Source organism: Achromobacter veterisilvae (genome assembly GCF_900496975.1).
Taxonomy (GTDB): Bacteria; Pseudomonadota; Gammaproteobacteria; order Burkholderiales; family Burkholderiaceae_B; genus Achromobacter; species Achromobacter veterisilvae.
Genome location: NZ_UFQC01000012.1, coordinates 57,672 through 115,342, shown reverse-complemented (window position 1 = coordinate 115,342; position 57,671 = coordinate 57,672). Strand labels below are relative to the sequence as shown.

General features: G+C 65.7%; 48 protein-coding genes (2 of these 48 cut by a window edge). 27 read left to right on the top strand and 21 right to left on the bottom strand.

Translation table 11 applies throughout. The annotated features are described in order from the left end of the window. Window positions 1-187, bottom strand: partial view of a hypothetical protein gene (locus AVE30378_RS13420; protein WP_129241368.1) — the 5' portion only. The gene continues 818 nt to the left of window position 1, outside the view; only the first 187 of its 1,005 coding nucleotides appear in the window; its start codon is at window positions 185-187; the stop codon falls past the left edge of the window. A 463-nt stretch (window positions 188-650) separates the two neighbouring features. Here AVE30378_RS13420 and panB point away from each other — a divergent pair, with 463 nt between their 5' ends. The 3 genes from panB (at window position 651) to AVE30378_RS13405 (ending at window position 3,031) form a co-directional block, all read left to right on the top strand. Then, on the top strand, window positions 651-1,502 hold the full coding sequence (gene panB / locus AVE30378_RS13415; protein WP_129241367.1) for a 3-methyl-2-oxobutanoate hydroxymethyltransferase: 852 nt from the start codon (window positions 651-653) through the stop codon (window positions 1,500-1,502). Window positions 1,503-1,577: 75 nt separating this feature from the next. Beyond that, window positions 1,578-2,687, top strand: a complete 1,110-nt coding sequence (locus AVE30378_RS13410; protein WP_129241366.1) for a YcjF family protein — start codon at window positions 1,578-1,580, stop codon at window positions 2,685-2,687. A 131-nt stretch (window positions 2,688-2,818) separates the two neighbouring features. Continuing rightward, window positions 2,819-3,031, top strand: a complete 213-nt coding sequence (locus AVE30378_RS13405) for a DUF1059 domain-containing protein (protein WP_129241365.1) — start codon at window positions 2,819-2,821, stop codon at window positions 3,029-3,031. An 81-nt stretch (window positions 3,032-3,112) separates the two neighbouring features. On the opposite strand, the gene AVE30378_RS13400 is transcribed toward AVE30378_RS13405, so the two are convergent. Further along, window positions 3,113-4,162, bottom strand: a complete 1,050-nt coding sequence (locus AVE30378_RS13400) for an ornithine cyclodeaminase (protein ID WP_129241364.1) — start codon at window positions 4,160-4,162, stop codon at window positions 3,113-3,115. Window positions 4,163-4,286: 124 nt separating this feature from the next. Here AVE30378_RS13400 and AVE30378_RS13395 point away from each other — a divergent pair, with 124 nt between their 5' ends. Beyond that, window positions 4,287-4,712 carry an Lrp/AsnC family transcriptional regulator gene (locus tag AVE30378_RS13395; RefSeq protein WP_129241363.1) on the top strand — a complete coding sequence of 142 codons (426 nt, stop codon included), beginning with the start codon at window positions 4,287-4,289 and terminating at the stop codon, window positions 4,710-4,712. A 144-nt stretch (window positions 4,713-4,856) separates the two neighbouring features. Here the strand turns inward: AVE30378_RS13395 and AVE30378_RS13390 are convergent, their stop codons facing one another. From AVE30378_RS13390 to AVE30378_RS13380, 3 genes are all read right to left on the bottom strand, one after another. Beyond that, window positions 4,857-5,111: a hypothetical protein gene (locus AVE30378_RS13390; RefSeq protein WP_129241362.1), complete on the bottom strand. Its 255-nt coding sequence runs from the start codon at window positions 5,109-5,111 to the stop codon at window positions 4,857-4,859. Between the two features lie 311 nt (window positions 5,112-5,422). Next, complete coding sequence (locus AVE30378_RS13385; protein WP_129241361.1) at window positions 5,423-6,775, bottom strand: hypothetical protein; 1,353 nt, start codon at window positions 6,773-6,775, stop codon at window positions 5,423-5,425. A gap of 125 nt (window positions 6,776-6,900) precedes the next feature. After that, window positions 6,901-8,529, bottom strand: a complete 1,629-nt coding sequence (locus tag AVE30378_RS13380; protein ID WP_129241360.1) for a hypothetical protein — start codon at window positions 8,527-8,529, stop codon at window positions 6,901-6,903. A gap of 408 nt (window positions 8,530-8,937) precedes the next feature. On the opposite strand from AVE30378_RS13380, the gene AVE30378_RS13375 reads away from it, so the two are divergent. From AVE30378_RS13375 to lhpI, 7 genes are all read left to right on the top strand, one after another. Further along, window positions 8,938-9,444 carry a sigma-70 family RNA polymerase sigma factor gene (locus AVE30378_RS13375; RefSeq protein ID WP_129241359.1) on the top strand — a complete coding sequence of 169 codons (507 nt, stop codon included), beginning with the start codon at window positions 8,938-8,940 and terminating at the stop codon, window positions 9,442-9,444. Window positions 9,445-9,471: 27 nt separating this feature from the next. After that, window positions 9,472-10,473, top strand: coding sequence for a FecR family protein (locus tag AVE30378_RS13370; RefSeq protein WP_129241358.1), 1,002 nt, complete (start codon window positions 9,472-9,474; stop codon window positions 10,471-10,473). Between the two features lie 208 nt (window positions 10,474-10,681). Beyond that, a complete protein-coding gene (locus tag AVE30378_RS13365) occupies window positions 10,682-13,093 on the top strand; it encodes a TonB-dependent siderophore receptor (protein ID WP_129241357.1) in 2,412 nt (803 codons plus the stop codon). A gap of 56 nt (window positions 13,094-13,149) precedes the next feature. Continuing rightward, on the top strand, window positions 13,150-14,778 hold the full coding sequence (locus AVE30378_RS13360; protein WP_129241356.1) for a PepSY-associated TM helix domain-containing protein: 1,629 nt from the start codon (window positions 13,150-13,152) through the stop codon (window positions 14,776-14,778). Further along, window positions 14,775-15,080, top strand: a complete 306-nt coding sequence (locus AVE30378_RS13355) for an iron transporter (RefSeq protein ID WP_129241355.1) — start codon at window positions 14,775-14,777, stop codon at window positions 15,078-15,080. The genes AVE30378_RS13360 and AVE30378_RS13355 overlap by 4 nt, the downstream gene beginning before the upstream one ends. Window positions 15,081-15,389: 309 nt before the next feature. Continuing rightward, window positions 15,390-16,322 (top strand): N-carbamoyl-D-amino-acid hydrolase, encoded by a 933-nt coding sequence (locus tag AVE30378_RS13350; RefSeq protein ID WP_129241456.1) that lies wholly within the window; start codon window positions 15,390-15,392, stop codon window positions 16,320-16,322. Window positions 16,323-16,447: 125 nt separating this feature from the next. Continuing rightward, window positions 16,448-17,395, top strand: coding sequence for a bifunctional Delta(1)-pyrroline-2-carboxylate/Delta(1)-piperideine-2-carboxylate reductase (lhpI, locus tag AVE30378_RS13345; RefSeq protein WP_129241354.1), 948 nt, complete (start codon window positions 16,448-16,450; stop codon window positions 17,393-17,395). Window positions 17,396-17,571: 176 nt separating this feature from the next. On the opposite strand, the gene AVE30378_RS13340 is transcribed toward lhpI, so the two are convergent. Next, window positions 17,572-18,231: a hypothetical protein gene (locus AVE30378_RS13340; RefSeq protein ID WP_129241353.1), complete on the bottom strand. Its 660-nt coding sequence runs from the start codon at window positions 18,229-18,231 to the stop codon at window positions 17,572-17,574. Between the two features lie 15 nt (window positions 18,232-18,246). Next, a complete protein-coding gene (locus AVE30378_RS13335; protein ID WP_129241352.1) occupies window positions 18,247-19,146 on the bottom strand; it encodes a LysR family transcriptional regulator in 900 nt (299 codons plus the stop codon). 121 nt (window positions 19,147-19,267) lie between these two features. Between AVE30378_RS13335 and dkgB the strand changes: the two genes are divergently transcribed. Continuing rightward, entirely contained in the window at window positions 19,268-20,071 is an 804-nt protein-coding gene (gene dkgB / locus AVE30378_RS13330) for a 2,5-didehydrogluconate reductase DkgB (RefSeq protein WP_129241351.1), read from the top strand. On the opposite strand, the gene AVE30378_RS13325 is transcribed toward dkgB, so the two are convergent. The 7 genes from AVE30378_RS13325 to AVE30378_RS13295 are packed head-to-tail and all read right to left on the bottom strand — an operon-like array spanning window position 20,037 to window position 28,520. Continuing rightward, window positions 20,037-21,479 carry an amidase gene (locus AVE30378_RS13325; protein WP_129241350.1) on the bottom strand — a complete coding sequence of 481 codons (1,443 nt, stop codon included), beginning with the start codon at window positions 21,477-21,479 and terminating at the stop codon, window positions 20,037-20,039. The genes dkgB and AVE30378_RS13325 overlap by 35 nt on opposite strands. Further along, window positions 21,476-22,489, bottom strand: a complete 1,014-nt coding sequence (locus AVE30378_RS13320) for an ABC transporter ATP-binding protein (protein WP_129241349.1) — start codon at window positions 22,487-22,489, stop codon at window positions 21,476-21,478. The genes AVE30378_RS13325 and AVE30378_RS13320 overlap by 4 nt, the downstream gene beginning before the upstream one ends. Beyond that, window positions 22,486-23,541, bottom strand: a complete 1,056-nt coding sequence (locus AVE30378_RS13315; protein WP_129241348.1) for an ABC transporter ATP-binding protein — start codon at window positions 23,539-23,541, stop codon at window positions 22,486-22,488. The genes AVE30378_RS13320 and AVE30378_RS13315 overlap by 4 nt, the downstream gene beginning before the upstream one ends. A 9-nt stretch (window positions 23,542-23,550) precedes the next feature. Next, window positions 23,551-24,453: an ABC transporter permease gene (locus AVE30378_RS13310; RefSeq protein ID WP_208742388.1), complete on the bottom strand. Its 903-nt coding sequence runs from the start codon at window positions 24,451-24,453 to the stop codon at window positions 23,551-23,553. Between the two features lie 19 nt (window positions 24,454-24,472). Next, entirely contained in the window at window positions 24,473-25,408 is a 936-nt protein-coding gene (locus tag AVE30378_RS13305; protein WP_129241347.1) for an ABC transporter permease, read from the bottom strand. A gap of 34 nt (window positions 25,409-25,442) precedes the next feature. Then, entirely contained in the window at window positions 25,443-27,023 is a 1,581-nt protein-coding gene (locus tag AVE30378_RS13300; protein ID WP_129241346.1) for an ABC transporter substrate-binding protein, read from the bottom strand. 57 nt (window positions 27,024-27,080) lie between these two features. Next, entirely contained in the window at window positions 27,081-28,520 is a 1,440-nt protein-coding gene (locus AVE30378_RS13295; RefSeq protein ID WP_129241345.1) for a M81 family metallopeptidase, read from the bottom strand. 501 nt (window positions 28,521-29,021) lie between these two features. Here AVE30378_RS13295 and AVE30378_RS13290 point away from each other — a divergent pair. After that, entirely contained in the window at window positions 29,022-31,007 is a 1,986-nt protein-coding gene (locus AVE30378_RS13290; RefSeq protein ID WP_129241344.1) for a C1 family peptidase, read from the top strand. A gap of 10 nt (window positions 31,008-31,017) precedes the next feature. On the opposite strand, the gene AVE30378_RS13285 is transcribed toward AVE30378_RS13290, so the two are convergent. Beyond that, on the bottom strand, window positions 31,018-31,794 hold the full coding sequence (locus AVE30378_RS13285; RefSeq protein WP_129241343.1) for a fused MFS/spermidine synthase: 777 nt from the start codon (window positions 31,792-31,794) through the stop codon (window positions 31,018-31,020). 173 nt (window positions 31,795-31,967) lie between these two features. On the opposite strand from AVE30378_RS13285, the gene AVE30378_RS32750 reads away from it, so the two are divergent. Further along, window positions 31,968-33,014 (top strand): DnaJ domain-containing protein, encoded by a 1,047-nt coding sequence (locus tag AVE30378_RS32750; RefSeq protein WP_129241342.1) that lies wholly within the window; start codon window positions 31,968-31,970, stop codon window positions 33,012-33,014. A 10-nt stretch (window positions 33,015-33,024) separates the two neighbouring features. On the opposite strand, the gene AVE30378_RS13275 is transcribed toward AVE30378_RS32750, so the two are convergent. After that, window positions 33,025-33,444, bottom strand: a complete 420-nt coding sequence (locus AVE30378_RS13275) for a universal stress protein (protein ID WP_129241341.1) — start codon at window positions 33,442-33,444, stop codon at window positions 33,025-33,027. Then, window positions 33,441-34,451, bottom strand: a complete 1,011-nt coding sequence (locus AVE30378_RS13270; protein WP_129241340.1) for a TerC family protein — start codon at window positions 34,449-34,451, stop codon at window positions 33,441-33,443. Before AVE30378_RS13270 ends, AVE30378_RS13275 begins: the two co-directional genes overlap by 4 nt. 264 nt (window positions 34,452-34,715) lie before the next feature. On the opposite strand from AVE30378_RS13270, the gene proP reads away from it, so the two are divergent. From proP to AVE30378_RS13230, 8 genes are all read left to right on the top strand, one after another. Further along, a complete protein-coding gene (proP, locus tag AVE30378_RS13265) occupies window positions 34,716-36,248 on the top strand; it encodes a glycine betaine/L-proline transporter ProP (protein ID WP_129241339.1) in 1,533 nt (510 codons plus the stop codon). Window positions 36,249-36,492: 244 nt separating this feature from the next. Then, complete coding sequence (locus tag AVE30378_RS13260; protein WP_129241338.1) at window positions 36,493-37,773, top strand: MFS transporter; 1,281 nt, start codon at window positions 36,493-36,495, stop codon at window positions 37,771-37,773. Between the two features lie 2 nt (window positions 37,774-37,775). Continuing rightward, on the top strand, window positions 37,776-39,215 hold the full coding sequence (locus tag AVE30378_RS13255) for an MFS transporter (protein ID WP_129241337.1): 1,440 nt from the start codon (window positions 37,776-37,778) through the stop codon (window positions 39,213-39,215). A gap of 12 nt (window positions 39,216-39,227) precedes the next feature. After that, window positions 39,228-43,034, top strand: coding sequence for a nitrate reductase subunit alpha (locus tag AVE30378_RS13250; RefSeq protein ID WP_129241336.1), 3,807 nt, complete (start codon window positions 39,228-39,230; stop codon window positions 43,032-43,034). Between the two features lie 127 nt (window positions 43,035-43,161). Further along, entirely contained in the window at window positions 43,162-44,688 is a 1,527-nt protein-coding gene (gene narH, locus AVE30378_RS13245) for a nitrate reductase subunit beta (protein ID WP_129241335.1), read from the top strand. Window positions 44,689-44,698: 10 nt separating this feature from the next. Continuing rightward, entirely contained in the window at window positions 44,699-45,382 is a 684-nt protein-coding gene (gene narJ / locus AVE30378_RS13240) for a nitrate reductase molybdenum cofactor assembly chaperone (protein ID WP_208742387.1), read from the top strand. A gap of 15 nt (window positions 45,383-45,397) precedes the next feature. Continuing rightward, on the top strand, window positions 45,398-46,132 hold the full coding sequence (narI, locus tag AVE30378_RS13235) for a respiratory nitrate reductase subunit gamma (protein ID WP_129241334.1): 735 nt from the start codon (window positions 45,398-45,400) through the stop codon (window positions 46,130-46,132). Next, a complete protein-coding gene (locus AVE30378_RS13230) occupies window positions 46,129-47,025 on the top strand; it encodes a peptidylprolyl isomerase (RefSeq protein ID WP_129241333.1) in 897 nt (298 codons plus the stop codon). The genes narI and AVE30378_RS13230 overlap by 4 nt, the downstream gene beginning before the upstream one ends. A 36-nt stretch (window positions 47,026-47,061) precedes the next feature. On the opposite strand, the gene AVE30378_RS13225 is transcribed toward AVE30378_RS13230, so the two are convergent. The 4 genes from AVE30378_RS13225 to AVE30378_RS13210 form a co-directional block, all read right to left on the bottom strand. Next, entirely contained in the window at window positions 47,062-49,476 is a 2,415-nt protein-coding gene (locus AVE30378_RS13225) for a TonB-dependent siderophore receptor (protein WP_129241332.1), read from the bottom strand. Window positions 49,477-49,589: 113 nt separating this feature from the next. Beyond that, window positions 49,590-50,582: a FecR domain-containing protein gene (locus AVE30378_RS13220; protein ID WP_129241331.1), complete on the bottom strand. Its 993-nt coding sequence runs from the start codon at window positions 50,580-50,582 to the stop codon at window positions 49,590-49,592. Then, window positions 50,579-51,106 (bottom strand): sigma-70 family RNA polymerase sigma factor, encoded by a 528-nt coding sequence (locus AVE30378_RS13215; protein ID WP_129241330.1) that lies wholly within the window; start codon window positions 51,104-51,106, stop codon window positions 50,579-50,581. Before AVE30378_RS13215 ends, AVE30378_RS13220 begins: the two co-directional genes overlap by 4 nt. A 110-nt stretch (window positions 51,107-51,216) precedes the next feature. Next, on the bottom strand, window positions 51,217-52,044 hold the full coding sequence (locus AVE30378_RS13210; RefSeq protein WP_244235034.1) for an IclR family transcriptional regulator: 828 nt from the start codon (window positions 52,042-52,044) through the stop codon (window positions 51,217-51,219). Between the two features lie 268 nt (window positions 52,045-52,312). On the opposite strand from AVE30378_RS13210, the gene AVE30378_RS13205 reads away from it, so the two are divergent. The 5 genes from AVE30378_RS13205 to AVE30378_RS13185 all read left to right on the top strand — a co-directional run. Further along, window positions 52,313-53,623, top strand: coding sequence for an acyl-CoA dehydrogenase family protein (locus tag AVE30378_RS13205; RefSeq protein ID WP_129241329.1), 1,311 nt, complete (start codon window positions 52,313-52,315; stop codon window positions 53,621-53,623). Between the two features lie 137 nt (window positions 53,624-53,760). Continuing rightward, the gene (locus AVE30378_RS13200) at window positions 53,761-55,368 is read left to right on the top strand and encodes an ABC transporter substrate-binding protein (RefSeq protein WP_165360180.1); all 1,608 of its coding nucleotides are present in this window, start codon (window positions 53,761-53,763) and stop codon (window positions 55,366-55,368) included. A gap of 21 nt (window positions 55,369-55,389) precedes the next feature. After that, window positions 55,390-56,364, top strand: a complete 975-nt coding sequence (locus AVE30378_RS13195; RefSeq protein WP_129241327.1) for an ABC transporter permease — start codon at window positions 55,390-55,392, stop codon at window positions 56,362-56,364. Beyond that, the gene (locus tag AVE30378_RS13190; protein ID WP_129241326.1) at window positions 56,361-57,203 is read left to right on the top strand and encodes an ABC transporter permease; all 843 of its coding nucleotides are present in this window, start codon (window positions 56,361-56,363) and stop codon (window positions 57,201-57,203) included. Before AVE30378_RS13195 ends, AVE30378_RS13190 begins: the two co-directional genes overlap by 4 nt. Beyond that, a protein-coding gene (locus AVE30378_RS13185) for a dipeptide ABC transporter ATP-binding protein (protein ID WP_129241325.1) crosses the window boundary here: on the top strand, window positions 57,200-57,671 show its 5' portion. The gene runs 1,229 nt beyond the window's last position; only the first 472 of its 1,701 coding nucleotides appear in the window; its start codon is at window positions 57,200-57,202; the stop codon falls past the right edge of the window. Before AVE30378_RS13190 ends, AVE30378_RS13185 begins: the two co-directional genes overlap by 4 nt.

The window sequence follows — 57,671 nt, the reverse complement described above, 5'->3', positions numbered from 1 at the left end:
GGCCGCGCACGCCGCGCAGTTCGCAGCCGGCCAGCCGTCCGGCCGCATCGCGCCGCGGCTTCACGAAAGGCCACAGCGTTTCATTGTGCCGATACGCCCGAGGCCGCGTGTAGCGATAGAAATAGCGCAGGCCCTTGGTCAACGGGCGCGAACGCAGCAGGCGGGGAATGAGCCCGAAACTAGGCATGGACAATGTTGCGCGTATGCCGCAAAAAACTTGACGAGCGGCGAATTCTACGCAGGCGCCCCAGCGCAAAACGCGAGCGAAACCATTGAGATGTAACGCTTTGGCGGCCGCGCAGGACACGTCCCCGAATTGCGCCGAAAATCGCGCGCCGCGCTGCGGCGCACCGCGAGGAGGACGCCACCCATAGTGCGCGGCATGTCCCGGCCGGATGCAGCCGCACCGGGCCATGCGCACCGGTTGGCGACGGCGCGAGCGCGGCACCTGCAACACGTTCGATTACCTTTTGCCGCAAAGATTAGCCTGCGGCGTTTCGGCACGCGATACCGCCTCGCGCGTTGGGGGCCTCCGCATTCCGCTACGATGCGGGGTACCGGCATGGCGGCCCCGACGGCCGCGCGCCGGATGAGGCATGGGCCCCGGCCCCGGCGCAAGCACTGGAACCCCCTGGATAGAAAGGAATTCGATGTCTACGACCGCCACCCTGGCCGCCGCCGCGGCAGCCGCCAGCACGCCCCGGATCAGCGTCCCCGCGTTCCGGGCCCGCAAGCGCCAGGAGCCGCTGGTGATGCTGACCGCCTACACGGCGCGCATGGCCGAACTGCTGGACCCGCACTGCGACGCCTTGCTCGTGGGCGACAGCCTGGCGCAGACCATCTACGGCCTGCCGTCCACGGTGCCCGTCACGCTGGACATGATGATCGCGCACGGCGCCGCCGTGGTGCGCGGCTCGCGGCGCGCGCTGATCGTCGTGGACATGCCCTTCGGCAGCTACGAGGAAAGCCCCGAACAAGCCTTCCGCTCGGCCGCGCGCGTCATGAAGGAAACCGGCGCGGGCGCGGTCAAGCTGGAAGGCGGGCAAAGCATGGCGCCGACCGTCGCCTATCTCTCGGCCCGCGGCATCCCGGTCATGGGCCACGTGGGGCTGACCCCGCAGGCCGTGAACATCCTGGGCGGATACGGCGCGCGCGGCAAGGGCGAGGCGGAATACGCCCGCATCGCCGCCGACGCGGCCGCCGTGGCCGATGCCGGCGCGTTCTCGCTGGTGATCGAGGGCGTCGTCGAACCGCTGGCCGCGTCGATCACCGAGGCCGTCGCCTGCCCCACCATCGGCATCGGCGCGTCGGCCAAGTGCGACGGCCAAGTGCTGGTGGTGGACGACATGCTGGGCATGTTCGACCGCACCGCGCGCTTCGTGAAACGCTACGATGGCCTGGCCGACCGCATCCAGCAGGCGGCGCAGGGCTATGCCGCCGAGGTCAAGGCCCGGACGTTTCCCGGTGCCGCCCATCTCTATGGCGCGCCCGGCGCGGCGTAGACCGCGCGGGGACGGGTCTTTGCGGCGCGCTTTTCTGGCTAGAATCGTCTCCATGCCTTCCTACGCACACACCTCATGAGCCCACCCCGCAACGACCCGCCCCAATTGCAGGACGCGATCGCGGACGCCATCGGCACCGCGACGCGCGGCGCGGGGCGCGTGAACATCCTGGTCGCGGGCAAGACCGGCGTGGGCAAGAGCACGCTGATCAACGCCGTGTTCCGCGGCGACCTGGCCAAGACCGGCGCGGGCAAGCCCGTCACCCAGTCCACCCAGGAATTCACCCGGCCCGGCCATCCGCTCACCATCATCGACACCCGCGGCCTCGAAGTCGGCGACTACGAGCGCTCGCGCCAGCAGTTGGCGGACCTGATCCAGGAACGCTCCGCGTCGGACGACCAGGACAGGCACCTGCACGTGGCCTGGCTCTGCATCCAGGACAGCAGCCATCGCGTGGAAGACGCGGAGATCGAGCTGTGCGGCATGCTGGCCGATGCCGGCATACCGGTAGTGGCGGTGCTGACCAAGGCGCGCAAGAACAGCGCCTTCGCCGACGAGGCCCGCAAGCTGCTGCCGCGCGCCAAGCAGGTGGTGGCGGTGCGAGCCCTGCCGGAATGGATCGAGGAACTGGACGCCGAACTGCCGCCCATGGGCCTGGACAAGCTCATCGAGGTCACGGCGCTGCACATCCCGGAAGCGCAGCAGCGGGCGTACGCCAACGCCCTGTCCACGCGCAACAAGAAGGCGCTGGAAGTAAAAAAAAAGCGGGCTGAGATAGAGGTCAACGTGGCCGCGGGGCTGGCCGCGTCGGCCGCCGCCGCCCCCATCCCGTTCTCGGACGCCTTTGCGCTGGTGCCCATCCAGGTCGGCATGATCGCCAAGATCGGCATCACTTTCGGCATGGAACTCGACACCGCCGCCATCACCACCCTGGTGACCTCCACGCTGGGCGCGTCCGCCGCCACGCTGATCGGGCGTTCGGTCGTATCCGGCCTGCTGAAGTTCATCCCCGGCGCGGGCAGCGCGGTGGGAGGCACCATCGCCGCCACCACCGCCGGCACCATCACCAAGCTGCTGGGCAATGCCTACGTGGCGGTGCTGTACGACTTCTGCCTGAAACATCCCGGCAAGGACATCGACATCGCCATGATCGCGGCGGCCCTGAAGCAGCGCGTCAGCTTCTGAGCGCCCGCCGGATCTATACTTTTCCCATCGCCCTGGCCGGTGCGACGCGCCACCTGCCAGGGCGTCCCACGCCGCGCGTCGGATCCTCTATTGCACGGGCCCCCAACGGGCCCGCGCGCAAGGAGACGCACATGACACGCAAATACATCGATTGCCGCGAATACCCCAGCGAAATGAATTGCTCGGTGGCCCTGGCGGCGGATTCCGAAGGCGAACTACTGGAAGCGGCCGTGCAGCATGCGACCACGGTGCACAAGCACGCGGATACGCCGGAGCTGCGCACACAATTGAAATCGCTGTTCCATGACGGCACGCCGCCGGTTGAAACGCCGCCCCGCGCCTGATCGTCCCGGCGCAGGCGCGGCCTCCCGGCCGGCGCTTACGCCGCCTGCGCACTGCGCGTTCCGGCCCGCCGGCCCGGAACCTTATCCGCGGGCCAGGGCGGGCTGGACGGCCCGAGCCGTGGGCACGACGCCGAACAGGTTCTTCGGATCGGCCATCCGCGGCGCCACCTCGATGCGGGTGCCGATGCCGTGCCGCATGGCGGTGTCGCGCAGCCAGCGCAGCGCCGAGAAGTCCTCCAGCGCGAAGCCCACCGAATCGAAGATGGTCACGTCCCCGGCGCGCCGGCGGCCCTCGCTTTGCCCCGTCAGCACCCGCCACAGTTCCGTCACCGCGAAATCGGCCGGCATCTGCTGCAAATCGCCCTCGATGCGCGTCTGCGGTTCGTATTCCACGAACACCGATCCCGCGCGCAACACGTCCGCGTGCAATTCGGTCTTGCCCGGGCAGTCGCCGCCCACGGCATTGACGTGCATGCCGGGCTCGACCATGTCCGGGGTCAGGATGGTGGCGTAGGCCTTGTCGGCCGTCACCGTGGTGACGATGTCCGCGCCCTTGACGGCCTCCGCCGTGCTGCCGAAGCGCACCACGCGCAAGCCGGGCACCGAAGCCAGATTGCTTTCAAGCTTGCGTGTGGCGCCTGCGTCCACGTCATAGACGTGCAGCGTATCGATGCCCAGGATGTAGTGGAAGGCGAGCGCCTGGAATTCGCTCTGCGCGCCGTTGCCGATCAGCGCCATCGTGCGCGAATCCGGCCTGGCCAGCGCGCGCGCCGCCAGCGCCGACGTCACGGCCGTGCGCAGCGCGGTGGTGAGCGTCAGCTCGCTGATCAGCAGCGGCTCTCCCGTCGCGACCCGCGCCAGCGCGCCGAAAGCCATCACGGTGGACAGCCCGGCCTGCGGATTGCCGGGATGGCCGTTCACGTACTTGAAGCTGTAGAACTCGCTGTCGGCGGTGGGCATCAGTTCGATCACGCCAGTCCGGGAATGGCTGGCCACCCGCGCGCTCTTGTCGAATTCCTGCCATCGAAGAAAGTCCGACAGCACATAATCCAGCAAACTGGAAAAGACCTGTTCCGGGCCTTGCTGGGCCACGATCTTCGCGACATCGGAAGTGGAAAGCAGCGTCGTCATTTATTTCTCCCCGAGTTATGGAAAGGAAATTCTGGCGGACGGGCAAACCAATTCCTAGTGACAACAATCCACACAAAACGCTAAGATCCTGGCATTCTGACAGCAATAAATAGCACTTTTCACAATGGACACGCTAGATCGGAACCTGCTCGGCCTGTTGCGCGCCGACGCCCGCATGTCCGTCGCCACGCTGGCGAAGAAACTGGACGTCTCGCGCGGCACCATCGACAACCGCATCCAGAAACTGGAAGAGCGCGGCGTCATCCTCGGCTATACCGTGCGCCTGCGCCCGGAAGCCCAGACCGAGGACATCGTCGCCTGGATGAGCATCGCCGTGGAAGGCCATGAGACGCGCAAGATCGTGAACCTGCTGATGGGCGAGCCCAGCGTGGCGGGCCTGCACGACACCAATGGCCGCTGGGACCTGCTGGCCGAGCTGCGCGTCCCGACCATCGACCAGCTCTCCGAAGTGCTGGACCGCCTGCGCACGCTCAAGGGCATCGCCGCCACCGAGACCAGCATCCATCTGAAGACCTTCAAGGCGCTGTGAGGCCGGGGGAGGTTGGTTTGGGCTTGCTTATGGCCCGTTGTGGACAATCAGCAAAGGAATAAATTAAGTGGCTGCCGAAAGCACTCCACGGGTATGAAGGGCGAGATACGGCCCTCACCTACGGCACTACCGCCCCTTCGCCCACTACTCAGCTCCTTGCGGCAAGTCGTATCCATGGCCATCGAGCTCAGGAGACACATGGACAAAAATATTTTCGTCAAGGACGGGAAAGTCGATGTGGGAATCTACCATCCCTTCTAAATAGCCTCGCTTCCACTTGATGCGATCTGCGGCGTTTAAGGCACTCCACAAATCTTGCCCAATCTTGATACCTTTGGGGCGAAACTTATGTTCAGCGATAGCCTGATCGAGGACTGTGATCGAAGTTGAATCTGGCATGAGAACTTTCTTAAGAGTTTGAACGGAAGGCGCCGATTGACACCGTATCGGACAAGGCAAGCGGACCGCAGAATGCGGGTCCTTTTGAGCCTCGGGTGTAACCGGTTACTTGGAGAAGCGAAAATAGCCGCCACAGACCGTCGCACGACGGATTCTTGGCTGATCTTCAGCGAGGTACGCATTAAACAATCAGTATAAGCTTCCATCCTAGAAATTGGACCGATCAATATCAGCCTAGGTGTATGGAAAATCGCGACCTTCGGAACTTAGTTAAAGGCTCATTTCACTGCTGGGCACGGTATGACAGTCGTTTAACTCCGGGATGCGTATTGAAGCGCTTTCACGCCGGTTACATACCAACAGCCTTTTTCTTTGGTTGACGTTGCTAGAACACGCATCCACGGGCGGGACCTACACTCTTGAGGGAAGCGCTCCCAGAGTTCTACGCCGCAGCCTCCGGCGAAAGGGCACTTTGTTGAAGGAAGAGCTTCGGTCGCGTGAATAGCTCCATCGGCGCTGATGTGTAATTGACTAAAATGCAACGCTGATTGCAATGCACCCAGACGCTGTTTCTTTTTTTCGGTCCGCGCGACGACATTTGGGCCATGCCAGTACATATCGTGTGCGTTGTCGGGTTTGCCCTGAATAACAAGACAGTCGAGCATAGTGCCTACAGCCTTTTTGAAGCCGTCGACAGTCATGATCTCAGATAAAAATTCCAATTCGGGTGCCCAACGGTTTCGCCGCAGCCGCGCCCCGGCCTCGACGAGCGCCATGTACTCTCCCATGGCTGACCAAATCACATCGCCTGGGTCAAGGTCGATCTGTTGCTGACGCATTTGATCGAGTACATTGCTGCGGACTTTATCCCACTGTGATCGAGCGAGATCGAGGACTTCATCAACGGGTACCGTCGTTTCCTTCAGCCGTCGACAAATCTCCGCCAACCCATACCCCGCTGCATTGGAATGTAACGCAGAGATTCCAATGGCTATGTAGTCCCTGGCCGCCAGGTCTCGCTTTGACCAATTTCGGACTAGCAAGCGGTATGCGAGATAGGGAAATACTCTGGTTCCCTCATCCAATCGGTCCACCGATACACCGCCTAATCTGCGCATCTCGCGATCGATTTCATATGCGACACCCTCTGTTACGAAGCTGAGGCCAATTGCTATGCGTTCAAATTTCTTCGCGCCAGTCCCGTCGTCCGCAACGAAAGTCGAGTGAACACTGGTCCCCAGTTCTGTTGTTTCAATTTGCGCGGCGCTGCATTCCCACGCTTGAATGTCAGTATTGCTTCCCAGTTTCTTTGACGAGGTAGCGCCAAGCTGGCCGTGTATCACTCCTCCCACGAAATTCAGAAACGCGAGTTGATCGGGTTTCAGTGTGCCGGGTCCGAGAAAATGACCAAACTCGTTCGTTCCGGCGGCCAACGCTCTCAGTAAAATCAGATTCGACACTAAGTACGCATTACCAGCGGTCGTCGATGCATTGTGCAGGAAATGAACGTACTCATGGGCATGAAACGGAACGGCTGAAGGAAGTGGGTCGCCCTCGTCAGGATCAAGGTCAAACATACTATCCATTCGATAGTAGAAGGCATTCTGACGGTATACGCCTGCGGCTGCGCTACTCGCACTATCAAACTCCGAAGTATTTTCCATTGCGACTTTCTTTGCGTTCGAGACTTTGGTTTCTTACGTCATAGCCTCGGGTTAAATTTTGCTACGGAAAAAGGGCGTCAAAATTTTTTCCCCCGTGCTTCGCTACGGCGTAAACCGGAACCCATCTAGCCCTTTAGTTTCAGTATCAACGCCTTTTTGTTTTGATCAAAAGTATAGATGGCTGCCAAGGGAATAGCGGTGATCATCATTCCGGATAGAATGCCCGACACCTGAGGGTTGAACTTGTTGAGCAGAGGAACGCTTGCGATACCTTGGCTGATAACGCGCTGTACGTAAACACCGGCAATCGCCGATGCAGTGCCCAACAGGATGACCTGGAGCGATGCAAGCTTGTCGGGGTCATTGCTGAGCAAGACACGGACGCTACGCACAACGCTAAGGGTGCTCTCACGGATAATGGCATACACAAAAGCCGGCATCTTCAGGATCAGTGAGATCAATATCTGCGGGATCACGCTCAGCGCACCCGCAACACCGGCTTCAATGCCGAGCGCTTTGGCTCGCTCCCAAATCTGACGCTCTTCAAAGCGTTGACTCAAGGCCGCTGAAATCCGCTCTTTGCTCTCGGTGAACTCGTTGACAAGGCCGTTGCCGGAGACGAGCTTGACGCGCTTTAGTTCGTCCATGAATACGTCAATCGTCTCAACGACAATTAAACCTACGACTTGCTGGGCGGCCATGGTCGCACCGGTCAGCGCCACCGTGGTGGATATTTCCTTGATGGCTTGAATTTGGCCAGCACGGATGACTTCTTTGCTTTCCGCGTAGGCATCGTCAACCGCCTTTTTGTCGATGATGTGCTCCGTTTTGCTACCTTTTATGGTCACAATGAGCTTGCCTTCGTCCGTCGGATGCGGGCGGCTGTTCTGATCGAGCCACTCGTAGACATCCTGATCATTCTTTTGGCTATTGATGCTGCGGTGCATGTATTTCAAGTTGCCCGGATCATTCACGACGGCCCCGAACTGTTCATCGGTCAGGCCAATCTTGAGCAGCGTATCCGCAAAGATCTCTTTGCGGGATGTGACGTGATCAACAGTCACCGTATTGCCCCTATCGCGCTCATAGACCAACGGCTCATCAGGGTTGTAGCCATTGGCGAACACCGTGCCGTCTGGCGTATCCTTCGAAGGCTTCATGCCGCCATAATCACCCATATGCTCATAGCGGTCTTTACGGTAGAAATCGTAGCTGTCTGTGAGCTTGTCGTATTTGGCTTGGCTTTGTTGGTCCAGGATGTCGCCCAGCATAAACGCGGCGATCGCACGACGCGCGGCTTCGTTGCGACACTGATCGTAAATTTCGTCCATGGATTTCGCCGGCGTAGGCAGGCGGCCACGAATGTCTTGGACCATCTGGAAAGTAGATTTGTCTACTTCGAATGTGCCACGAAAATACTGTTGGAGCTTGCTGGCGGACTCCTTGGAAAAGTTGCGGGCAGAGTCTTTGGCGTCGTCAAAGTCAAACTCGCGAACAGTGTCCACAACCTTATCAGTCATGTCCCTCGCGCTGTTGGCCAATCCGATGGCAGTCGCTTTGGATTTACGCTGGGCTTCCTCGTAGTCGAATTCCCGCACGGCGCTAATTGCATTGGCGGATACGTCCATAGCCTTTTCACCCAGGGCACTTGCAGCATCCTTTAATGAACTGGCACCGGCTTCTAGCTTTTCTTTTGCTGAACCTACAGCGTCTTTCAAAGAGTTGACACTAAATTTCTTCCCGAACAGAGCCATGCCCAACCCCTGTGTAAATAAATGTCACAAGTTTACACATTGCTTCATGACTAGTCGAACTACAGCCTGCCGTAGCCGCTCTTGTGAAAATCACATTGGGTACGTTTAGGCGAAGATGTTCAGGGGATGGATGCAAAGAAAATGAATTTCGGGCGACAGCCATTCGGACGTTTGACCTGCTTGGTCCAAACACCAAGTACACCAGCCTGCGGTCTGCGTCATTTCACGGACGGTCCCCGCTTCGCCAGGTAAACCTCGAAGATAACGAGGTCGCCATCGCAGGCCCCGATTCGCACAAGTCGCACCACGCTCCAATACGAATCCACCGCGAAGTCCGAAATCTCCTCGCGAATGAGAATTATTGCTAACATACCGCCTTTGGTGCGCATGCCTGCCTGAAATTTCCCGATGTCCCGCTCCCCGGAGTCCAAGAAAAGCTGGCTCGCCCATTACGGCGAGCTGATCGGCGCATGGGCGCGGCGCACCGGCAATTACCACGACGCCGAGGATGCGACGCATGATGCTATCGTGCGGGTGCTCGAAACCGATACGGGCGCCCTGGTCAATCCGCGCGCCTACCTGCATCGCAGCGTGCATAATCGGCTGATCGACACGCATCGGCAGTCCAAGCTGCTCGAACTGGTGCCGCTGCACGAGCTGGACGAAGGCGAGCATCCACTGCTCACCGATCCCGATGCCGCGGCGCGCACCTCGCAGTTATTGGCTTCGCTGAAAGCAGGGCTGGCGGAGCTGCCGCTCAAGTGCCGGCAGGTTTTCCTGTGGCATCGGCTCGAAGGGTATACCCAGGAAGAAATCGCGCAAAAACTCGGCATCTCGGTGAATATGGTCGAAAAATATATGATCCGGGCCGTGCGGCATCTCCGGGACAGGTTGCAGAATCATGCGCCGCACTGAATCAGGGTTTCCGCTTTCCCGCTTGCCATGACCACAGCCCCCTCCCATTCCCCGGACGCCGCGCGCGATGCAGCCGCTTACTGGTTTGCCAGAGTGCATTCCGGCAAGTTCACGGCGGCCGAACGGGAACGCTTTGAGCAATGGCGCCGGGCCGATTCCGGCAACGAGCGCGAGTACCGCGCGATCGACGAGATCTGGCAGGCGACCCGTCTCTTGCCCGAAGACGACTTGCGCGAACTGCTGGAGGCGCCCGAACCGGCGTCGGCGCGCGGGCGCAATGCGCGCCGGCGGTGGCTGATCGGCGCCAGCGCGGTCTGTGGCATTGCCGTGGTGGGCGGCGCCCTCACACACGGGCGAATACTCGACATGCTCGAGACGCCCCTGCACGAGGCCCGCTATGTCACGGCGCGCGGCGAGCAGCGCAGCGAAAGGCAACCCGACGGTTCTGTCATCCAGATGAATGTTTCCACCGACCTCGTCGTGCGCTATTACGCCAAGCGCCGCAGCGTCGAACTGGCGAGCGGCGAGGCCACGTTCGAGGTGGCTGGAAATGCCGAGCGTCCATTCTTCGTGGAAGCGGGCAGCGTGTCCGTCAGAGTCACGGGCACGGTCTTCAACGTACGCCGTGACGAGGAGCGAGTGGCGGTGGCGGTGCAGTCCGGCAGCGTCGAGGTGTCGTCCGGACGCTGGTGGAACCGGGAGCGCGCCATGCTGACCGCCGGCATGATGGCGCGCTCGCAGGCCGACCGGACCTTGTCGGTCGAGACGGGCGACGTGTCGGCCGTCACCGCATGGCGGCAGGGCAAGGTGGTGTTCCAGGATCAGCCGCTCGAAGACATGGTGCGGGAGATGAACCGCTATCTGTCCCGGCCGATTCATCTGGCCGACAGCAAGCTCAAGCGCCTGCGCATGGCGGGCGTTTTCGGCATCGAAGACGGGGAGGCCTTTCTGCAGGCCCTCCAGAACAGCCTGCCGATTACCGTGCAACGCCGCCCCGACGGCGGCGCGGACCTTTCGTTGCAGCGCTGAGCGCCCCGCGGCCGTCTTCTTCGGCCGTTTCTGAAAACGAGAATCGCTCCCGTTACAAATTAATCCGGAAATCCGTTCAGGGTTTTCCGCCGGCCGTCCGTCGTACTGAATGTAGGGGCTGCTTCGGTCACCGCCGCGGCCCCGCCATGATCCTTTGGCCAAAGGGATGAGGCGTCGCGCGCGCTTGACATAGCAACCAGGAAAATTTGTGATCGACCGGACCCCTTTCTCGGCCCACCGATGGGATGACAAGCGCCATGCGTCCCATGCCGTTACCGCCACGCTCTCCACGCTGGCCGTCGCTCTTGCGCTGACGCTGACGGCGGCTCCCGCCGCCGTGCGCGCGCAGGAGACGGCCAAAGCGATCGATATTCAACAGCGTTCGCTTGGCGACGCCTTGCTGCAGCTCGGCCAGCAGACGTCGCTGCAATTCATCTACACCTCGGACCTGGTGCGCGGCATCCAGGCGCCGGCGATCAGCGGGACGATGGCGCCCGAGGAGGCGTTGCGCCGGCTCATCGAAGGCACGGGCATCGAATATTCCCGCAACGGAAACACCATCAATCTGCGGCGCGCGGGCGGAGCCACCACCCTTGCGCCAGTCGAGGTGACCGGCTCGTTCAACCCGGCCACCGAAGGCACGGGCGCCTACACGGCCGTGGGCCCCAGCCGCACGGCGACGGGCTTCGATCTTTCGTTGCGGGAGACGCCGCAGTCCGTCACGGTGATGACGCGCCAGCGCATGGACGACTTCAACCTCTACACGCTGTCCGACGTGCTGCAGCAGACGCCGGGCGTGGCGGTCGATCGCCAGGGCGATGCGTTCAACTTCACGGTGCGCGGCTCCGCGGTGAACATGCAGGTCGACGGCATGCGCCAGAAGGCGAACGGCTGGTTCGCGAATTCGCAGACGCAGTTTTCGCTGAACGACATGGTCGACATAGACCGCATCGAGGTGCTCAAGGGTTCGTCCGGCCTGATGTCCGGCGACGGATCGTATGGCGGCATCGTCAACATGATCCGCAAGCGGCCGACGGCCGAGTTCCAGGCCAGCGTCGGCGCGGCCGCGGCGAGCTGGGACAACTACCGGGCCGACGTCGACCTGGGCGGGCCGCTCAACGAGAGCGGATCGATACGCGGGCGCCTGGTCGCCGCGGCGACCGACGGCCGAAGCTTCATCGACGACGTGAAGACCAACAGCCAGACGCTGTTCGCCACCGTCGATATGGACATCACGGCGAACACGCTGTTCAACGTGGGCTTCACCCATCGCCGCCGCGAGTTCTGGGGCGCGGGCAGCACGTCCATGATCCAGGCGTATACCGCCTCGGGGGAATTCCTCGGCATGCAGCCCCGTTCGTTCAACGTGGGGGCCCCATGGTCCGGCTACGAACAGGAGTCGAACACGGTGTTCTCCAGCCTCCAGCACAAGTTCGCCAATGGCTGGGTCGCGACACTCAAGGGCAGTTACGACAGGACCGAGAACCCGCGCGGCGGGCTGGGCATATGGTTCACGGCGGTGCCGGAAGTGGTGGACTACTCGTGGAGCCGGGACTACGACAATCGCAACACCAGCGTGGCGCTTGAAGTGCAGGGGCCCTTCGAACTTTTTGGCCGCACCCATGAGTTGCGTTTTGGGGCGGACTCTTACCGCACCACCACCGACTCGTATAGCGGCAACGCTCGCCGCACCAACCTGGGACTGGACTACTCGGAAGGCGGCGGAGCCATTCCCAAGATCGATCTCGATGCCGTTCCGATGAACAACCACAGCTACTTCAGCTCCAAGCGCCGCTCCGTGTATGCCGCGGGCCTGTTCAGCCTGGCCGATCCGGTGAAGCTGATCGGCGGCGTGCGTATCACCGACTACGACCAGTTCGACTACACACCCTATGCGTACAGCAACAACGATCTGAGAGAGCGCGGCGTCATCACCCCCTATGGCGGTCTGGTGGTCGACGTGACCAAAAATTTGTCCGTCTACGGCAGCTATTCCTCCATCTTCAACGCGCAGAACGCGCGGGACGAGCAGGGCAACACGATCGATCCCGAAGAGGGCATCACGTATGAGGTGGGCGCCAAGGGCGAGTTCTTCGACAATCGCCTGAACGTCAGCATCGCGCGCTTCTGGATGAAGACGGACAATACCGCGGAGGAAACGGGCGAGGTCCGTCCGGACGGCGAGGCCATTTACCGGGCGGTATCGGGCGTCATGCGCCGTGGCTACGAACTGGAAATGTCCGGCGAGCTTGCCGCGGGCTGGCAGGTGCAGGGCAGCTACGTCATGAACAGCAGCAGCCTGAGCACCTCGGACACGGTTCCCAAGTATCAATTCAAGCTGGCGAGCAGCTACCGGATGCCGGGCGCGCTGCAGAACCTCACGGTCGGCGCCGCTGCGCGCTGGCAGAGCAAGGCCGTGGCGGGGCCGCTGGAACAGTCTTCGTTCTGGCTGGTGGATCTGATGGCGCGCTATCAGGTCAACAAGCAGTTGATGATCGGCGCCAACGTCAACAACCTGCTAGACAAGAAATACATGTCCGGCATGCGCGACTTCGGCCGGGTGCAATACACCTGGGGCGCGCCGCGCAACTTCAGCGTCAACATGCGTTATCAGTTCTGAACGGCATGCCGCGGCGGCCGGCCGCCGCGGCATGTCCCTTTGCGTGAGCGCGGGACATGAAAGAATCGTTTCGCCAGTGCATGGCCTGGTTGCACACGTGGACCGGGCTGACGACCGGATGGGTGCTGTTTTTCGTCTTCGTCACCGGAACCGCCGGTTACGTCGACGATGAAATCACGCGTTGGATGCGGCCCGAGCTGCCCTATGCCGCGGTCCAGCGCGAGCATGGCGACACGTCCACGATGATCGGGCTGGCGCTGGCGCGGCTTCAGGCCGTGGCGCCTCAAGCCCGATCCTGGACCGTGACCTTGCCGCATCGTTCGCGGGAGCCGCGCGGCGAGCAAGGGCTGGCGATCGCCTGGGAAACCTTGCCGGCACCCGGGCAGGACCGCGGCCGCCGTCTGCGAGAGGAGCTCGACCCGGGCAGCGGCGCGCCGCTGCCCGCGCTGCAAGCCCGCGCCACCGGCGGCGGCGCGGTGCTCTACCGCATGCACTATCTTCTGCACTACCTGTCCTACGAGACCGGCATCAAACTGGTCGGCATCTGTACGATGCTGATGCTGCTGGCGGTCGTGACAGGCGTCATCACGCACAAGCGGATCTTCACCGACTTCTTCACGTTCAGGCCCGGCAAAGGACAGCGCTCCTGGCTCGACGCCCATAACGTCGTCAGCGTCATGTCGCTGCCTTTTTTCCTGATGATCACCTATACGGGGCTGGTCTTTTTCGCCATCACCTATTTGCCGGCTGCGCGCGATGCGCTGTACGGCGATACGCCAGCCCAGCGCCAGGCGTACGTCCAGGAATTGCGCGGCCCCGCGCGCGACGACCTGCCGGTGTCGGCGCCCCGGGTGCCGTTGCCGGCGCTGGTCGCGCGGCTCGAGGCGGAGTGGGACGGCCGGGTAGCGTCCCTCCAGATGGTCCATCCCCGCAACGCCACCCCCTACGTCGACGTGCGCCGGGCGAACGCATCGGGCCTTCACGTCGAGCGGCCGGTGCTGCGGCTCAGTGCCCTCGACGGCACGCCCTTGGCGCGTCCGGCCGACGACACGACCACGCGGGTGCGCAGCACGCTCTTCGCGCTGCATGAAGGCCTGTTCGCCAATTGGTGGTTGCGCTGGCTGTATTTCATTTCCGGCCTGCTCGGCTGCGCCGTGATCGGCACGGGGCTGGTGCTCTGGACGGTGAAGCGCCGCCAGCAGCACCGGACTCGGTCGGCGGACGCCGGCTCTTTCACGGCGCGCGCCAACGCCCTCGGGCTGCGCCTGGTGGAGGGGCTCAACGCGGGCACCCTGGTCGGCCTGCCGCTGGGGCTGGCCGCCTACTTCTGGGCCAATCGCCTTTTGCCCCTCGCGCTACACGAACGCGCGGAATGGGAAGTGCACAGCCTGTTTCTGGTTTGGGGCTGGGCGTTGCTGTATGCCTGCGGGCGGCCGGTCAAACGGGCCTGGCTGGAACTGCTGTCGCTCGCCGCTGTGGCCTATGGCGCGATCCCGCTGCTCAATGCGCTGACCACCGACAAGCACTTGGCCAGGACGATGGCGCAAGGCGACTGGGCGCTGGCCGGGTTCGATCTGGCGATGTTCGGCCTGGCCGCCCTCTTCGCCGGCGTGGCGCTCAAGCTCAAGAACAAGTGGCGCGCGGCCGGCGTTCCCGCCGCCCCCCGTCCGGCGCCGCGCACATGAGCAAGCGCGCACTTTCCCTGACATACCGGCTGCAAGTGGCCTCCCGCGTGGTGGCGGCGGCGGTGGGCGGCTATGGGTTGACCAGCGCGACGATCGTTCTGGTGGCCTTGCTGCTGCCCCTGCCGCGCGCGCAGGCGGTGCTGGCGTCGAGCATGCTGGGGTTCGTCTGGTACACGCTGGCGGTGATCGCGGTCTTCAGCGTCAGGACGGCCGTTCGTGCCTGGCTGGCGATAGCGCCGCCAACGGCCGCCATTGCGCTGGCGTGTGCCTGGCTGCTGCCGGCGGCCGGGAGCGGGCCATAATGGCCGGCGCCACCTCCGCCGCCGCGGGAAAACCCGATATAAAACTTTGCGCAGCCCCCATGATCCCGCGTTATGCATGGCGCCTGGACGGCTTGCCCTGCCCGTCCAAATAGGTCCGTCGAATCAGGGCCTTAGCGCAGATTCCCGCGCGCGGTCCCGTGGGCTGCGCGAGGCCGAACCCCGGTTTCGCATTTGCGCGTCCCCATGCATGCTTGCGTCTTCCGCCGGGCGCCGCGCGCGGCGCTCGACCCACAGCGATAAGAAGACCTGGAGATTTACACCGTGAGCAATGCAACCCCCTCCCGCAAAATGGGCCTGGCGGTCGCCCAGATGGGCGCCGTGAACCTCGCCGACTCGCGCGCGGCGGTCGTCCGCCGCCTGGTCGAGATGATGCGCGAGGCCGCCGCCCGCAAGGCGGAGTTCGTGGTGTTCCCCGAGCTGGCGTTGACCACCTTCTTCCCGCGCTACTGGATGGAGGACGCCGAGGCGGTCGAGCGCTACTTCGAAAAAAGCATGCCCAACGCCGATGTGCAGCCGCTGTTCGACACGGCGCGCGAACTCGGTATCGGCTTCTACCTGGGCTATGCCGAACTGACGCCCGAGGGCCGGCAATTCAACACGGCGATCCTGGTGGACCGCAGCGCGAAGATCATCGGCAAGTACCGCAAGATCCACCTGCCCGGCCATTCGGACCACAAGGTCGGCGCGCCGTTCCAGCACCTGGAGAAGAAATTCTTCGAAGTCGGCGACCTGGGTTTCGGCGTCTGGGAAACCGACGACGTCAAGATCGGCATGTGCCTGTGCAACGACCGCCGCTGGCCCGAGACCTATCGCGTGATGTCGCTGCAAAGCGCCGAACTGATCGTGCTGGGCTACAACACGCCGTCCCTGAATATCCATTGGAACGAACCCGCGCACCTGCGGACCACGACGCACGAGATCGTGCTGCAGGCCAGCGCCTACCAGAACGCGGTGTGGGTCGGCGCCGCGGCCAAGTGCGGCCACGAAGACGGCCACCACATGATCGGCAGTTCGATGATCGTCGCGCCGTCGGGCGAGATCGTGGCGCGTTCCAGCGGCGAGGAAGACGAAGTGATCACGGCGCGCATCGACCTGGCCATGGGCCAGGCGTTCCGCGACCACGTTTTCAACTTCGCCAAGCACCGCAGCCCGCGGCACTACAGGCTGATCGTCGAACGCACCGGCGCCGGCGACCCGCTACCGGTGCCCGAAATCGACTAGGCTCGGCCGATGATTGCCCGGGCCGTCGCGGACAGGATCAGGGCGGGCGGCGCGCCCGGCCGCGGCGCCGCGCCGGCCGTGCTGCTAGACTGCCTTCAGTCCACAGCCCGACCGCCCCGGATCCCATGCGACTCATCGACACAGAACAGACCCGCGACGCCCTGACCTTCGACGCCGTCATTCCCGCCCTGCGGGACGCCTTCCGCGACGGCGCCACGGTGCCGGCGCGCCACGTCCACGCCATCCAGTCGGGCAACGCCCGCGGCACCGCGCTGATCATGCCGGCCTGGAGCGAGCGTGGCTATTTCGGCGTGAAGATCATCAACATCTTTCCCGAGAACACGCACCAGGGCCTGCCGGGCCTGCACGCCACATACAACCTGTACAGCGCCACGACCGGCGTGCCGATCGCGCAGGTGGACGGCGACGTCGTCACGGCCTACCGCACGGCGGGCGCGGCCGCGCTGGGCGCGGACTACCTGGCCCGCGCCGACGCCGGCACGCTGTTGATCGTGGGGTCCGGCCGCATCGCCGGCCTGGTGGCCCAGGCCATGCGCGCCGTGCGGCCCATCCGGCGCGTGCTGGTCTGGAACGTCCGCCCGGCCGGCGCCGGACGGCTGGCCGAACAATTGCGCGCACAAGGTTTCGATGCCCAGGCCACCGAGGACCTGGAAGGCGCCGCGCGCCAGGCCGACATCATAAGCTGCGCCACGCTGTCCACGGTTCCGCTGATCCGCGGCGCCTGGCTGCGCCCCGGAGTGCACCTGGACCTGATCGGCAGCTTCACGCCCGACATGCGCGAAACCGATACGGCCTGCTTCGACGGCACCACCGTCTACGTGGACACCGACGAGGCGCCCACCAAGTCCGGCGACCTGCTGTCGGCCTTCGAGGCCGGCGTGCTGACGCGCGAAGCCATCCAGGGCGACCTGCACCAGTTGACCACAGGCGAACGCCCGGGCCGGCGCGACGATCGGGAAATCACGGTATTCAAGGCGGTGGGCAGCGCGCTGGAAGACCTGACGCTGGCCACGCTGGTGTACGAATCGGTGGGCGGGCAAGCAGATGCGTAGGATGGGTGGAGCGCGAGATCCTCTCCACGAGAACCCCGCTCTTCAACGCGCGAAACCCATGCGGCGGCAATAGTCTGTTTTCCGGCCGATGCCGGGCATTGTCTGCCCACGGCCGCATGGGTTTCGCGCGCTGGATACCTGAGTTCTTGCTTAAGAATTCTCGCGCTCCACCCATCCTACGAATGCCGGTCGGGGTCCGGGTTCAGGCCCATCATCATGCCGCCGCCACCGGCGCCGCCTTCTCCACCGCCTCCGCCCGCTTTCGCGCCGCCGCCTCCCTTGCCGCGCGCCGTCGAGGACGGCCGGGCAGGGCCTTGCCTGGGAATCTGCAATTGCGCGGGAACCGGCTCCAGGTCCAGCACCTGGCGGATGAAGTCGCGCAGCGACACCACCAGTTCGGCGGTATGCACCGGACGCCCCGCCACCAGATCGGCCGCCGCCGCGGCCGCCAGCCGCACCTGGTCTTCGGTGCCCAGCAGGATGACGTCGGACAGCGCCGCTTCCGCCGCGTCGCGCATGCGGCGCGCGCGTTCGCCGCTGGGCCGGTCGGGATCGGCGTCGTCGCCGGCCTGCCCTTCCTCGGCCGCCTGCCGCTTCACGTCGCGCAGATGGCGGGGGTCCACCGCCAGATTGCCCGTGAACGATCCGCCCAGCGTCTTGTACGCCGCGATCAGCGTGCGCAGCCGTTCGTTGATCTGCCGGTTCTCGCGCGCGCGGCGCTGCTGTATCGTCTGCATGACCAGCAGCCGGATGCCGACGCCGATCAGCGTGATCAGCGCCAGCCCCAGCAGCGTCGAGAGCAGGCCTTGCCAGGAAGAGAAATCCAGATTGCGCATGCGACGTGACTCCTGCTATTCGAACCCGCGCGGCCCCAGCGCCTCGGCCATGTAGTCGATGAAGGACTTGATGCGGGAGGAAACCGCCGTGTTGCGGTAATACACGGCGTTGATGGGTTGCCTGACCTCCAGTGTCTGCTTGACGAACAATTGCCGCAAGGCGCCTGCCTTGCGGTCGCCGCGCGTCATGAAGTCGGACAGGCAGACGATGCCCGCGCCGTTCAGCGCCAGTTGCCGCAAGGTCTCGCCGCTGAACGACCGCAGGGCCGGCGCGACGCGCAGCGGCTGGCCGGCGGCGTCCAGCAGCGGCCATTCGTTCAGCGATTCCAGTTGACTGAAGCCCAGCAGGGTATGCGAGGCCAGGTCCGCCACGCTCTTGGGCGTGCCTTGCCTGGCCAGGTATTCGGGGCTGGCCAGCACGCGCACCCTGCTGCTGCCCAGCGGCACCGCGTGCAGCGACGAATCCTTCAGCCGCCCGATGCGGATGGCCAGGTCCGTGCGCCGCTCCAGCAGGTCGATATTGCCCTCATTGCTGTTGAGTTCCAGCTCCACCTGCGGATACCGCCGGCAATAGCCCGGCACCAACGGGACCACCACGTGCAGCATGAACGGCGACGCCGCGTCCACCCGCAGCAGCCCCGCCGGCTGGTTGCGGCGCAGGCTCATCAGTTCCTCGGCCTCCTCCACGGCCGCCACGATCTTGCGGGCCTGCTCCAGGTAGGCGCGGCCTTCCTCGGTCAGCGCCAGCCGGCGGGTGGTCCGGCGCATCAGCGTGGTCTGCAATTTTTCCTCCAGCCGGCTCATGGTCCGGCTGGCGGCGGAGATGGTCTGGCCCAGCACCTGCGCGGCGGCGGTGATCGAACCGCTGTCCACGACGGCGATAAAGACCTGCATTTCGTCGAGCGTCGTCTTCATATTTGCATTTATATCAAAAGTATTTCTCTGATATCGGACTTTTTCTGCAAGTATCGGACGGGCACACTGAACGCATTCCCGGGCGCTTCCGCCCGGTTACGCGAACATTCAGGAGTTTTGCATGAGCATTCCCGCTTTCGGTGTCGGCACTTTCCGCCTGCAGGGCCAGGCCGCCGTCGATTCGGTGCGCAACGCGCTGGACGTGGGCTACCGCGCCATCGACACCGCCCAGATCTACGAAAACGAAGCCGAGGTCGGCCAGGCGATCGCCGAATCCGGCGTGCCGCGCGGCGACCTGTTCGTCACGACCAAGATCTGGGTCCCCCACTACGCCCGCGACAAGCTCGCCCCCAGCCTGAAGGACAGCCTGGCCAGGCTGCGCACCGACTACGTCGACCTGACCCTGATCCACTGGCCCGCGCCGGGCAACGGCGTTCCGGTCGAGGAAACCATGACGGCGCTGGCCGAGGCCAAGGCGCAAGGCCTGACCCGCCAGATCGGCATTTCCAATTTCCCCATCGCCGAAACCCGGGCGGCCATCGCCGCGGTGGGCAGGGACCAGATCGCGACCAACCAGATCGAGCTCAGCCCCTATCTGCAGAACGCCGCGCTCACCGCCTTCCTGAAGGAACAGGGCATCCCGGTCACGTCGTACATGACGCTGGCCTATGGCAAGGTGCTGAAGGACCCGGTCATCGGCCGGATCGCGCAGCGCCACGACGCGACGCCCGCCCAGGTCGCCCTGGCCTGGGCGCTCCAACTGGGCTACGCGGTGATCCCATCGTCGACCCGGCGCGAAAACCTGGCCAGCAATCTGCTTGCGCGCCAACTGCGCCTGACGGAAAGCGACATGGCGGAGATCGCGACCCTGGAACGCAACGGCCGCGAAGTCAGCCCGGAAGGCCTGGCCGCGGCCTGGGATTGATTTCCGGCTGCACCGCCCGCAACAGGCTCGCGCCCGCCCGCAGCAGCAGGGCTTCGCTGCCCGGCGGGCCGAGCAGTTCCAGGCCCACGGGGACGCCGGCCTTGGTGAACCCGGCCGGCACGCTCAGGGCCGGCAGGCCGGTCACGGCGGCCAGCAGGCCGTTGCCGCCGCCTTGCGGATCGCCCAGCAGCGCGGGCCCGCGGCGCGCGCTGGGATAGGCCAGCACGTCCAGGCCGGCCGCCGCCATGGCGTTCAGCACTTCGGCGCGCAGTCCGCCGGCGCGCTCCAGCGCGGCCCGGCGCCCGCTGCCGTCCGGATCGCGCAGCGCTTCGCGCTGGCGCAATATCGCCTGCACCTCGGGATGGGGATAGCCGCCGTCCAGGATATCGGCCAGGCTGCGGACCGCCAGCCCGGCGCCGCGCAGGCACGCTTCCAGCGCGTCGCGGAATTCGTACGCCGTGACGTTGGCGTCGATCAGGCGCGCATCGTCCAGCGCCATGTCCACGGGCAGCACGCTGGCGTCCGCGCCGCCCCACCGTCCAAGCACCGCGCGCGCATGGGCGCTGACGTCCGCTTCGCCAGGCGCCGCGCCGAAGAGGGCGGCCAGCTCGCCGACCCTCCAGCCGTCACCCGGCCGGCGTCCGTCGGCCGGCGCCCGCTCCGGATCCGCCATGGCCGACCAGAGCCGCGCCAGGTCGTCGATGGTGCGCGCCATCGGCCCCACGGTGTCCAGCGAGGGCGACAGCGGCACCACCCCGGCCGTGCTGCACCGGCCGGCGGTGGGGCGCAGCCCCAGCACCTGGTTGAACGCGGCGGGAATGCGTATGGACCCGCTGGTGTCGCTGCCGACCGCCGCGGCGGCGAAACCCGAGGCCACGGCGACGGCGCTGCCGCCGCTGGATCCGCCCGGCACGCGCGCGGCGTCGTACGCATTGCGCGTGCGGCCGGAAAGCGACGATACGTTGGTGATGCCGCAGGCCAATTCGTGCAGCGTGGTCTTGCCCAGCACGACGGCGCCGGCCTCGCGCAGGCGCCGCACGACCTCGGCATCCTGCGGCGGCCGCCGGCTCGCCAGGGCGAGCGAACCCGCCGTGGTCAGCATGCCGGCCGTATCGATATTGTCCTTGAAAAGGATGGGAATGCCGTGCAAGGGGCCGAGCGCGGCGCCCCGCTGCCTTTCCGCATCGCGCCGGGCCGCTTCGTCGAGCGCCTGCTCGTTCAGCGCCAGCACCGCATTCAGCGCCGGCCCCGCCCGGTCATGGGCGGCGATGCGCGCCAGGTAGCCGCGCACCAGGTCCACGGCACTCAGGCTGCCCGCCGCCATGGCGGCCCGCAGGTCGGCTATCGGCCGGCCGAAGACCGGATCCCCTCCCGGCAGCGGACCCGCCAGCAGGCGCGGCCGGCTCATCGGAAGTGACACGCCACCCAGTGCTGTCCGGCATCCGAGGTTCCGGGCCTCTCCGTCAGCGCGGGCTGCTTCTCGCGGCAAACGGCTTGCGCCAGCGGACAGCGCGTGTGGAACCGGCAGCCGCTGGGCGGATTCGCCGGACTGGGGGGATCGCCCTGAAGCAGCTTGCGCTGCGCGGGCTTGTGCGGATCCGGCACCGGCACCGCCGAAAGCAGGATCTCGGTATAGGGGTGCAGCGGCCGCGAGAACAGCGCGTCCCGGTCGGCCACTTCGACGATGCGGCCCAGGTACATCACGGCCACGCGATGGCTGATGTGCCGCACCACGGCCAGGTCGTGCGCGACGAACAGGTACGCAATGCCCATTTCCTGCTGCAGGTCCATCAGCAGGTTGATCACCTGCGCCTGCACCGACACGTCCAGGGCGGATACCGGCTCGTCGCAGACGATCAGCTTGGGCCGCAGGGCCAGCGCGCGCGCGATGCCCAGGCGCTGCCGCTGCCCGCCGGAAAACTCATGCGGAAACTTCTTCATCGCCTCCGGACGCAGGCCGACCTTGCCGAACAGCCATGCGATCTCGTCCGGGCGGGACCGGCCGCCCGGGCCCGGAAAGTTCCGCAGCGGCTCTCCGACAATGTCGCCCGCCGTCATGCGCGGGTTCAGCGACGCGTACGGATCCTGAAAGATGATCTGCATGTCGCGCCGGCGGCTGCGCATCTGCTCGGGCGTCAGCGCCAGGATCTCTTCGCCTTCCAGCCGCACCGATCCCGAAGTCGGCTGGATCAGCCGCAGCACCGACTTGCCGGTGGTGGTCTTGCCGCAGCCGGACTCGCCGACCAGCGCCAGGGTTTCGCCCTTCGCCACGGAGAACGACACGCCGTCCACGGCCTGGATGACCTTGCCCCGCGGCTTGAACCAGCCGCCCGCGCCGGGATAGTGCATCTTCAGGTCGCGGACATCCAGCAAGGGCGTGGCCGCCGGGGCGGAGGCGGACTCGGTGCGGGCGCTCATGCTTGGACTCCAGTCAGGGCGGCGCCGGCCGCCGCGTTGGGGCCGGGCTGCGCGGCGACGCGCGCCGCTTCGTGACAGGCAACCACGTGGTCGCCGCCATGTCCGGCCAGCTCCGGCGCCTCGGCGCGGCAACGCTCGGTGGCGAAGGCGCAGCGCGGGGCGAAGCTACAGCCCTTGCCCAGCTCGCTGGGCGCGGGCACCATGCCGGGGATCTCGGCCAGCCGCTGCGTCGACGCGTTCATCGACGGCATCGAAGCCATCAGCGCCCGCGTATACGGATGCAAAGGCCGGTCGAACAGTTCGGTCACCGGCGCCTCCTCGACCTTGCGGCCGGCATACATCACCGCCACGCGGTCGCAGCATTCCGCGACCACGCCCAGGTCATGCGTGATCAGCACGATGCCCATGCCCAGGCTCTGTTGCAGGCTGCGCAGCAGGTCCACGATCTGCGCCTGGATGGTCACGTCCAGCGCGGTCGTCGGCTCGTCGGCGATCAGCACCTCGGGGTTGCAGGCCAGGGCCAGCGCGATCATCACGCGTTGCCGCATCCCGCCCGACAACTGGTAGGGGTATTCGTGCACGCGCCGCTCCGGCTCGGCGATCTGCACCAGGCGCAGCATTTCCTCGGCGCGGCGGTAGGCGTCGCGGCGCCCCAGCTTCTGGTGCAGCATCACCGTCTCGGCGATCTGGCGGCCCACCGTCAGCACCGGGTTCAGCGAGGTCATGGGCTCCTGGAAGATCATCGATATCCGGTTGCCCCGGATCTGGCGCATCTGTTTTTCGGTCAGGCCCAGCAGGTCGGTGCCGCGGTAGCGGATCTGGCCGCCGGCGTAGCGGCCGGGCGGCGTGGGCACCAGCCGCAGGATCGACAGCGCGGTGACGCTCTTGCCGCAACCGGATTCGCCCACCACGCCCAGCGTGCGGCCGGCGCGCACCTGGTAGGACACGCCGTCCACCGAACGCACGGTGCCCGACACGGTATCGAAGTAAGTGCGCAGGTTGTCGACTTCGAGCAGCACGTCGCCAGGGGCGACGGCGGGAGACAAGGCCATGGCGTCCTCCTAGCGTTGATTGGTCAGGCGCGGGTCCAGCGCATCGCGCAGGCCGTCGCCCATCAGGTTGATCGCCAGCACGGTCACGGCCAGCAGGATGCCGGGATACAGGATGGTATAGAACGCCACCGCCACGTAGTTGCGGGCGTCGGCCATCATGTTGCCCCAGCTAGGCACCTGGGCCGGCACGCCGACGCCCAGGAAGGACAGCACGGCCTCGGTCAGCACCGCGGTGGCCGCGATGAACGTGGCCTGCACGACCAGCGGCGTCACCATGTTGGGCAGCACGTGCCGGCGCAGGATCACCGGCAGGCGCGTACCCACGGCGTGGGCCGCCTCCACGTACAACTGCTCGCGCAGCGTCAGCGCCAGCGACCGCACCAGCCGCACCACGCGCGGCACCTGCGGGATCGCAATCGCGATGATCACCGTGGTGAGGCTGGCGCGGATCACCGCCATCAGGGCGATCGCGAGGAGGATGTCGGGGATCGCCATCATGCCGTCCATGACGCGCATGATGACCGCATCCGCCCAGCGGACGAAGCCCGCCATCAGGCCCAGCACCACGCCCAGCAGGCTGGCGATCAGCGCCACCACGATGGCGACGACCAGCGAAACGCGGCCGCCCCAGACCACGCGGCTGAATACGTCCCGGCCCAGCGCGTCGGTGCCGAAGTAGTGATCGGCCGACGGCGGCTTCAGCCGCTGCAGCGGATTGATGCTGATGGGGTTGTGCGTGGCGATCCAGGGCGCCGCGATCGCCAGGCCCGCCACGATCAGCAGCAGCGCCAGGCCGAGGATCAGGGTGGGGTGCTTGCGCATCCAGCGCCAGCGGCGCCCGCTGGCGGTAAGCGCCTCGTGCAGCACGATGGGCGCGCCGGATACGTTGGTGGACATCGAACTGTCGGACATGATTCTTCCCTGCGGCGGCTCAGTAACGGATGCGCGGATCGAACAGCCGGTAGCTGAGGTCGATCAGCAGGTTGATCAGCACGTAAGTGCCGGCCGATATCAGCAGCACGCTCTGGATCACCGGATAGTCGTGGTGCTGGACGGCGTCGATGACCAGCCGGCCGATGCCGGGGATCGCGAACACCGTCTCGGTCACCACCACGCCGCCGATCAGGAGCGCGATGCCCACGCCCACCGTCGTGGCGATGGGTATCGCGGCGTTGCGCAGCGCATGCTCCAGCACGGGCAGCACCGCCAGGCCCTTGGCGCGCGCCGTGCGGATGTAGTCCTCGTGCAGCACGTCCACCACCGTGGCGCGCGTCATGCGCGTGATCAGGGCGATGTACACCAGCGCCAGGTTGATGCACGGCAGGGTCAGGTTGCGCAGCCAGGGGCCGACGCCGCTGGACAGGCTGACGTAGCCCTGCACCGGCAGCCATTGCAGCTTGATCGCGAAACCGTAGATGAGCAGATAGCCGACCAGGAACACCGGTAGCGAAAACGCCAGCACCGCGAACAGCATGACCAGGCGGTCGATCCAGGTGCCGGCCCGATAGGCGGCCAATACGCCCAGCGGCACCGCCACCAGGATCGACACCAGCATGGTGAGCGACGCGATCGACAGCGTGGGCTCCACGCGCTGCGCCAGCAACTGCGTCACCGGCACATGCGTGAAGATCGACGTGCCCAGGTCGCCTTGCAGCAGTTTGCCCGCCCACAGCCCGAACTGCCGCCACAGCGGTTCGTCCAGGCCCAGCGCGACGCGCAACTGGGCGATGTCGTCGGCGGAGGCGAAGTCCCCGGCGATGAGCGCCGCCGGGTCCCCGGGCGACAGGTGGATCAGCAGGAAGACGATCACCGCCACCACCGCCATGACAGGCACGATGGCAAGCACCCGCCGAATGATGTAACCCATAGTTGTCTCGCGATTGGGTGAGGCCGGCGGCGGACTACTTGTCCAGCACCCAGAGGTTCGGCAGGCTCCAGATCTTGTCCGCGTTCTTCAGGCTGTTGTGCGAAGCGAAAGCCCGCGAATACTGGCCCACGGAGATCACCGGGAACACTTCGTAGACCCGTTCCTGGAACGCGTCCAGGACGCGCTTGCGCTCGTCCGAACTGGTGGCGGCGATCCACTGCGCGCGCAATTCGTCCAGCTTCTTGTCGCACGGCCAGCCCGGCAGGCTGTTGCCGCACACCGCGCCCAGGTAGGTGTTGCTGATGGGCGAATCGACGTTGAACTCGGAGGCGGCAGACAGGAAGATGTTCCAGCCGCCCTTGTCTATCGGTTCCTTGCGGGCGCGGCGGGCGGTCAGCGTGGCCCAGTCCATCGACTGGATGTCGAGGTTCACGCCGATGTCCTGCAGCCCCTGGATGGCGACCAGGGTGGCGGAATTCAGGTAGGCCAGGTCCGTCGGCAGCAGGATCACGACCTTCTCGCCCTTGTAGCCGGCTTCGGCCAGCTTCTTCTTGGCCAGCGCCGGATCGGGCTTGGCATAGGGCGCCGCGCCGGCGTCGGTATCGTTGGGGCCGCCGCAGATGAAGACCGTGGCGCAGTACTTCATGCGCAGGTCGTCGGGGTAGCCCATGGCGGCGGTGTACTTGTCCTGGTCGACCAGGTGCGCGACGGCCTGGCGCGCCTTCGGATTGTCGAAGGGCGGCATGGACTGGTTCAGGATGATGTAGCCCTGGGCGCGCTCCATCACGCCGATCTTGACGTTCTTGTTCCCGCGCAGGGCGTCGATGTAGTCCGCCGGCGCCTGCTCGATCATGTCGACCTCGCCGTTGGTCAGCGCGGCCGTAGCGCTGTTGGAATCCGGCAGCACCCGCCACTCCACCCGCGGGATGTGCGGCTTCTTGTCGCCCGCCAGGCCGTCGGCCTGGGCCTTGGGGCCGATGTAGTTCGGGTTCTGTTCGAACACGATCTTGCTGCCGGGCACCCATTCGTCGCGCTTGAAGACATAGGGGCCCGAACCGACGACCTCGGTCAGCGGACGGTTGGCCGGCTGGGACGCCAGGCGCTTGGGCAGGATGAAGGCCGGATAGCTCGACACCTTCGCCAGGCCGTCCAGCACCAGGTCGAACGGCTGATCCAGCGTCAGCTTGAAGCGGCTGTCGTCCAGCGCCTCCCACTTGCCGCCGGCGCGGGTGATCGCCTGGCCGATGTTGTCGCGGGCCGACCAGCGCTCCAGCGACGCGATCACGTCGGCGGTGGTCAGCGGCTGGCCGTCGCTGAACTTCAGGCCGGGCAGCAGCGTGAAGGTCCAGGTCTTCTTGTCGTCGCTGGCCTCGTACTTCTCCACCATCTGCGGCTGCGGCTTGCTGTGCGAGTCCATCGCGAACAGCGTGTCATACACCATGTAGCCGAAATTGCGCGTGATGTAGGCGGTGGTGAAGGTCGGGTCCAGCACCTTCAGGTCGGCGTGCGGCACGATCCGCAGGGTCTTGGCCTGGGCGTGCGCCGGCGCGGCGCCGAAGGTGAAGGCCAGGCCGAGCGTGGCCGTCGAGAACAGGCAAAGCAGGCGTTTTTTCATCGCGCTAGGCTCCCATCTTGTTTGTGGAGTCGCCGGCGTCCGCGCGCCGGCAGGGTCTTAGAGCGGCCACTTGGGCAGCCGGATGTTGCGGTACGTGAGCGTCTTCCAGTCGGGCGTCGCGACGCCCTTTCCGCCGACATAGATGATGTGGCGGGCGACCGTCGAGAACGAGGCGTGGAAGTGCTGGGCGGACTTGACCACCACGATCCGCTTGGCGGCCAGATCGCAGCCCAGTTGCGTGAAGAGGTCCACGTTGATGGCCTGGTTGCGCACCGAGACGAGCGCGATCTCGATGCCCTGGGCCTCGACCAGGACGCAATCGCCCATCGGCGCCGGCGCGCCCGACAGGCCCGTCATCACCATGTCCGCCTTGACGGCCTTGACCGTGCAGCGCAGGTCCACCGGATCGCCGGACAGCGGGCCGACCTTGCCGCCGATGCGCAGATCCAGCACGGCGCCCGGGCCGGCGTCGAACGCGATGCGCGCCGCCACCGGATCCCACAGCGGGCCCAGCGCCGCGTTCGTGACGCCGCGTTCCAGCATGCGACGCAGCACGAACGTGGCGTCGCCCGGCGCGCCGCTGCCGGGGTTGTCCGGCCGGTCGGCCAGCACCACCGGACCCTCGCCGAACGCCAGCGCTTCGTCCAGCGCCTGGTCCACGCTGCGGTACGGCACCATCAGTTGTTCGCGCACCGCGATGAGTTCGTCGGCCAGCCGGCGGGCCAGCGCCTGCGCGCGGCCGGCGTCGCCGTCGGCGTAGACCAGCACCTTGGTGCCCATCTCCGGCACGTCGCCGGTGGCGAAGCCCTGCGCCGCCGAAATCGACAGGATGCCGTCGCGGCCTTCCAGTTCCTTCATGCGGCCGACGAAGCCGCGCGCCGGTTCGCGCGTGGTGTGCATAGGCACGATCATCTCGCAGTCCACCAGCGCCGCCACCGGCCGGCTGCGGCCCGCCTGCGCATCCAGGCACAGCGCCAGCAGGTCCTCGGCGCGCTCGCGGATGTCGGTGTGCGGATATTCCTTGAACAGCACCAGCACGGTGGCCTGTTCCACCATCAGCGGGGTAAGGTGCGCGTGCGGGTCCAGTTCCGCGCCGACCACCACGCCGGGGCCCACGATCTCGCGCACGCGGCGCAGGATGTCGCCTTCGCAGTCGTCGTAGCCGTCGGCCACCATCGCCCCGTGCAGGCCCAGCAGCACCATGTCCACCGGCATCGCCGCGCGCAGGTCGGCCAGGATCTGGTCGCGCAGCGTCTCGTAGGCGGCGCGGGTGGTGATGCCGCCCGGCTGGGCGGAGGTGACGAGGCCTTCGGCCAGCGTCCAGCCGGCTTCGCGTGCGCGCTGGCGCGCCACGTACAACGGCGCGCCGGCGAAGGTCACCGTATCCGGATGCTTGCCCGCCGGGTAGTAATCGCGCTCCTGGAAGGCCGCGAGGCTGGTGGGCATGGGTGCGAAAGTGTTGGTTTCCGTGCCCAGGCCGGCGCTGAAGATCTTCATGGCCGCGCTCCCGGACAGGCTGGAGCATGCGCCGCGGCGCGCGCGGCGTTCCAGTACGACGACATATTCTTCCCCTTGTATGAACCGGATATCCGTCATCGCCGCCTTGTGGAGCGGGCATTGCGTTCCGTAACGCGGATCATCGGCGGCACACCAGCGCGGCACAAATAGCTAACGTGCGCGTATGGATAACCCAAGGTTATGGCGTGCGCCTTTCCGGGCCGGATTGCACTGAAAAGCGCGTAAATCCGCCGCTCGTTAGGGGAAAACGATAGGGCGCGGAATAGGCGCCGCGCCGCCGCGGCCGCCCCCGGGCGGACCCGCGCGGGTAGTGAAAATGTACCGGTATCGATTCAAGGATTCGTGCTTTCGGATACTGGCGATCCGGCCAGGCTCCGCCTATATATCTCTCCCAGCAACGCGCGCCATCGGCGTCGTCGCCATGTCGTCTTGCCGATAACACCGGCCTCGAACAGGGCCGACAACAAGGGGAGGCCGCCAATGGCAGCCACCAAGCAAGCGGGGCGTGCCGCCCGGAAACCCGCCGCCAAGGCCGCCGCGCGCAGGACGCCGCGCCCGCGCAAGCCCCGCGAACTCCCGCCGGCGCTTCCGTTCCGGCGCTCGGCGAAGCCCGATGCCTTCGATGCGCGCGACATCGCCTTCCGTCCCAACATCTCCGTCACGCCTAAGACGGAAATGATCCCCGCGATGGGATTGACGGTGAAGCACCAGGAGGAAACTTCCGCGTGCACCGGCTTCGCCTTGTCGACCGTGGTGGAATACCTGCTGCGCAGGTCCGAACGCGAGCCGCGGCCCGCCATCTCTCCGTTCATGCTGTATTCCATGGCCCGGCGCTACGACGAATTCCCGGGATCCGTCGACGACAACGGATCTAGCCTGCGCGGCGCGCTCAAGGGCTGGTTCAAGCACGGCGCCTGCGCGCAGGCCCTGTTTCCCGGCCTGGAAATGCCCGCCGCGGCCAGCGAGACGGCCGACGACTGGTGGCTGGACGCGGTCAAGCGGCCGCTGGGCGCCTACTACCGCATCGACACGCGCAGCATCGTCGAAATGCACGCCGCGCTCAACGAGGTCGGCATCCTGTATGCCAGCGCCGGATGCCATTCGGGATGGGACGCCGGCCACGGCGTCACGCCGCGCACGGCGGCCGCCACGCCCGTCGAGCAGCCTTTCTGGATCATCCCGTCCAACGACCGGGAATCCGCCATGGACGGCCACGCCTTCGTCATCGTGGGCTACACCCAGGACGGCTTCCTGATCCAGAACTCCTGGGGCGAGGAATGGGGCACGCACGGCATGGCCGTGCTGACCTACGACGACTGGATGCGCAACGCCATGGACTGCTGGGTGGTCCAGTTGGGCGTCGTCACCCACGAACACGAGAAGATCTCCAACAGCATCAGTCTGCGCACGGACGGGAAGAAAGTCACGCTGGCGGCAGGCACGGTCCTGCGCAACCGCGAGATCTCGCCGTTCATCGTCAACGTGGGCAACAACGGAAAACTCAGCAACAGCGGCGCCTTCAGGACGACGCCCGACGACCTCCGCGCCATCGTGGACGTGCACATGGAGGCCGCGCGCGAAAAGTGGGCCTTGAAGGACAGGCCGATGGACGTGTGCGTCTATGCGCACGGCGGGCTGGTCGGGGAAGAAGATGCGGCGCAGGCCGCCGCCGAATGGATTCCCCTGCTTTACGAGAAACAGATCTTTCCGGTGTTCCTGATGTGGGAAACCGACTTCATCACCACGGTGAAGAACATCATCCAGGACGCCGCCAACAACGTGCCCAGGACCACGGGCGGCCTCGGCGAGCGCCTTGAGCGCTGGTGGAACCAGCGCCTGGAACGCTGGCTGGCGCGGCCCGGCACGGTCATCTGGGGGGAAATGAAGCAGAATGCCCAGGCCATGAGCGAGCCGATCCCCAAGGGCGGCGCGCAGGACGAGGCCGCGATGATCATGCTGTACAAACACTTCAAATCGCACGTCAGCCAGGGCCGCGTCCGCCTGCACATCGTGGGCCATTCGGCGGGCGCCATCGTCGCCAGCCACTTCGTGCACCGGCTCGCGGCCGATGGCGGCAAACTCGAATCGCTGAGCCTGATGGCGCCGGCGGTGACGGTGGATGCGTTCCGCAAGCTGGTCGTGCCCAGCCTGAAGACGGGGGTGAAGCGCTACCAGCAATTCCACCTGTCGGATCGCGCCGAGGAAGACGACCCCACCTGCGGCCCGTATCGGCGCTCGCTGCTCTACCTGGTGAGCGAGTCCTTCGAAGGCGGCACCACCACGCCGCTGCTCGGCATGGAACGGTATTTCCGCGATGCCGGCATTCCCTGCGACGCGGTGCACGTCTCTCCGGCCGGCAGCCGGCCGCCCGGAGCCGGGCCGCCGCCCGTCGCCTCGAGCACGCATGGCGGCTTCGACAACGACGAGGGCACCCAGCAGCAGGTCATCGCGTTCATCAAGCGGTGAACGGGCCGCGCTACCTGAGCACCAGTGTCGCGCCGATGACGCGCAGGGTCGGCATCAGTTGCCGCCACGCATCCTTGGAGATGGCCGCCGGCCGGGTGAGCGCCGTCGCGGCCGGGTCGTCCAGCAGGTCGCCCTTGCAGGCGAACACAATGCTGTTGGTCATGTCGTCGTCCACCACTTCGAACATCGACGGCCCGAAGGAGGCGCGCACCCGGTCCATGTATTCGTGGTGGTCCGGGTGGTTCACGTGGAAATTGATCACGAGGATGCCGTCGTCGCGCAGCGCGCGGAAGCAGTCGGCGTAGAAGTCCTCCGAGCACAGGGCATCGGGAATGCCGCCCACGCCGAAGCCGTCCAGGAAGATCACGTCGGCGTGATCGTCGGCGGCGCCCAGGTATTCGGCGGCATCGGCCAGGATCACCCGGAACCGGGCGCCGTCCGGCGGCACCATGAAGGCGTCTCGCAAGGCGATGACCTCGGGATCGATCTCGATCACCTCGACCTCGGTCCGGGGGAGGTAGCGATGGCAGAACTTGGGCAGCGACCCGCCGCCCAGGCCGACCATCAGGATACGGCGGGGTTCCGGGTTGAACAGCACGAAGCCCATCATCATCCGCGTGTACTCGAGGTCGAGCGCATCCGGATTGAGCAGCGACATGCTGCTCTGGATTTCCTTCTCGGTGAAATGCAGGGTGCGCTTCGTGCCCGTGTCCTGGAAAAAAGGCTTGGGGCTGCCCGCCGGCGCATCGGACGGCGGTGAATCGGGAGGAATGCGGACTTCGGACATGGGGCGTAGCGGATTGCCGGAAAATGGGGAGAAGATACCACCCGCGGCAGGATGAGGCCGGATCCGCATCCAGCGATGTAATCCATTTGGCGGATGCCGGCCGCAGCGGCTGGCGCGTATGCTCGGCATGCACAGGAAGCCGGCCCCTGGCTTCGTCACACGGATCCAAGGCGATGGCAGGCATTCCCACCCATTACGACACGCTGCAGGTTTCGGAAAACGCCAGCGAAGAGGTCATCCGCGGGGCCTACCGCTACCTGTCGCAGAAATGGCATCCCGACAAGAATCCCGACAAATCCGAGGAAGCCAGGCGCGTCATGACGCGCTTGAACGAAGCCTATGCGGTGCTGTCCGATCCGACGCGGCGAAAGGAACACGACGCATGGATCGCCCAGCAGCGCGCGGCCAGCGCTTCCGACGGCCGCCAGGGCGCGGACCCGCAGCCGGACGCCGGCTCGCCGGACACGCTGCGCGACTACTACGCCTCCGAAATCGCCAAGGGCCGCAACTTCTGGGTATGGCCGCTGGCCTTCATCGGATGCAGCATTGTGCTGGGCGTGGCGGCCGGCTTCGTGCCGGCGCTGGACCGGAGCGTCAAGGAATTCCGTTTCGTCGTCCTTATTTTCCTGCTCTCGTCCGCGTCCGTCGTCACGGCTTCCATCCGCGACAAATACCGGGCGAGCCTGCTGCGCCAGAACGAGACCCGCATCCTCGAGCAGCGCTATACCGAGCACATGCGCCAGAAGACCGTCAGGCAGGTCGTCATCGGCGTGGCGGGGGTGCTGCTGGCCGGCGGGGCGATCGCCTACTACGGGATGGGCCTGGACACGCAGCAGAACCTGCTGCAAGCGGCCAGGCACGACGATGCCAGGCCGCCGCCCGCCAAGGCCGCCGTCCTGACGGTGGAGAATGCCTGCGGCCGGGCCCTGAGGTTCGCCGTGCACTACCTGCCCGACGGCGGCGCCTGGCGCACCGAAGGGTGGTGGAACGTGGACCCCATGAGCTCCACCGCCCTGCGCGGCGACCTGGGACAGGTCGCGTCGTCGAACACCATCTTCTACTACTACGCCGAAACGCTGGACCGGAAGACCGTCTGGCGAGGGCGCGACGACGACGAGACCGACGCGACCTATGCGCTGGAAGGGCGTACGCTGCGGTTCGACCGGGTGCGCCTGGAACGCGATGCCGACGGGCGCTACCAGCTCAAGCTGACCTGCTAGCGCCACGGCCCTATATCAGCAGGACCGGGCACGGCGCATTCGCGACGATCCGCCCGCACACCGACCTCAGCACCGCATCGAGGACCGGCGCCCGGCGATGCGAACCCATCACGATCGCCGCCGCGTTCACCTTGGCCGCGTAATCGACGATTTTCTCCGCCGCGTGGCCCGTGAGTTCATGGCATTCGAACGCGACATTGCCTTCGGTCAGGATATCGACCGCCGACTTCATCGCCTTGCCGCTTTCTTCGTGATGCCACGCGTCGATGCCAGCCTTGCCGATGAAGGCCTGTACGTCCCCCGTCACGTCGGGCTCGCAGTGCACCACGTGCACGATGAAATTCCGATCCAGCAGGGGGCTCCCGACCAGGTAGCGCGCTGCGGCATCGCTGTAGCTCGACCCATCGGTGGCAAGAATGATCGTGTTCATGGCGGATCTCCGGTTTTTGACGCCTTGGCCTTGGAACGCGCGGCGTTTGCCGCAGTCCGTCCGGGCAGGATCATGCTGGCGCCCACGGACGCCAACAGGATAAGGCCAACTGCCCCGAGCGACCACTGTACCGGCACGTGGAACCACGGCGCGGCCAGCATCTTGCCGCCGACGACGATCAGGACGGCGGCCAGGCCATGCTTGAGATAGCGGAAGCGCTCCCGCATATCGGCGAGCAGGAAGTACATCGCCCGCAGGCCCAGTATGGCGAAAATATTGGAAGTGAATACCAGGAAGGGATCGGTGGTCACGGCGAAGATCGCGGGGATGCTGTCCACGGCGAACACCGCGTCGCTGGCCTCTATCATCAGCAGCACCACGAACATGGGCGTGGCATACCGAAGCCCGCCGATCCGCACGAAGAACGACTCTCCGTGGTAATCCTTGGTGATCCGCATGGACGAGCGCAGGAAACGGACCAGCGGATTGCGGGCGATGTCCGGCGCGTGGTCGGCCTTGGCCAGCATCCTGGCCCCGGTGGCGACCAGGAACGCGCCGAACACGTAGAACAGCCAGGAGAACTGCGACAGCAGCCAGACGCCGGCGAGAATCATGGACACGCGCATCACGATGGCGCCGAGCACGCCGTACAGCAACACGCGGCGCTGCAATTCGAGCGGCACCGCGAAGTACCCGAAGATCAGGGAGAACACGAACATGTTGTCCACCGACAGGGACAGTTCGATCAGGTAGCCAGTGAAGAACTCCAGCACCTTCTGATGCGCCACGGCGCGGCCCAGGGAGGCATCCAGGAACCACCACAGCAGCCCGCCGAACAGCGTGGCGAGCGCCATCCAGGCAAGCACCCAGGACAGCGCCTCTCGCGACGAGAAGCGGTGCGCGTGCCTGCCGCCCAGCACATACAGATCCAGCGCCAGCACGATAAGCACGAATCCGATGAAGCCCGCCCACATCGGCAGGGTGGCAAAGGTCTCGACCTGGCTCATCTGGGCCTCCCGCCTTCGCCGCTGCGGCGCGCGCGACGGCCAGCGGCGCGCGGCGAATGAACGAGTCCAGTCTAGAACAGCCCGATTCGCCGAACAATTCGCATATGACGCATTGATAGTCAGGTTTTTCCGCACCTGGCCAGGGCAGGCAACGCCGCGGCGCGGCACTGCTTCTGGTGCCCGGCGGCGCCGGCGGGTAGAATTTTCGGTTGGGGAACGCCCCTGGCACTGCGCCACACCTTGCACACAACGGGAGTCAGACTCATGGCAGAGATATCCCCGGCGTCACAGCAGGTCCGGCCGTTGGAGATCGGCGACATCACGGTCATCGACAATACCAAGCTCAAGAAGGCCGTCACGGCCGCGGCGCTCGGCAATGCGATGGAGTGGTTCGACTTCGGCGTCTACGGCTTCGTCGCCTACGCGCTGGGCAAGGTGTTCTTCCCCGACGCCTCGCCGGCCGTCCAGACCATCGCCGCGCTGGGCACCTTCTCGGTGCCGTTCCTCGTTCGGCCGCTGGGCGGCGTGTTCTTCGGCGTGATGGGAGACCGCTTCGGCCGCCAGAAGGTGCTTTCGCTGACCATCATCATCATGGCGATCAGCACCTTCTGCATCGGCCTGATTCCCTCCTACGCATCCATCGGCCTGTGGGCGCCGGTCCTGCTGCTGCTGTGCAAGCTGGCCCAGGGCTTTTCGGTGGGCGGCGAGTACACGGGAGCCGCCGTCTTCGTCGCCGAGTACGCCCCGGACCGCCGCCGCGGCTTTCTCGGTAGCTGGCTGGATTTCGGCTCCATCGCCGGCTTCGTGCTGGGAGCCGGCCTGGTCGTGCTGCTGCAGGCTACGCTGGGCGAACCGACCTTCCTGGAATGGGGGTGGCGGGTGCCGTTCTTCGTCGCCGGGCCGCTCGGGCTGCTGGGCCTGTACCTGCGCCACGCCGCCGAAGAAACCCCCGCGTTCACGCAGCAACTGGAAAAAATGGAGCAAGAGGACCGCGACGCCGTCCAGGAACGGCCCGCCATCTCCTTCCGGGAGATCTTCTCCAAGTACCGCAAGGCGCTGCTCGTGTGCATCGGCGTGGTGCTGGTGACGAACATCACCTATTACATGCTGCTGACCTACATGCCCACCTACCTGTCGAGCAGCCTCGGCTATTCCGAGGAACACGGCGTGCTCATTATCGTGGTCGTCATGATAGGCATGCTTTTCGTGCAGCCGGTCGTGGGCTTCTTCAGCGACAAGGTCGGCCGCAAGCCGTTCCTGCGGGCCGGCAGCGTGGGCCTGCTGGTCATCGCGCTGCCGGCCTTCATCCTCGTCGGCAGCGACAACACCGGCCTGATCTTCCTGGGCCTGCTCTTCATCGCCGTGTTCCTGAACTGCCTGACCGGCGTGATGGCCTCCACGCTGCCCGCGCTGTTCCCCACGCGCATCCGGTACAGCGCGCTGGCCAGTTCCTTCAACGTCGCGATCATCGTCGCCGGCCTCACGCCCACCGCGGCCGCATGGCTGGTCGAGGAAACCGGCAACCTGATGATGCCCGCCTACTATTTGATGGCGGCGTCCGTCATCGGCATCGTCACGTCGTTCTTCCTGCCCGAGACCGCGAACCGGCCGCTGCGCGGCGACACCCCGAACGCATCGAGCCGGCACGAAGCCCGCGCCCTGCTGCGGCAGACCCATGAGCACATCGAACAGAGCGTGCTGGACGTCGAGGCCGAGATCGCCGAGCTGGAAGCGGAACTCGAGGCGCTGCGCCAACGCCGCCAGCGCCTCGCGGATCGCCATCCCGACCTGGAATGAGGACGCGCCGGCTTGCGGCACGCCCGCCTGGCGAATTAATCAACTCCTATGAAGCCTGGAGCGTTGATTAACTTAATGGAATAGCCATATCTGCTCGATGCAAGGACTATAGGTGGCTGGCAACAAATGGCTGCGATCGCGCGCCGATCCAAAGCGATCCGCCATGTGTTGAGGGGGGAAGGGGCCGCCGCTATCGGCGTGCGACATGTGTGATGAAATCAACAGCATCCATCTTTGTTCGCCTATGCCTGACCGAACGAAATCGAGCGACATTTCGCCCCGCGCCTGGAGAGTCCTGGCAGTCAGCACGCTAGCGTTCACAGCATGCTTCATGGTGTGGATGATGTTTGGCGTCATAGGCATCCCGCTGCAAAAGCAACTGGGACTCAACGCTACCGAATTCGGCTTGCTGACGGCGATGCCCGTCCTGTCGGGGTCCCTGGTGCGCGTGCCCCTGGGCATCTGGACGGACCGTTACGGCGGACGGATCGTCATGATGCTGGTCATGGTGTTCACCGTGCCCGCCGTCTGGCTCATCGCCTACGCCACGCAATTCTGGCAGCTCCTGGTCATCGGCCTGTTCGTCGGGCTGGCCGGCGGCTCGTTTTCCGTGGGGACTCCGTATGTGGCGCGCTGGTTTCCGCCCAATCGCCAAGGCATGGCCATGGGCGTCTACGGCGCCGGCAATTCGGGTTCGGCGGTCAACAAATTCCTGGCGCCGTCCCTGATAGTGCTGGGCGGCTGGACGCTGGTGCCGCAGGTCTATGCGGCCATCCTGCTGGGCACCGCGGCGCTGTTCTGGCTGTTCAGCGCGCATGACCCCAGGCATCTGGTGACCGGCGACGTGAAGTTCTCCGAGCAGCTCAAGGCCCTGAAAGATCCTCGGGTGCTCAAGTACTGCCAGTACTACAGCATCGTGTTCGGCGGCTATGTGGCGCTGGCGCTCTGGATGGTGCAGTACTACGTGGGCGAGTACGGTCTGGATATCCGCGTCGCCGCATTGCTGGCGGCGTGCTTTTCCCTGCCCGGAGGCGTCCTGCGCGCGATTGGCGGAGCGCTATCGGACAAATACGGCGCCCACCGGATCACCTGGTGGGTGCTGTGGGTGAGCTGGATCTGCCTGTTCCTGCTGAGCTACCCGCAAGCGGACCTCATCATCGCCACCGCAAGCGGCCCCAAGACCGTGCACATCGGCATAAACGTCTATGTGTTTACCGGCCTGCTGGCGATCCTGGGCGTGGCCTTTGCGTTCGGCAAGGCCAGCGTATTCAAGTACATCAGCGATGACTATCCAGGGAACATCGGCGCCATCAGCGGCATCGTCGGCCTGGCGGGCGGGCTGGGCGGATTCGTGCTTCCCATCATGTTCGGCATCCTGCAGGACCTGACCGGCATCCGCTCCAGCGCATTCATGCTGTTGTACGGCGTCGTCTGGGTCTCCCTGATCTGGATGTACCGGACCGAAGTGCGAAGCACCGATGTAATCGGAGGTCCGGCCGCAAACGCGGCTTCACGCAAGGGTTAGACATGAACGATACCCATCCTCGCCGTATGGCCCGCCCCGGCAAGAGCTTGAAAATCTGGACTCCGGAGGACAAGGCATTCTGGGCCAGGGAAGGCGAAGCAATCGCCAAGATCAATCTCTGGATCTCGGTTCCCGCCCTGTTCCTGGCCTTCGCGGTCTGGCAGGTCTGGAGCGTCGTGGCGGTAAGCCTGCCAGCGATCGGATTCGAGTACTCGACCAACCAATTGTTCTGGTTGGCGGCGGCCCCCGCGCTATCCGGCGCCACATTGCGGATCTTCTATTCGTTCATGGTGCCGCTGGTGGGCGGGCGGCGCTGGACCGCGATTTCCACGGCCAGCCTGCTCATCCCCGCGATCGGCATCGGCGTTGCCGTGCAGGATCCGACCACGTCCTACCCGACCATGCTGAGCCTGGCCTTGCTTTGCGGCCTGGGCGGGGGAAATTTCAGTTCAAGCATGGCCAACATCAGCTATTTCTTTCCGAACGACCGCAAAGGCTCCGCGCTGGGCGTGAATGCGGGCCTGGGCAATCTGGGCGTGTCGGTGGTGCAGTTCCTCAGCCCCATCGTCGTCACGGTCGGCGTGCTGGGCATCTTTGGCGGCGAGCCCCAGATCATCACGCAGGGCGGCGTCCAGACAAAAATCTGGATGCAGAACGCGGCCTTCATCTGGGTGCCCTGGATCGCCCTGACGGCGGCAGTGGCCTATTTTGCGATGAACGACGTCGCGGACGCGAAGGCGTCGGTGGCCGCGCAGGCCGCGATTTTCGGGCAGCGGCACAACTGGATCATGTGCCTGCTGTACTTGGGCACGTTCGGTTCGTTCATCGGCTTCGCCGCCGGTTTTCCGCTGCTGATCAAAGGCCTGTTCCCGTCGGTGAACCCGCTGGCCTATGCCTGGCTGGGCCCATTGGTAGGCGCCGCGATACGTCCGTTCGGCGGCTGGCTGGCCGACAAGGTCGGCGGCGGCGTCGTCACATTCTGGAATTTCCTGGCCATGGCGCTCGGCGTGGTCGGCGTCCTGTGGTTCCTGCCCAAGGGCGCCGGATCGCTGCCGCTGTCCTTCGGACCGCTGGAAGGCAGCTTCACCGGCTTCTTCCTGATGTTCCTGGTGCTTTTCGTCACCACCGGCATCGGCAACGGATCGACCTTCCGCATGATTCCGATCATCTTCAATCAACTGGCCATGCGCAACGCGGCGTCCGACGCCCAATCGCAAGCCGCGGCCCTCAAGGAAGGCAACGTGCGGGGCGCCGCCGCCGTGGGCTTCGCCGGCGCGCTCGGCGCCTATGGCGGCTTCTTCATTCCCAAGAGCTACGGCAGTTCGATCGCTTCCACCGGGGGGCCCGAAGCTGCATTGTGGATCTTCGCGGTTTTCTATTTGTTGTGCGCCGCTATTACCTGGTGGTGCTATGCCCGCCGCAACGCGGCCATGCCTTGTTGAGAAAGAGTCACTATGAGCCACTTCCTCGATCGCCTCGTTCATTTCCGCCTGCCCAAGGAGAGCTTTGCCGATGGCCATGGCCGCACCACCGCCGAAGACCGCACCTGGGAAGAAGCCTATCGGCTCCGCTGGGCGCACGACAAAATCGTGCGCAGCACGCACGGCGTGAACTGTACGGGCTCGTGCTCCTGGAAGATCTATGTCAAGGGGGGCATCGTCACCTGGGAAACCCAACAGACCGACTATCCCCGGACCCGCTGGGACATGCCCAACCACGAACCGCGCGGCTGCGCGCGCGGCGCGAGCTATTCCTGGTATCTGTACAGCGCGAACCGGGTCAAGCACCCGATGGTGCGCGGCAGGCTGCTCAAGCGCTGGCGCGCGGCGCTGAAAACGGCAAGAACGCCCGTGGACGCCTGGGCCCTGATCGCCGAGGATGACGCCGCCAGGAAGGACTATCAGGCCGAGCGGGGCATGGGCGGCTTCGTGCGCAGCAATTGGGATGAAGTCAACCAGTTGATCGCAGCCGCCAATATCTACACCATCAAGAAGCACGGCCCCGACCGCATCATCGGCTTCTCGCCCATTCCCGCCATGAGCATGGTCAGCTACGCGGCCGGCAGCCGCTATTTGAGCCTGATCGGCGGCGTGTGCATGAGTTTCTACGATTGGTACTGCGACCTGCCGCCCTCCAGTCCCCAGGTCTGGGGCGAACAGACCGACGTTCCCGAATCGGCCGACTGGTACAACTCCAGCTACATCATTGCCTGGGGGTCCAACGTGCCCCAGACACGCACGCCGGACGCGCACTTTTTCACCGAGGTCCGGTACAAAGGCACAAAGACCGTCGCCGTCTCGCCGGACTACAGTGAAGTCGCCAAGCTCGCCGACACCTGGCTGCATCCGAAACAAGGCACGGACGCGGCGCTGGGCATGGCCATGGGCCACGTGGCCTTCAAGGAATTCTATTTCGACCAGCGCAGCGCCTATTTCGACGATTACGCGCGCCGCTACACCGACCTGCCCATGCTGGTGCTGCTCAAGGAACATCGCTTGTCCGACGGCCGCAGCGTGCACGTGCCCGACCGTTACCTGCGCGCCAGCGACTTCGACGCCAACCTGGGCCAGGACAACAACCCGGAATGGAAAACCATTGCCTTCGACGCCGAAGGCCGCGCCGTGGTGCCGCATGGATCCATCGGCTTTCGCTGGGGCGCGGAGGGCAGGGACGATTCCGGCAAATGGAACCTGGAAACCAGGAACGCGGGCGATGGCGGCGAGGTCCGACTCAAACTGTCCCTCCTGGAAGACGGCAAGCACACGCACGAAATCGTCGAGGTCGGCTTCCCCTACTTCGGCGGCATCGAAACCCCTCATTTCCCGGCCAATGCGCAACAGGGAGACGTGAACTGCGCCCGGGTTCCGGCTACCCGCCTGCGTCTGGCGGGCAACGGCGAAAACGAAGACTCGCTGGTCGCCTCCGTCTTCGACCTGCAGGCGGCGCAGTACGGCATCGACCGCGGCCTGGGCAGCGGTGCAAAGAGCTACGATGACAACGCGCCCTATACCCCGGCCTGGGCCGAGCAGGTGACCGGCGTTCCCCGCCAGCAAATCGTCACGGTGGCGCGTGAATTCGCGTCCAATGCGGACAAGACGCAAGGCAGGTCCATGGTCATCATCGGCGCCGGGATGAACCACTGGTATCACTGCGACATGAACTACCGCGGCGTCATCAATCTGCTGATGCTCTGCGGCTGTATCGGCAAGAGCGGCGGGGGATGGTCCCACTACGTGGGCCAGGAAAAACTGCGCCCGCAGACCGGATGGACGGCCCTGGCCTTCGCGCTGGACTGGGCCCGGCCGCCGCGCCAGCAGAATTCCACCAGCTTCTTCTATGCGCACACGGACCAGTGGCGCTACGAGAAACTGGGCATCGAAGAGATCGTCAGCCCGCTGGCCGACCCCGCCAAGTACAGCGGCAGCATGATCGATTACAACGTGCGCGCCGAACGCATGGGATGGCTGCCCAGCGCGCCGCAGCTCAAGACGAATCCCTTGAAGGTCGCCGACATGGCCGACGCCGCGGGCCTTTCCCCGCGGGACTACGTGGCCAGATCGATCAAGGACGGCACGCTGCAGATGAGTTGCGAGGATCCCGACGCCCCCGAGAACTGGCCGCGCAATCTGTTCGTATGGCGCAGCAACCTGCTCGGCTCCAGCGGCAAGGGGCACGAGTACTTCTGCAAGCACCTGCTGGGAACCAGCAATGGCGTCCAGGGCCGGGACCTCGGCGCCGACGACGCCAGGCCGTCCGAAGTCAAGTGGCACGAGCAGGCGCCGCAAGGCAAGCTCGACCTGCTGGTCACGCTGGATTTCCGCATGAGCACGACCTGTCTGTATTCGGACATCGTGCTGCCCACGGCAAGCTGGTACGAAAAGAACGACCTCAATACCAGCGACATGCACCCCTTCATACATCCGCTTTCGGCTGCGGTGGACCCGGTCTGGGAATCGCGCTCGGACTGGGAAATCTACAAGGGCTTCGCCAAGACCTTCAGCGAACTCTGCGTGGGCCACCTCGGCGTGGAACGCGATACGGTGCTGACGCCGCTGATGCACGACACGCCGGCCGAACTGGCCCAGCCCTATGGCGTCGCGGAATGGAAGAAGGACGAATGCGACCTCATTCCCGGCAAGACCGCTCCGCAGGTCACGGTGGTGAACCGGGACTATCCCAATATCTACAAGCAGTACACGGCATTGGGTCCCTTGATGGACCAGATCGGCAACGGCGGCAAGGGCATCGCCTGGAAGACCGGCACCGAGGTCGAGCAGCTCGGCCAGCTCAATGGCGTGACCGCCGATGCCGGGCTCACGCAGGGCCGCCCGCGCATCGTCAGCGACATCGATGCATGCGAGGTCATTCTTCATCTGGCGCCGGAAACCAATGGGCATGTCGCCGTGAAGGCCTGGGACGCGCTGTCCAAGATAACCGGACGCGAGCACCGGCATCTGGCGCTGTACCGCGAAGACGAGAAAATCCGCTATCGCGACATTCAGGCGCAACCGCGAAAGATCATCAGTTCGCCAACGTGGAGCGGCATCGAAAGCGAGACGGTCAGCTACAACGCCGGCTACACCAACGTGCACGAACTGATTCCCTGGCGCACGCTGACGGGCCGCCAGCAGTTCTATCAGGATCATCCCTGGATGATCGCGTTCGGCGAAGGCTTCTCCAGCTACCGGCCCCCGATCGACACGAAAACCACCACCGCCATGCATGGCATCCGGCCCAATGGCAATCCGGAGATCCAGCTCAACTTCATCACTCCGCACCAGAAATGGGGCATACACAGCACCTACACCGACAACCTGTTGATGCTCACGCTCAACCGCGGCGGCCCGGTGGCCTGGATCAGCGAAGAAGACGCCAAGCGCGCCGGCATCGTCGATAACGACTGGATGGAGATGTACAACGTGAACGGCGCGGTCGCCGTTCGCGCGGTGGTGAGCCAGCGCGTGAAGCCCGGCATGGTCATGATGTATCACGCGCAGGAAAAAATCATCAACACCCCGGGAAGCGAAATCACCGGCGTGCGCGGCGGCATCCACAACTCCGTCACCCGTATCGTCCTCAAGCCCACCCACATGATCGGCGGATACGCGCAATACAGCTACGGGTTCAACTACTACGGAACCATCGGCACCAATCGGGACGAATTCGTGGTGGTGCGCAAGATGGACAAAGTGGACTGGCTGGACACGCCCAGGGGCGAGCACCTCGCCGCGGCCTACCAGGCGCAGGGCGAAAACCCATGAGCCCAAGACACAGGACCCAAGACATGGCATCGATCGCCGGCCATGACGCTTACTCGGAACATGCACGGACGTCCGCCGCGGCGCGGACGATCCCGTGCGTCGAAGACCTCTCCTCGGAGGACAACCCATGAAGGTACGCGCGCAAATAGGCATGGTGTTGAATCTGGACAAATGCATCGGCTGCCACACCTGTAGTGTGACGTGCAAGAATGTCTGGACGAGCCGCCCCGGCGTTGAATACGCCTGGTTCAACAATGTGGAAACCAAGCCCGGCATCGGCTACCCCAAGGAATGGGAGAACCAGGACCGCTGGAACGGAGGCTGGGTGCGCAAGGCGAACGGCTCCATCGTTCCGCGCCAAGGCGGAAAGTGGCAACTGCTGATGAAGATCTTCGCAAACCCCAACATGCCGGAGATCGACGACTACTACGAACCCTTCACTTTCGACTACGACCATCTACAGTCCGCGCCCGAGATGAAGCACGCGCCCACCGCGCGGCCGCGCAGCCTCATCACGGGACTGCGCATGGACAAGATCGAATGGGGGCCGAACTGGGAAGAGATCCTGGGCGGCGAATTCAGCAAGCGCTCCCAGGACCAGAACTTCGAAGACGTGCAGAAGGAAATCTATGGGCAGTACGAGAACACCTTCATGATGTATCTGCCGCGCCTGTGCGAACACTGCCTGAATCCGGCATGCGTGGCGAGTTGCCCCAGCGGCTCCATCTACAAGCGCGAAGAAGACGGCATCGTGCTGATCGACCAGGACAAGTGCCGCGGATGGCGCATGTGCGTATCGGGCTGTCCCTACAAGAAGATCTACTACAACTGGAAGAGCGGGAAAGCCGAAAAATGCATCTTCTGCTACCCCCGCATCGAAGCAGGCCAGCCGACGGTATGCTCGGAAACCTGCGTCGGGCGCATACGCTACCTGGGCGTGCTGCTTTATGACGCCGACCGCATAGAGCAGGCCGCAAGCGTGGAAAAGGACAAAGACCTGTACCAGGCCCAGCTCGATATCTTCCTGGACCCCGAGGACCCGGCCGTCATTGCCCAGGCGCGCGCGGACGGCGTTCCCGACGCCTGGCTGCTGGCGGCCCGCAACAGCCCCGTCTACAAGATGGCCGTGGATTGGAAGGTCGCGCTGCCGCTACACCCCGAATACCGCACCCTGCCCATGGTGTGGTACGTGCCGCCGCTGTCGCCGATCACGGCCGCCGCGCAGGCGGGCCACGTGGGCACCGTCAATGGCGTGCTGCCCGACGTCAACCAGTTGCGCATCCCGGTCAAGTACCTGGCCAACCTGCTGACGGCCGGAGACACCCAGCCGGTGGTGCGGGCACTGGAACGCATGCTGGCCATGCGCGCCTACCACCGCAGCAAGCACGTCGATGGAGAAATGAACAACGCGGTGCTGGAGCAGACGAACCTGAGCGTCGCCCAGGTCGAGGACATGTACCACATCATGGCGATCGCCAACTACGAAGATCGCTTCGTCATCCCGACCACGCATCGCGAGTACGCCGAAAACGCCTTCAACGTCCGCGGCGGCTGCGGCTTTTCGTTCGGCAACGGCTGTAGCGAGGGCGTCACCGAGACCAGCCTGTTCGGCAGCGAAAAGAAGCGGACCATCCCCCTCAAGGTAACCTTGTGAGGAGCCCATCATGAAGCATGATATTTCCGTTCCGTTGCGCGCGCTGGCCCACTTGCTGCGCTACCCGGACGCGGCAATGCGCGAACCACTGCCCGAGGTGCGCTCGGTGCTGGAAACGGCCACGGCGCTGGGCAAGGCGCGTCGCGCCGAGCTTGCGGCGCTGGCGGACCGGCTGCTGGCCAACGGCCTGCACGCGGAAGCCGTCTATGTCGGCCTGTTCGACCGTGGACGCGGCACCTCGCTCTATTTGTTCGAACACGTGCATGGCGACTCCCGGGACCGCGGCCCCGCCATGGTGGACCTGATCAAGACCTATGAGCGGGCCGGCCTGCTGCTCGACCCATCCGAATTGCCGGACTACCTGCCGGTGCTGCTGGAGTTTGCGTCCACCCAACCGCCTCCGGAGGCCAGCGCCTTCGTCGGGGAGTTCGCGCACATTCTGCAGGCCATTGCGCAGACCTTGCGGCAGCGCGACAGCGATTATTTCTGTGTGATCGCGGCGGTGCTGGAACTGGCGGGCGTGCCGCGGCTCGTGCCGGCGAACGCCGGCGCCGTGGCGGCCGAAGAACCGCTGGACCTCAGTTGGGCGGAACCCGCGGCCTTCGACGGTTGCAGCACCCAGGGCCAGGCGGCGCCCGGCACCCCCCAGCCCGTTCATATCCTGCGCCGGCCGCCATCGGCCGAGGCGCGTTGATTTGAGGAGATCGCCATGCCGCTCGGACTCCACAATTTTCTTTTCGTCGTCTATCCCTATATCTGCCTTGCCGTCTTCCTGATGGGCAGCCTGGCTCGTTTCGACCGGGACCAGTACACCTGGAAAAGCGACTCGTCGCAGTTGCTGCGCGCGCGTCAACTGCGATGGGGCAGCAACCTGTTCCACATAGGGATCCTGTTCCTGCTGTTCGGCCACACCGTCGGCCTGCTTACCCCGCACTTCCTGTACGCCTGGCTCATCACCGCGCCGCAGAAGCAGTTGCTGGCCATCGTATCCGGCGGCATTGCCGGCTTCATCTGCTTCATTGGCCTCACGATGCTCTTGCATCGACGCATTGCCGATCCGCGCATCCGTCGCACCAGCCACCGCACCGACCTGGCCATACTCTGCATCCTGTGGGTGCAACTGGTGCTGGGCCTGGTCACGCTGCCGGTCTCCTGGAGCCACCGCGTCGATGCCGGCGCGATGCTGATACTGGCCGACTGGGCGCAGGGAATTTTCACTTTCCGCCCCGACGCCGCCGGCCTCGTGACGATAGGCTGGCAGTTCAAAGTCCACATGGTGCTGGGCATGACCATCTTCCTGCTGTTCCCCTTCAGCCGGCTGGTGCATGTATGGAGCGGCTTTGGCTCGCTGGCGTACCTGGTGAGGCCGTATCAGCTAGTGCGCTCGCGCCGCATGGATCTTTCCTCGCACGCGTCGGCGCCGCGCGATGGAGAAAAAGCATGAGCAATATCGTGGAAACCGGGCTCGAGGGATGCGGCAGCGGCAATTGCTCCTGCCAGCAGACGACGCCGCAACCGCCGCAGACGCAGGAACGGATCGAACCGGCTTATGTGCGCGAATCCTCCGAACCGCCCCACATCAACGGCGTCCTCCTGGCGGACCCCAGCGAAGTGCTGAGCGCGAGCGAGCTGAGCCAGCGCGCCTGCACCGAGTTGCTGCGGCAGGCGGCCATCGCCCGAGGCCTGCTTGCCGCGGAAGACCCGGTGCCGCGGCAAGGCGCGATCAGCGAAGCCGCCAGCGACGCCATCGAGCGCCTGCTGGACGCCGCGCTGCAACTGCCCGAAATCGACGACGAAGCCGGACGCCGCCACCACGCCGCGCACGCCGCGCGCTACGCCCGGGGCGAGCGGGTCCGGGCGCGCCACGTGCTGTTCGCCGTCACGCCCGGCGTGGACCTGAACGCCCTGCGCAAACGGGCGGAAACCTGCCTGCTCGACGTACGCAACAACACATCGCAGGAATTGGCCGAGGGCGGCGGTTTTGCCAAGGCCGCGGCGGCCCTCAGCAACTGTCCGAGCGGCCGGGAAGGCGGCGACCTGGGCTGGCTCCAACCCGAGGATTGCGCTCCCGAATTCGCCAAGGAGCTATTCGGGCATCCGGAGATAGGCGTGCTGCCGCGCCTGGTCCACAGCCGCTTCGGCCTGCATGTGATCGAAGTGCTGGAACGCCAGCCTGGCATCATCCCTCCCTATGAACAGGTGCGCTCCGCGGTTTTCCAGCGGCTTCGCCAACAAAGCTTCGCGACCGCCCTGTCGCAGTATCTGCGGCTCCTGGCGAACGACGCGCGCATGGCCGGCGTGAATCTGGACGCGGCCGAGACGCCGCTGGTCCAGTAGTCCGCCGCATCGGCTTTCCGCTGCGCGCATCGCTCGCTAGAACTTCGGCGCGTACTGGAACGTCAGCATGATGTTGCGCGGATCGCCATAGTGGTTGTTGCTGGTCGCGGAGTTGTACGAGGGAATGTAGTACTTCTTGTCGAACAGGTTGTTGACGTTCAGCGCCACGGTCAGCTCGGAGCTGGCCTTATAGGCCACCCGCGCGTTCCAGACCGTGAAGCCCGGCAGCGTGAAGCTGCGGTCGGAGGCCAGGGTGGGGGATTGCGACTGCGTTCCCGCGCCGACGCTCAGGCGGTTCAGGCTGCCCGGCAGGCGGTAGTTGGCCCACAGGCGCAGCAGGTGCTTGGGCGTCCACGTGTTGAAGACCTGGCCTTCGTAGTCCGGATCCGACAGATACTTGGTCGTGTTGTAGGTGTAGCCCGCGAACAGTTCCAGGCCCGGCATGACCTCGCCCGAGGCTTCGGCTTCGAAGCCCTGGCTGCGCACCTTGCCGGAGGCGCGCGAGCAATACCATCCGTCGCACGCGAAACCGGCCTCGTAATCGTTGACCGCGCGATTCTTGTGCAGGTACTGGAACACGGCCAGCGATACGTTCAGGCGCCCGTCCGCCAGTTCGCCCTTGATGCCCGCCTCGTAGTTCTTGCCTTCCACGGGCTTCAACATCCCGCCGTCGACGCTGCGAGCGGTCTGCGGTTCGAACACGGTGGAATAACTGGTGTACAGCGACCATGCCGGATTCAGCGCGTACACGATCCCGACATAGGGGATGAATTTTCCGTTGGCCTTGCTGGTCGAGGCGTAGCCGCCGACGTCCTCGTAGAGGAAGTCGTACCAGCCGACCCGGCCGCCGCCGATCAAGGTCAGGGCATCGGTCGGCTTCACGCGCCATGTGCCGTACAGGCCCTGCTGCTCGATCTTGTAGCGGCTGCGCGTTTCGACGCCGCGATCCGCGATGGTGTCGATGTCCTGCCACGGCCGGTGATGGTCGATGTCGAATATGTTCCCGCCCGAGGTCCAGGCGCGCGCGAACCGGTCGTTGGTGGTGAAGCGCGAGACACTCGCGCCCGCCACGATTTCCTGTTTCATTCCGAACAGCTCGAAACGGCCCAGCAGCGACAGGTCGGCGCCGCGCTGGCGGCCGGTGAAATCCACGCCGAAGTCGCCATAGTCCAGGCCGCTGCCGTCGGCGTTGACCGGGCCGACCGCGCGCTGGTGCGCCGTGGTGTTGCTCTCGTTCATCGCCGCGCCCGCCAGTTTCAGGCGCCAATCCTGATTGAAGCGGTGCTCCAGATCGGCAAAGAACGTCGTCTGCTCATTGTGCGAGCGGTTCCACGTCGACCCGGTGAAGGTGGAGCGGGGCAGGCCGATATCGCTGCCGTCGGCGTAGCGCGGCAGGCCCACGATCATGGGCCTGCCCCGGCTGTCGCGATTGGCCACGCCGAAGCCCACGGTGGTGTCGGCGGTCAGGTCGTAGTCCAGCGCCGCGTACAGGTTGCGCGTGCGGTTCCAGACGTAATCGGTGTACGAATGGCTGCGGTCTTCGTCGAGCACGACGCGGCCTCGCAGCGTGCCTTCGGCATTCAAGGGGCTGCCGGCGTCCAGTTGCAAGCCGTAGTGGTCCCACGACCCGACCTTGCCGGTCACCACCACGGCCGTTTCGTCGCCGCCGCGCTTGCGCACCAGGTTGACCGCGCCGCCCGGGCTGCCGGCGCCCTGCAGCAGGCCGGCGGCGCCGCGCAGGATTTCCGCGCGCTCGTAGAACGCCATGGACTCCTGCTCCCAGTTGCCCAGCGAGTAGCTGTTGCGCAGCAGGGCCACGCCATCGTATTGCAGCATGTCCACCGGAAAGCCGCGCGCGTTGATGGCGATGCCCAGCCCGACGCCCTGCACCCCCACCATGCCGGTGGTGTTGTTGATCGCGTCGGGCAGCGAGGTCATGACCTGGTCGTCCATGCGCTGGCGGGTGATCACGCTGACCGATTGCGGGATGTCCTTCATGCGCTCGGGAAACTTGCCTATCGTCAGGTCGGGCGCCGTGTAGCTGTCGGCCGGCGGCCTGGCATAATTTCCCGTCACGGTGACCGGCGCCAGCGTAACGCTCTGGCCGGCGCGCCGCAGGCGCCACCCGCCCTGGCGCGAAGGCTCGGCTTCCAGGCCGGTGCCCGCCAGCAGGCGGCGCAGCGCTTCCTGGCTGGACATCGCCCCTTGCACGCCCGGCGAGGCGACGCCGTCGGTCAGGCTGGGGTCCGAGGCCACCAGCAGGCCCGACTGGGCGCCGAACTGGCCCAGCGCGGTGCTCAGGGGACCGGCCTGCACGCGGAATTCGCGCTCGGCGGATGCCGCGGCCTGGGCAAGCACGGCGGGGGAGGCAAGAACGCCTCCCAGACCGAGCGCGGCGCTCAGGCAGGCGAGGCGGAACAAGGTGCGCGGCGGCGCGAAACGTGCGGACATGGCGGGGTTCCTGGCTCAAACAATGAGGGCTGCAGCCTCATCGATGGGCTGCCTCATGTGCTTGAAGCCCGAACCGCGCGAATCCGCCGTTCCTGTTACAACTTTCCTCGCGCTCAGGCACGGCCGACGCGCACCCAGTACGGGGTGGCATAGCGCACGCTGACCGGCAGGACCTCGGTCAGCATGGCCAGCACCCGGTCGGTATTCTCCAGCGGGAAGGCGCCCACCACCAGCAGGTCCGCGACCTCAGGCGCGCATTGCACCAGGCCCGGGCGATAGCGCCCCAGGTCCGCCAGGAAATCGGCCAGCCGCTGGTTGTCCGCCACCAGCATGCCCCGCAGCCACACGGTGCTTGTTTCGCGCAGGGGCTGGACCCGGCAGGTGCCGTCGCGGCGCATGACGGCTTCTTCGCCGGCCGCCACGCGGCGCGCGCCGGCATCGCGGCCGCGCAGTTCGACCGCCCCTTCCATGACCGCGACGCGCAAAGCCCCGCCGCCGTCCAGGTCGCGCGCCACGAATCGCGTGCCCAGCGGCAGCACCGTCGCGGCGCGGCCATACAGCATGAAAGGGCGCGGATCGGCGGCGGTCGCCACCATGACTTCGCCTTCGCGCAGCCAGACTTCGCGCCTGTCGCGCCCGTAGCGCCAGTCCACCGCCGTTCCGGTATTCAGGCGCACCAGCGTGCCGTCGTCCAGATGCACTTCGCGGCTGCCGCCGGCCGAGGTGCGGGCGTCGGCGGTCCAGACGCGCACGGTGTCGCGGTCGGCCAACGCCCACGCGCCGGCGGCGCCGCCGGCGATGGCCAGCATCCAGCGCAGGGTCTGGCGCCGGCGGTCGCCCCGCGCCGCTTGTTCGAGCGCGCGGGCGCCCAGCGCGCCGCCCGCCTGCGCGGCCTCTCCGGCCACGCCGCTCATCAGGGATTCGAGCCGGCGGAAGGCCAGCTCATGGGAAGGGCTGGCGCCACGCCAGCGTTCGAACGCCTGGCGGTCCTGCTCGGTAGCGCCTTCGCGCAAGCGGACCAGCCAGCCGGCCGCTTCGCGCAGCGCGGACGCGGGCACGGCGCCCGCCTCGGGCGCCAGGCGGCGCAATAGCCGGCTGGACGTCATCCGTAGACCACCTCATAGCAGTGCACCAGGGCCCGGGCCAGCGACTTCTGCACCGCGTTGACGCTGAGGCCGAGGCGCACGCCGATCTCGGCGTACGACAGGCCTTCGACCTGCGCCATCAGGAAGATGCGGCGGCTGGTCATGGGCAGGCGGTCGATCAGTTCGCAGATCTGTTCCAGCGCCTCGATCACCAGGGCGCGCGACTCGACCGAGGGCGCCACCGCCTGCGGCAACAGGGCGAGCGATTCCGCATAGGCCGACTCCAGCGCGGCGCGCCGGGCCCGGCCGATCAGCAGCCGCTGCGCCACCGTGCGCAGATAGGCGCGCGGCTCCGCCAGCGGCGTGTCCAGCCGGGCGCGGATCAGGCGTTCGAAAGTGTCGTGCGCCAGGTCGGCCGCATCGCTGGCATTGCCGAGTTTGCGCTGCAGCAGGCTGCGCAGCCAGGAATGATGCGACCGGTAGACGGCCTGCACCGCCGCCGCATGGGCATCATCGGAAGGCGCGGTAGGGAAAGACGAAGTCATGACCGGAGATAATGACAATGATTCGCAATTATCGCAGGTTTGACGGTCTTGCAAAGACGGGTTTGCCCGGCGGCGGGCGGCAGAGAATGCCGGAGCCTTCAATCACACCGTTATCGGCCCAGCAGCCTGCCCATCAGCCGGCTCGATGCCGACGTGTTCCGCAGCATCTCCGCCGTGGCGCTCAGGTCCGCGCCCATCTGAGTCAGCGCCGCGTCGGTGAAGAACGATGCCGGCCCCGTGATCACGATGGCGCCGAAGTTCCTGCCTTCCGGCGTGGCGAGGCGCGTGCCGATCGCGGAAATGCCCTGCACGTTCTCGTTCACGTTGGTGGCGATACCGTCGCTGGCGATCGCGTCGAGCTGCTTGAACAAGGCACTTCGCTTGACCAGCGTGCTGTCGGTACGTGAACGATACGGCTGAGGCCCCAGAAGCTCGTCGCGCTCCGCCGCGCCCAGCCCGCTGAGCAGCAGCTTGCCCGACACCGACGCATGCAACGGCGCGGTGACGCGCGTGTCGAAGTACGGGGTGACGTGATAGCTGCCCGGCACATAGTCGACCACCACGCGCTGGCGTCCCGGAAAGGCGAACAACAATATCGACGGCCCGAACGCGGCCTGCAAAGCGCGCATCGGCGCTATCGCGTCCCGCCGCAGCACATTCAGCGGATGGTCCAGAGGCAAGGGTTGCAATCCCGCTGCGCCAAGCCCGTAGCGGCCCTGCGCATCCTGGTAGACGTAGGCGTCCTTCAGCAGGTTCTGCAGCACCCGATGCGTGGTGCTGGGCGGCAGCCCGACGCCTTCGCCGATGTCGGACAGGCTCATCGGCCTGGCGGCGTCCGCGAGCGCCGCAAGCACTTTGAGGCCGCGCAACAACGCATTGGATTCCTGGACCGGCGCGGGCGCCATCGCTTCGGACACACTCTTTCTTTGTAGCTTCATGGGTCTGCCTTATAGGTCGATCGTCCGGTTGTCGCGTGGTGACGCGGGTGGCGGGAATATGCGCGGCCCGTCATGGAGGCTGGTGTTCCGGGCCTAGCATGCTGGGTGGCGGCGCCGACATGATGGCCGCCGGCCTGCCTCGGCACAAGGCGCATAACCATATCAGGATCCATTCTTTGCTTCCGGTCCTACCGTCCTCTATCTTAAAAAAAAGGAATTATTTTTCCATCTTTTGGAGCGGTGATTCCCCGAACCGATATCTGGATGAATGATGGAAGCCAAGCAGAACGACGCGTCACCGCTGACCACTCCCGAGCCTTCGGGACACGAGCCCGAAACGATTGGAGATCAGGCGCCCGGCATTCAGGCCGCCGCGGCATTCGACTCCCGGGAGAATGACGAATGGACTGAACTCTTTCGCCGCATTGCGGAGACGGCGCCCGCGCGCGAGAACTCGGGCGACCTCCCGCGCGCGGAAGTGCGCGCACTGCTCGCTCAGGGTTTCGGCGCGCTGATCTTGCCAAAATCCGCCGGCGGAAGAGGGCTGAGCTATCGCGAGCTGTTCGGGCTCGTCGTACGCCTCGCCGCCGCCGACGCCAATGTGGCGCACATTTTCCGCAACCACTACGGCTTCGTGAACGGCCTGCTCTCGCTGGCGGATCGGGAAAAAGCCGGCCACTGGCTGGCGCGCGCCGCGGGCGGCGACCTGTTCGCCAACGGCGTGACCGACGCCGTCCGTCCGCGCGAAGCAGACGGCCGCGTGGCAGACCTGAGCCATTTCGCCACGACGCTGCGCCGCGAGGGCAAGGCGCAGATTCTGCACGGCAAGAAGCAGTACGCCACGGGCAGCGTGTACGCCGACTGGCTTGCCATCCAGGCCACGCGCGACGACGAGTCCGAAACGCTGACCGTCGTCGTCCCTATCAGTGCGCCTGGCGTGGAAGTCATCGACGATTGGGCCGGCTTCGGTCAGCGCTTCACTGCCAGCGGCACCGCGAACCTGCACGAAGTGCGCATCGAACACGACGCGCAGGTGCTGCAACGCTCGCGCACGCTTCCGGGCGCCGAATATGGATCGAGTCTGCCGCAGCTATTCCTGACGGCGGTGATCGCCGGCATCGTGCAGGCGTCGTTCGACGACGCGCTGGCCCTGATCAAGAGCCGCAAGCAGCATCTGTACTTCGCGCCGAGCCCGGACCCGACGGCCGATCCGCTGCTGCTGCACGCCCTGGGCCAGCTTTCCGCCCATGCCTATGCCGCGCGCTCGATCATTCTCAACGCCGCGGAGAGCTTCGACCGCGCGGCCGCGCTGCCATTCGCGCAACGCTCCGAGGCCAACCACGCCGCCGCGTTGAACGCGGCGCGCGCCAAGGTGTCGATCGACGCGCTCGGCACGGCCGCGGCCACCCTGCTATTCGACCTGGGCGGCGCGTCCGCCACGCACCGCCAGCGCCAGCTCGACCGCCACTGGCGCAACGCGCGAACCGTGTCCACGCACAACCCTTCGCTCTACAAGGCTCTCGCCATCGGCGCCTATCACGCGCGCGGCGAACCCTTGCCGAAGCAAGGCTTCTTCTAGACACCGTCCCCGGCGCGGCGGCGCCGGGACCGCATTCGATACGCCATCCATCGTGCCCGATCCGGCGCGAGGGCCGCGCGCACCCTTGAACTACGCACGACGCCGGCACTGCTGGCGAAATGAACGGAGAGTTGAACATGAAAGAAAGAAGAATGGCCCGCTGGGCGTCGCTGGCCGGCACCGTGTTGCTGGCCGTGGGCGGCAGCGCCGCAACACTGGCGGCCGCGGCGGATACGCCACAGCGCGGCGGCACGTTGCGCGTGCTGGACTACCTCGGCTGGGCCTGCCTTGCCCCGTCGGGCGGCGGCACCTATGCGAACTCCGTGATCTCCAACAGCATTCTCGAACGTCTGGTCTATCAGGATTCCGAGACGGCCGAACTGTCGCCCTGGCTCGCGGCGTCGTGGAAAGCCAATGAAGACGCCACGCGCTACACGTTCTCGCTGCGGGAAGGCGTCAGTTTCAGCGACGGCACCAAGCTGACCGCCGACATCGTCAAGGCGAACCTCGATCAGATCGCGCGGGGCGACAGCTCGCTCGGCATTCCAAAGTGGTCGATGGTGGCGAACTACGATCGCACGGAAGTGGACTCGCCCACGCAGATCTCCGTCTATTTCACACGCCCCAACGTCAGCTTCCCCCAGCAGCTTTCGATGCCGCAGGCCGGAATCCTCGCGCCCAGCACACTGGCCCTGCCTTACCAGGACCAGTGCCAGGGCAAGAACCTCGTGACCACCGGCCCGTTCGTGTTCGTGTCCGAACGCCCGGGCAAGGAGATCGTCTACAAACGGCGAGACGACTACAACTGGGCTCCCTCCGCGCTGAATCACCCGGGGCCGGCATGGATCGACGGCTTCGTCCACACCATCGCCACCGAGGGCAGCGTGCGAGTGGGCACCTTGCTTGCCGGCCAGGCCGACGCTGTCCGCGGCATCCTGCCCACCGACGAGCCCCTGGTGAAGCGATCGCCCAACCATCGTCTGGAAGTGATCACGGCCAACGTCGCGAACCAACTGACCGTGAACTCCAGCACGCCCAACCTGGAAGACGTGCGGGTGCGCCGCGCGCTGAACCTGGCCACGGACCGCAACGAGATCAAGAAGGCCCTGCTGTCGGACAGCTACGGCATCGCCAGCTCGGTGCTTGGCCGCAGCAATCCGGGCTGGGTGGATAACTCCCAGCGCCTCGCCTACGACCCGAAGGGCGCCGCGGCGCTGCTGGACGAGGCTGGCTGGAAGACCGGCCCTGACGGTTACCGCTACAAGGACGGCAGGAAGCTCACGATTCCCACCTATATCTCGCTGCATCACATTACGTCGCAAGGCGGCTTCGAACTGCTGGCCGAACAATGGAAACGCGTGGGCATCGATCTGCAACTGCGCAAGGCCGATACGGCCACCTACTCGAAGGTGCAGCGCGACGGCAAGGTCAACGCCTTCTTCCAGACTTCGCAGATCCGCTTTGATATCGACGCGCTGCGCTTCACCTGGGACAGCACCGTGGGCAACCAGGCCAACCGCGCGATTCCCGAATTGGACGCGCTGGTACGCAAGCAGAACGAAACGACGGACCTCGCGGTCCGCAAGCGGATCGCCGCCGAAGTGCAGACCTTCGTGCTGGACAACGGGCTCGGCATTCCGTTGTACGAGGACGCGTTGGTATACGGCGTGTCGAAGAAGGTGCACGGCATCGGCCATGAGCCTCAAGGACGGCCGTACTTCCTGACCACCTGGCTGTCCAAGTAAGCCAGATTTCTCACTGCCGCCATGCTCCGATACTTCCTGCGCCGCACCGGACAGGCACTGACAGTGCTGTGGCTCGCCTATACCGCGAGCTATGCACTGCTCTACCTGATTCCGCTGGATCCCATCAGCGTGCGCCTGGCCGACCCGGACAATCCCGTCAGCCCCGAGGACAGCGCCAAAATCCTGGCCTACTACGGCCTGGACCGCTCGGCCTGGGAGCAATACGCCGACGCGCTCAACCGGCTGCTGCACGGCGATCTCGGCTATTCGCTCGTGTCGGGGGAGACGGTCACGCATCTACTGGCGAGCGCCTTTCCATCCACCCTGAAGCTCACGGGGCTGGGTGTGGTGTTCGCGCTGCTGCTCGCGCTGGCCATCGTCAGCACGGTCGCCCTGACCCGCTGGAAGGCCCTGCGCCATTTCCTGGAACTGCTGCCCAGCCTGTTCGTCTCCGTGCCCATGTTCTGGCTGGGGCTGATCGTGATCCAGGTGTTTTCGTTTCGCCTGGGCCTGTTCGTCGCCGTCGACGACCAGGCCGCGTCCTCCCTGGTCTTCGCCGCGCTGGCCATGGCGCTGCCGGTCAGCGCGCCATTGGCCGCGGTGCTGATGGCCAGCGTCCAAGCGGTCTACAAAGAACCGTTCGTGGCCGTGCTCAAGACCAAGGGCGTGGGCGCCTTCGGCATCTATGCGCGCCACGTGCTGCGCAACTGCCTGATGCCGGTCCTCACGGTACTGGGACTCACGATCGGCGAACTCGTCGCCGGCGCGGTCGTCACGGAAACCATCTTCTCGCGCCCGGGGCTGGGCTTTCTGACGGAGCGCTCCGTCGCGAACCAGGACCTGCCGGTGATCCAGGCCGTCGTGTTGATCGCCGCCTTCGTGTTCGTGACGTTCAACTGGCTGGTGGACGTACTGCACCCCATCGTCGACCCGCGCGAACGGGCCGCCCGCTCGGCGACGCGTCCCGCCGCGGCTCCCAAGGTCATCGCATCATGAATGTGGCTACTTCGTTGACCCTTCCCGCTACGCGCCGCCGGTCCCGGCGCTGGAGCCCCGGCCTGGTCCTGGCGCTCTTCATTCTGGCCCTGTCCGTGCTCAGCGCGCTGGCGCCGGGCCTCCTCGCACCGTACGGCCCGCTGGATAGCGATCCGGCCAACCGCCTGCTCGCGCCCAGCCTGCTGCATCCTTTCGGCACCGACGCGCTGGGCCGGGATGTATTGAGCCGCACGATACACGGCGCGTCGCTCTCGCTCAGCGGCGCCGCGATCGCGGTATCGCTCGGCCTGTTCGCGGGCGTGGGCATCGGCCTGGTGTCCGGCTACTTCGGCGGCGCGGTGGATGCCATTGCCATGCGCCTGGTCGACGTGCTGCTGGCCATTCCTAACCTGCTGCTCAGCATGGCGATCGTCGTGACGTTCGGCTTCGGCACCGGCAATGCCGCGATGGCGGTGGGCGTGGCGTCCATCGCCGTCTTCGCGCGGCTGACCCGCGCCGAGGTCCTGCGGGTGCGCGCGCTGCCCTATGTCGAAGCGGCGCGCGGCTCGGGTGTCGGCGAATTCGGCATCGTGGTCCGCCACATCCTGCCCAATGCCATCACGCCGGTGCTGGGCCTGGCGGCGCTGCAGTTCGGCACCGCCATCCTCGCCATCGCCACGCTCGGATTCCTGGGCCTCGGCACGCCTCCGCCCACCCCCGAATGGGGCCTGCTCGTGGCCGAGGGGCGCGACTATCTCGCGTTCGCCTGGTGGCTTACGACGCTGCCCGGCCTGGTGATCGTCGCCGCGGTGCTGTCGGCCAGCCGAGTTGCCGCCGAAATCCGCAGGGAGCATCAATGAACTCCTCTCTCTCCTCGCGCGCGCACGCCGCCGCCACCGACAATGAGGTCTTGCTCAGCGTCGAAGATCTGAGCGTGGCCTATCGGGTAGACGGCCAGGACGTGGCCGCCCTCGCGGACGTCAGCTTCTCGCTGCGCCGCGGCGAAACCACCGCCCTGCTGGGCGAGTCCGGCTCGGGCAAGAGCACCATCGCCGGCAGCATTGCCGGGAATCTGGCCGACGCCGCTCGCGCCAGCGGCAGGATACGCTTCGCCCAACACGATCTGCTCAGGTTGAGCGAGCGTGAGCTGCGGCCGTTGCGCGGGACCGAGATCGGCTATGTGCCGCAGAACCCCGCGCGCTCGCTCGACCCGCTGATCCCGATCGGCCTGCAGCTCGAGGAAACGCTGCGGGTGCACGGACTGCGCGAACCCTCGGGCGCGCGCCAGGCCCGCATCCTCGGCCTGCTGCAACGTGTCGGCTTCCGCG

Excerpts from the sequence above, each read along its gene's own strand:
- panB (WP_129241367.1), top strand. The coding sequence starts at position 651 with ATGTCTACGACCGCCACCCTGGCCGCCGCCGCGGCAGCCGCCAGCACG.
- AVE30378_RS13410 (WP_129241366.1), top strand. The coding sequence starts at position 1,578 with ATGAGCCCACCCCGCAACGACCCGCCCCAATTGCAGGACGCGATCGCG.
- AVE30378_RS13405 (WP_129241365.1), top strand. The coding sequence starts at position 2,819 with ATGACACGCAAATACATCGATTGCCGCGAATACCCCAGCGAAATGAAT.
- AVE30378_RS13400 (WP_129241364.1), bottom strand. The coding sequence starts at position 4,162 with ATGACGACGCTGCTTTCCACTTCCGATGTCGCGAAGATCGTGGCCCAG.
- AVE30378_RS13395 (WP_129241363.1), top strand. The coding sequence starts at position 4,287 with ATGGACACGCTAGATCGGAACCTGCTCGGCCTGTTGCGCGCCGACGCC.
- AVE30378_RS13390 (WP_129241362.1), bottom strand. The coding sequence starts at position 5,111 with ATGCCAGATTCAACTTCGATCACAGTCCTCGATCAGGCTATCGCTGAA.
- AVE30378_RS13385 (WP_129241361.1), bottom strand. The coding sequence starts at position 6,775 with ATGGAAAATACTTCGGAGTTTGATAGTGCGAGTAGCGCAGCCGCAGGC.
- AVE30378_RS13380 (WP_129241360.1), bottom strand. The coding sequence starts at position 8,529 with ATGGCTCTGTTCGGGAAGAAATTTAGTGTCAACTCTTTGAAAGACGCT.
- AVE30378_RS13375 (WP_129241359.1), top strand. The coding sequence starts at position 8,938 with ATGTCCCGCTCCCCGGAGTCCAAGAAAAGCTGGCTCGCCCATTACGGC.
- AVE30378_RS13370 (WP_129241358.1), top strand. The coding sequence starts at position 9,472 with ATGACCACAGCCCCCTCCCATTCCCCGGACGCCGCGCGCGATGCAGCC.
- AVE30378_RS13360 (WP_129241356.1), top strand. The coding sequence starts at position 13,150 with ATGAAAGAATCGTTTCGCCAGTGCATGGCCTGGTTGCACACGTGGACC.
- AVE30378_RS13355 (WP_129241355.1), top strand. The coding sequence starts at position 14,775 with ATGAGCAAGCGCGCACTTTCCCTGACATACCGGCTGCAAGTGGCCTCC.
- AVE30378_RS13350 (WP_129241456.1), top strand. The coding sequence starts at position 15,390 with ATGGGCCTGGCGGTCGCCCAGATGGGCGCCGTGAACCTCGCCGACTCG.
- lhpI (WP_129241354.1), top strand. The coding sequence starts at position 16,448 with ATGCGACTCATCGACACAGAACAGACCCGCGACGCCCTGACCTTCGAC.
- AVE30378_RS13340 (WP_129241353.1), bottom strand. The coding sequence starts at position 18,231 with ATGCGCAATCTGGATTTCTCTTCCTGGCAAGGCCTGCTCTCGACGCTG.
- AVE30378_RS13335 (WP_129241352.1), bottom strand. The coding sequence starts at position 19,146 with ATGAAGACGACGCTCGACGAAATGCAGGTCTTTATCGCCGTCGTGGAC.
- dkgB (WP_129241351.1), top strand. The coding sequence starts at position 19,268 with ATGAGCATTCCCGCTTTCGGTGTCGGCACTTTCCGCCTGCAGGGCCAG.
- AVE30378_RS13325 (WP_129241350.1), bottom strand. The coding sequence starts at position 21,479 with ATGAGCCGGCCGCGCCTGCTGGCGGGTCCGCTGCCGGGAGGGGATCCG.
- AVE30378_RS13320 (WP_129241349.1), bottom strand. The coding sequence starts at position 22,489 with ATGAGCGCCCGCACCGAGTCCGCCTCCGCCCCGGCGGCCACGCCCTTG.
- AVE30378_RS13315 (WP_129241348.1), bottom strand. The coding sequence starts at position 23,541 with ATGGCCTTGTCTCCCGCCGTCGCCCCTGGCGACGTGCTGCTCGAAGTC.
- AVE30378_RS13310 (WP_208742388.1), bottom strand. The coding sequence starts at position 24,453 with ATGTCCGACAGTTCGATGTCCACCAACGTATCCGGCGCGCCCATCGTG.
- AVE30378_RS13305 (WP_129241347.1), bottom strand. The coding sequence starts at position 25,408 with ATGGGTTACATCATTCGGCGGGTGCTTGCCATCGTGCCTGTCATGGCG.
- AVE30378_RS13300 (WP_129241346.1), bottom strand. The coding sequence starts at position 27,023 with ATGAAAAAACGCCTGCTTTGCCTGTTCTCGACGGCCACGCTCGGCCTG.
- AVE30378_RS13295 (WP_129241345.1), bottom strand. The coding sequence starts at position 28,520 with ATGAAGATCTTCAGCGCCGGCCTGGGCACGGAAACCAACACTTTCGCA.
- AVE30378_RS13290 (WP_129241344.1), top strand. The coding sequence starts at position 29,022 with ATGGCAGCCACCAAGCAAGCGGGGCGTGCCGCCCGGAAACCCGCCGCC.
- AVE30378_RS13285 (WP_129241343.1), bottom strand. The coding sequence starts at position 31,794 with ATGTCCGAAGTCCGCATTCCTCCCGATTCACCGCCGTCCGATGCGCCG.
- AVE30378_RS32750 (WP_129241342.1), top strand. The coding sequence starts at position 31,968 with ATGGCAGGCATTCCCACCCATTACGACACGCTGCAGGTTTCGGAAAAC.
- AVE30378_RS13275 (WP_129241341.1), bottom strand. The coding sequence starts at position 33,444 with ATGAACACGATCATTCTTGCCACCGATGGGTCGAGCTACAGCGATGCC.
- AVE30378_RS13270 (WP_129241340.1), bottom strand. The coding sequence starts at position 34,451 with ATGAGCCAGGTCGAGACCTTTGCCACCCTGCCGATGTGGGCGGGCTTC.
- proP (WP_129241339.1), top strand. The coding sequence starts at position 34,716 with ATGGCAGAGATATCCCCGGCGTCACAGCAGGTCCGGCCGTTGGAGATC.
- AVE30378_RS13260 (WP_129241338.1), top strand. The coding sequence starts at position 36,493 with ATGCCTGACCGAACGAAATCGAGCGACATTTCGCCCCGCGCCTGGAGA.
- AVE30378_RS13255 (WP_129241337.1), top strand. The coding sequence starts at position 37,776 with ATGAACGATACCCATCCTCGCCGTATGGCCCGCCCCGGCAAGAGCTTG.
- AVE30378_RS13250 (WP_129241336.1), top strand. The coding sequence starts at position 39,228 with ATGAGCCACTTCCTCGATCGCCTCGTTCATTTCCGCCTGCCCAAGGAG.
- narH (WP_129241335.1), top strand. The coding sequence starts at position 43,162 with ATGAAGGTACGCGCGCAAATAGGCATGGTGTTGAATCTGGACAAATGC.
- narJ (WP_208742387.1), top strand. The coding sequence starts at position 44,699 with ATGAAGCATGATATTTCCGTTCCGTTGCGCGCGCTGGCCCACTTGCTG.
- narI (WP_129241334.1), top strand. The coding sequence starts at position 45,398 with ATGCCGCTCGGACTCCACAATTTTCTTTTCGTCGTCTATCCCTATATC.
- AVE30378_RS13230 (WP_129241333.1), top strand. The coding sequence starts at position 46,129 with ATGAGCAATATCGTGGAAACCGGGCTCGAGGGATGCGGCAGCGGCAAT.
- AVE30378_RS13225 (WP_129241332.1), bottom strand. The coding sequence starts at position 49,476 with ATGTCCGCACGTTTCGCGCCGCCGCGCACCTTGTTCCGCCTCGCCTGC.
- AVE30378_RS13220 (WP_129241331.1), bottom strand. The coding sequence starts at position 50,582 with ATGACGTCCAGCCGGCTATTGCGCCGCCTGGCGCCCGAGGCGGGCGCC.
- AVE30378_RS13215 (WP_129241330.1), bottom strand. The coding sequence starts at position 51,106 with ATGACTTCGTCTTTCCCTACCGCGCCTTCCGATGATGCCCATGCGGCG.
- AVE30378_RS13210 (WP_244235034.1), bottom strand. The coding sequence starts at position 52,044 with ATGAAGCTACAAAGAAAGAGTGTGTCCGAAGCGATGGCGCCCGCGCCG.
- AVE30378_RS13205 (WP_129241329.1), top strand. The coding sequence starts at position 52,313 with ATGATGGAAGCCAAGCAGAACGACGCGTCACCGCTGACCACTCCCGAG.
- AVE30378_RS13200 (WP_165360180.1), top strand. The coding sequence starts at position 53,761 with ATGAAAGAAAGAAGAATGGCCCGCTGGGCGTCGCTGGCCGGCACCGTG.
- AVE30378_RS13195 (WP_129241327.1), top strand. The coding sequence starts at position 55,390 with ATGCTCCGATACTTCCTGCGCCGCACCGGACAGGCACTGACAGTGCTG.
- AVE30378_RS13190 (WP_129241326.1), top strand. The coding sequence starts at position 56,361 with ATGAATGTGGCTACTTCGTTGACCCTTCCCGCTACGCGCCGCCGGTCC.